The sequence below is a fragment of the Massilia eurypsychrophila genome, from assembly GCF_002760655.1.
Classification (GTDB): domain Bacteria; phylum Pseudomonadota; class Gammaproteobacteria; order Burkholderiales; family Burkholderiaceae_D; genus JAFCUW01.
Genome location: NZ_PDOC01000006.1, coordinates 57672 through 115342, shown reverse-complemented (window position 1 = coordinate 115342; position 57671 = coordinate 57672). Strand labels below are relative to the sequence as shown.

The window sequence follows — 57671 nt, the reverse complement described above, 5'->3', positions numbered from 1 at the left end:
GCCGATGCCCGCGTGGCGACCCTGGCGCGCGAACGCGAGCGCCAGGCCAAGGGCGCGCGCCAGACCGCCGAACTGCTGGCCGAAGCCGAAGCCGAAGCGCTCGAGCTGACAGTGCAGCGCGAAAAAGCCGACCAGGTGGCGCTGGCGTCGGCCTTTGCGCGCGCGGTCGCCGAAGCACGGGCGCTGGAAGAAGCGCGCGCGCTGGCCCACATCGAGCAGGAGCGCGAGGCCATCGCCATCGCCCAGGCCGAGTCGGAGCGGGTCGCGGCCAAGTCGATCCATCTGCGCCTGCAGACCGAAAAAGAACTGCGCGATGCCGCGATTCACCGTGCGCGCGTCGAGAAGATGGCCGCCGCCGGCGCCGAAGCGCGGCGCGAAGCGGAAGGGCGCATCATGGCCGCCACCGAGGCGCGCATCGAAGTGGACCGCCAGTTGCGCGAAGTGGCGCTGGCGCGCGCGCTGGCCGAAGAAGAAGCCGGCGACGAAGTGCGCGCCAGGATGGCGGCCGAAGCGCTCGCCATCGAAGCGGCGCGCGAACGCGCCATCGCCGAAAAGGCCGCCGCCGCCGCCGCCGAACTCGACGCGCACGAGCAGCAGCGCGCCGGCATGCTGGCCGGCGAGCGCGCCGCCTTGTCCGAGCAGGCCGCCGCGCTGGCCGCCGCCGCCAACGCCGCCGCCGCCGCCGAACTGGCCGCCGTCGCCGAGCAGGTCGCCCAGCAGGCCGAATGTGCCGCACTGGCCGGCCGCAGGGCCGAGCAGGAACAGGCGCTCGCCGATGCCGAGCGTGCCCGCGCCGACGCCGAGCAGCAGGCATTGCTGGCCTTGCAGGACAAGCTGGCCGCCGAACAGGAACTCGGCGCCGCCGCGCAGGCGCGCGCCGAGGCGCAGTCGGCGCAGGCAGCGCTGCTGCGCCAGAAGGTCGATAGCGAGCGCCGCGCCGAACAGGCGCAGCTGGCGCAAATCGACGCCACCCGCGCGCTCGCCGAGCAGGCCGAACGCGATAGCGAAGAGCAGGCCGTCGCCGCCGCTGCCGTCACCGCGCAGCTCAAGGCGGCCGCCGAACAGGCCGACGTCCAGGCCGCGCGCCGCGCCGCCGAACAGCAGCAGCTGGCGCTGGCCGAAGAAGCGCTGGCCGCCGAACACGCCGCGCTGGCGCTGGCCGAACAGCTGGTCGAGGCACAGCGCGGCAGCGCCGCGGTGCAGGCGCAGGAGAGCGCGGCGATCGCGGCGCGCATCGAATCCGAGCATGCGGGGGCCGCCGCCGTGCAGGCGCGCCTGGCAGCCGAACAGGAAAAAGCCGATGTCGCCCATCAGATCGAGATGGCCGAGGAAGCGGCCGCGCAGGCCGTGACGGACAAGCTCGAAGCGCAGCGCCTGCTGCTCGACAGCGCCCAGGCGCACGCCGCCATGCAGCGCAAGGTGGCGATGACGACGCAGGCGATGGCCGAAGCCAGGCAGCAACTGCTGGCGCTGGAGACCGAACGCCACGCCGCCGAACGGCGCGCGCTGGCCGCCACCAGCGAGGCCGCCGCGCAGCGCTCGTCCGAAGCGATTCAGCGCACGTCGTCCGAAACCATCACGCGCGAAGTCATCGGCCGCCTGCTGACCCAACCGTCGTCGCTGCCGCTGAAGTAAAATGGCGGCCGGGTCAGCCCCCTCCGTCCACGCTCCAAGGTCTCATGTCTTTTTACTTTCGAACCGCACTGTGCCTCGCGCTGCTGCTGCCGCTGTCGCTTCCCGCGGCCGAGCTCGTCATCCTGGTCGATACCGCCACCGAAATGCCGATGGCGCGTTTTCGCAACTATCAGCTGGTCGAGGGCCTGCACAAGCATGTCGGCGAGGCATTGGCCGGCGCGCTCGGGCGCCAGCCGCGCTTCCTGGCGTTGCCGCGCAAGCGCATCGTCGGCGCCCTCAACAGCGGCAAGGCCGACGTGCTGTGCGGCTACATTCCCGAGTGGCTCGACGGCACCTTTCCGTGGAGCCAGCCGTTCGTGCCGCTGGTCGAAGTGGTCATCACCAGCCGCGCCTTCCCGCGCCCGCGCTCGCTGGCGGACCTGCGCGGCGAGCCGATCGGCACGGTGTTCGGCTATACGTATCCGGATCTCGAGCGCGCTCTCGGCAGCGCCTTTGTCCGCGCCGACGGCCCCAGCACCGACCTGAACCTGCGCAAGCTGGGCCTCGGGCGGCTGCACCACATGGTCACCAGCAAGCACCTGATCGATTACCGGATGAAGCTGGCCGATCCGCCGCTGGCGCTGCATCCGCCGCTGGTGGTGAAGCACTACATGACCGGCTGCGCGCTGTCGCCCAACGGCGCCGTCTCGCCGGCCCAGATGGAGCGCGCCGTGGCCCAGCTGCAGCGCGACGGCACCATCACCGCCATCATGGCGCGTTACCAGTAACTATCGCTGGCAACTACTGCCGGCATCTACTGCTGCAGCGTGACTTTCTCGATGAAGTATTCGGTCTCGCCGAAGCAGGCGCTCGGCACGCCCTTGTGCTGCGAGTAGGTCAGGTTGACGCGCTTGCCCATCGCCGCCATCAGCTGCTTGGCGACGAGGTCGTCGCGCACCGAAAACTCGAAGCGTTCGGGGATCGCGCCGGGCATGCTGGTGAGCAGGATTTCGCCTTCCCAGGTCTTGCAGATCCAGCCCTTGCGGGAAAACTTTTGCAGGTAGCCGGCGCGTTCGCCTTCCGCGTACGACACTTGCAGCGTGATCCAGGCGTAGGCGGCGAAGATGGCTACCGCGGCGGCAAGCACCGCCAGCAGGATGAGGGGCAGGCGTTTCGGACGGGTCATGGTCAAGTTCTCGTGGTCGATGTAAGGGCGCGCCCATTCTGCCATGATAGTGGCAATAGTCAAAACATTAAGGACAGGCGCGCTCCGCCTCGTCGCCGGCTTCCGCCTCTTGGCGCGCCAGCCGCTTCCTGTGGCGCACGGACGACCACAACGACACGGCAATGAAGGCGACGCCGGACAGGCCGGTGAACCACTCGGGAATGTGATACTTCACGCTGGCAAACATGATCAGCGCCAGGATGCCGATCGCGTAGTGGGCGCCGTGCTCGAGAAAGACAAATTCGTCCAGCGTGCCGCGGTACACCATATAGACGGTCAGCGAGCGCACGAACATCGCGCCGATGGCCAGCCCGAGCATGATGATGACGACGTCGTTGGTGATGGCAAAGGCGCCGATCACGCCGTCGAAGCTGAACGAGGCGTCCAGCACCTCGAGGTACAGAAAGCCGCCGATCGAGCCCTGCGAGACGGCCTTGCCGAGCGCGGCGTCGCCTTCCTTTTCTTCCAGCAAGCCGCTGATCCAGTCGACGCCGATGTACACCAGCACCCCGACGGTGCCGGAAATGATGACGGCGAGCTTGCGCGCCTCCGGCACCAGCGTCATGCAGTAATACACCGCGAGCAGTGTCAGCAGCACGGCCAGGCCGTCGGTGCCGTACTGGCCGACCTTGCGCTCGATCCAGCCGAGCCAGTGCAGTTCCTTGTCGTCGCTGAACAGGAAGTTGAGGAACACCAGCAGCAGGAAGGCGCCGCCGAAGGCCGACACTTCGGCGTGGTGTTCGACCAGGTGGCGCGAATATTCGTCCGGCGTGTTGATCGCCATGTTCCACACATCGACCAAGCCCAGGCCGGTGGCGGCGGCGACGATCACCAGCGGGAACACCAGCCGCATGCCGAATACCGCCACCAGGATGCCGACGGTGAGAAACAGCTTGCGCCAGAACTCGTTCCAGTGGCGCAGCACCGTGGCGTTGACCACCGCGTTGTCGAACGACAGCGACACTTCGAGGATGCCGAGCACGCCGGCAATCCACAGTGCCTGCAGCATGGCGCCGGTGCCGCCGCGCGAATAACCCCACCAGCCGGCCACCCCCATGAGGATGACGGTGACCGCGATCGACAGCGTGAAATGGCGCATGCTGACCCTTTGATTGGTTGAAATGCCACAGTGGGATGAGTTTAACGCGACTTCGCCCGACCGAGGCGCTTTCGAGGTCGCCGCGGCGGCACGCTTCTGCGATAATTCTCATCGGCATTTCCAATGGCCTGTCAGCAGGGCCGGCAAACCGCCACGGACCTGAAAACCGTCGTTCTACGTTTAACTTTGCAGCACTGGGATCACACGATGGACATCGCTTACCTTGTCACCCCCATCACCACCTGGCTGGTGGTGGGCCCGATCAAGTTCCTGATCACCAGCGTGCGCCAGCGCCGGCTCGCCTTCGACCTGGTCGGCAACGGCGGCTTTCCGAGCAACCACAGCGCGGTCGTCACCAGCATGGCGACCCTGATCGCGCTGCGCGAAGGGATCGACCACCCGGCGTTCGGCGTTGCCGTCACGCTCGCCTTCATCGTCATGGTCGACGCCAACAGCCTGCGCCAGCACGTCGGCCGCCAGGCCGCGGCGATCAACCGGCTGGCCGCCGGCGCGGCGCCAAAGCCGCTGCGCGAGCGGATGGGCCACACGCTCGTCGAGATCGGCGGCGGCATCTGCACCGGTATCGCCGTCGGTTTCGCCATCAACGCGCTGGCCGCTGCCCTGTAACCGGCGCCGAACTTACTGCATTTCATCAGCCAGAAATGCAGTTCGTCGCCTCCAAACGCATTTCATCCCTACAAACCTGCAGGCCGAATCGCGCCGATTGACGGCTCTATACGGCTCAAGGATACTGTGCCGCTGATGATACGGCGTGCCGCTGTTACGTGTTAAAAAATTAATATTTCCGGAGAAATACAATGCTGCGTAAAACCATGCTCGTTCTCGCTATCGCCGCGGCGCTAGTTGCCTGCAGTAAGGGAGCGAAGGACGCCAAGCCTGGCGCCGACGCCAAGGCGGTCCAGTTGCAGATCTCTCCGGAAGACTTGTTGACGGTGCAGAGCAATGCGCTGGCGTCCGGGCCGGTCATCACCGGCTCGGTGCAGCCGGAGCGCAAGGCCGACCTGCGCGCCGAGGTATCGGCCGTGGTGCTGCAAGTGCTGAAGGAAAACGGCGAACCGGTCAAGCGCGGCGACGTGCTGGTCAAGCTCGACGAAACGGCGATCCGCGACAGCCTCGGTTCGGCCGAGCAGGCCGCGCGCGCGTCGAGCCAGGCGTTCGAGCAGGCCGAGCGCCAGGTCGAGCGCCTCAAGACGCTGCGCGCCTCCGGCATGACGTCGCTGCAGGCGCTCGACGAAGCCGAAACGCGGCGCAATAATGCCCAGAGCGAAGTGGCGGCCGCGCGCACCCGCGCCGTGCTGGCGCGCCAGCAGCTGCAGCGCACCCTGGTGCGCGCGCCGTTCGACGGCGTGGTGGCCGACCGCAAGGTATCGGCCGGCGACACCGCCGCCATCGGCAAGGAACTGGTCAAGGTGCTCGACCCGACCAGCATGCGCTTCGAAGGGCGCGTCTCGGCCGACCGCATCAGCGCCGTCAAGGTCGGCCAGCCGGTCAGCTTCCGCATCAACGGCTACGCCGGCCAGGAATTCCGCGGCGTCGTCAAGCGCATCGACCCGATCGCCAACGAAGTGACGCGCCAGGTCGAAGTGCTGGTCGGCTTTGCCCCCGGCGCCCAGCCGAAGGTGGCCGGCCTGTACGGCGAAGGGCGCATCGAAGCCGACAGCGTCGCCGCGCTGATGCTGCCGGAAGGAGCGTTGACGCGCGCCGGCGACAAGGCCTATGCCTGGCGCATGAAGGACAAGACCTTGTCGAAGGTCGATCTGGTGATCGGCACGCGCGACCCGCGCACCGGCAACTATGAAGTGCGCCAGGGCCTGGCCGCCGGCGACACTGTCATGCGCAACCCGAGTTCGAGCTACAAGGATGGCCAGAAGGTCGAGATGGCCCCGGCCCGCGTGGCCGCAGCGCCCGCCGCCAGCGCCGCCGTGCAGGGGAAATAAGCCATGTTCCTCTCCGACTTCAGCGTCCGCAAACCGGTCGCGACGATTGTCCTGATTCTCGCCATCATGGCCCTGGGCCTGATGGCCCTGACGAAACTGCGCGTCAACCAGGAGCCCGACGTCGAGGCGCCGATGCTGTTTGTCAGCATTCCGTATCCGGGCGCTTCGCCCGACACGGTCGAACGCGAAATCGTCAACCGCATCGAAAAATCGCTCGGGGCCATCGCCGGCGTCGAGAAGATCGACAGCTTCATGAACGAGGGCAGCGCCGGCATCCAGATCGAGTTCGCCTTCAAGAAGAACCTGATCGAAGCGTCCGACGAAGTGCGCAACGTCATCAGCAGCGTGCGCTACAAGCTGCCGACCGAAATGCGCGAGCCGATCATCACGCGCTGGGATTCGTCGGCGCAGCCGATCATGAACATGGCGCTGTCGTCGAGCAGCCTGACCCATGCTGAACTGTCGCGCCTGGCCGAAGACACGCTGGCCGACCGCTTCCGCGCCATCGATGGCGTGTCCAACGTCAACGTCGGCGGCGCCTTGCGGCGCGAGCTGTCGGTGCTGCTGCGCGCGGAAAAACTGCGCGAGTACAACGTCTCGGTCGGCGATGTCGTCACCGCGCTGCGCACCCAGAACACCAATGCGCCGGTCGGCAAGGTGCGCGGCGCGCTCGACGAAAAGAGCATCCGCTTGGTCGGGCGCATCGAGTCGCCCGAGGAATTCCAGCAGATCGTCGTCAAGCGCCGCGGCGAAGAAGTCGTCCGCCTGGCGCAAGTGGCCCAGATCAAGGACGATTTCGCCGAAATCAGCAGCTTCTCGATCCGCAGCGGCAAGCCGAACGTCAGTATCCAGGTGGCACGCTCGCGCGACGCCTCGACCGTGTCGGTGGCCAAGGACGTGCGCGAACTGGTCAAGAATCTCGAGAAGGAAATGCCAAAAGGCACTAAGCTCGAAGTGACCCGCGACGGCGGCGACAACGCCCAGAAGAGTCTGAACAACGTCATCGAGTCGCTGGTGCTCGGCGCCGTGCTGACCATTTTCGTCGTGTACGCCTTCCTCAACTCGTGGCGCTCGACGTTGATCACCGCGCTGTCGCTGCCGACCTCGGTCATCGCCGCCTTCATCGCCGTCTGGCTGTGCGGCTTCACGTTGAACTTCATGACCTTGCTCGGCCTGTCGCTGGCGATCGGCGTGCTGATCGACGACGCCATCGTGGTGCGGGAAAACATCGTGCGCCACATGCAGATGGGCTCGGACCGCCGCACCGCCGCGCTCGAAGGGACCGCCGAAATCGGCATGGCGGTGGCCGCCACGACGTTCTCGATCATCGCCGTGTTCATCCCGGTTGCCTTCATGCCGGGCATGCCGGGCGAGTGGTTCCGTCCGTTCGCGCTGACGGTGACGTGCTCGGTGCTGGTCAGTCTCGGCATTTCATTTACGCTCGACCCGATGCTGTCGGCCTACTGGGGCGACCCGGCCGACCACCACACGGCGCCGAAGACGGGCCTGTCGCGCGTGCTGCAACGCTTTAACGACTGGTTCGACCACCAGGCCGGCCGCTACGGCAACGTGATTGCCTGGGCGCTGCACCACCGCATCTGGATGGCGATCATCGCCGGCGGCACGCTGGTGGCCGCCATCGTGCTGCAGGTCACCGTCGGCGGCTTCGGCTTCATGCCGGCGTCCGACTCGGGCATGCTGATGATCGACGTGCGCACGCCGTCGTCGTCGTCGATCGAATACGGCCGCCTGAAGATGGAGAAGGTCGCCGAGATCGCCCGTACCTTGCCGGAAACGAAGGACACCAACAGCAACATCAGTGCCAGCGGCGGCCGCGTGTATGTCGACATCGACAAGCGCGCCACCCGCAGCCGCAGCGCCAAGGAAATCGCCGCCGACCTGCGCGAGCGGATCCGCCCGGTGGTCGGCGCCGAATTCGTCGTCATCGACGACCTCAACGGTGGCGCGCGCAAGCCGGTGCAGATCGACTTCACCGGTCCCGATTCGCGCAAGCTGCTTGAAATTACCAACGCCTACATGGAGAAGTTGCGCCAGGTGCCGGGCGCGGTCGACGTCGGCCTGTCGGAGCAGGATCCGAAGAACGAGTTGCAGATCGAACTCAATCGCGGCCTGGCCAACTCGATGGGCATTTCCGTCAACGACGCCGCGCAGGCGTTGCGGGTGGCGTTTGCCGGCGTCGAAGTGGGCGACTGGGTCGACCCGACCGGCGAAACGCGCGACGTTGCCGTGCGCCTGCACCCCGACGACCGCGTCAGCGCCGAGAACATCGAGCGCCTGCCGATTGCCGTCACCGGCACCACGCAGATGGTCCCGCTCGACCAGATCGCCACCGTGACGATGGGCAAGGGCCCATCGCGCATCCAGCACACCGACGGCATGCGCACCATTTCGGTGTCGGCCAACGCGCAGGGCCGTTCGACCGGCGAAGTGACCAGCGACGCGATGAAGCTGGCCAAGTCGTTCGACTACCCGCCAGGTTACGGCCTGAAGCTGGGCGGCGCCGGCAAGAACCAGCAGGAATTGTTTACCGGCATGATCATCGCGCTGCTGTCGGGCATCGGCCTGATGTACCTGATCCTGGTGATGCAGTTCAGCTCGTTTACCGCGCCGCTGGCGGTGATGATGTCGCTGCCGCTGTCGCTGATCGGCGTGGTGGTGGCGCTGTTGATCACCAGCAGCACCATCAATCTGATGAGCCTGATCGGCATCATCATGCTGATGGGCCTGGTGGCCAAGAACGCGATTTTGCTGCTCGACGCGGCGCGCAAGCGCGAGGCCGAAGGCTACGGGCGCGAAGACGCGCTGATGGAAGCGGGCCGCATGCGCTTGCGTCCGATCCTGATGACGACCTTTGCGCTGATCGCCGGCATGTTCCCGGTCGCACTGGGCCTCGGCGAAGGCGGCGAGTTCTACCGGCCGCTGGCGATCGCCATCATCGGCGGCACCATCACGTCGACCATCCTGACCCTGCTGGTCGTGCCGACCTTCTACGACAGCATCGAGATCTCGCGCGACCGCATGGTGGCCAAGTTCAAGCGCCGTGCCGCGCGCATTAACCCGCTGCTCGCCTTCTTCCAGACCTTGGTCGAAGCGATCCTGACGCTGTTGTTCGTGCGCCTGATCTACCGCGGCATCATGTGGTTGTTCCGCAAGATGACCGGCCGCGGCGCGCGTCCGCTGGTGGCGCCGCTCGTGACCCCGGTCATCACACCCGTGGTTGCCCTCGACAAGCATTGAGCGCTACCGATGCCGGCAGTCCCGCCGGCATCGCACAGATGGAATGCTTGCTTGGAGCATTGCAGCAAACAAGGCCCGCTTGATGCGGGCCTTTGGCACGCGGCCTCGCTGTTGCGCCGCCGGTTAGCGCGACGGTGGCGTGGTGCTTGGCGTCGTTCCGCTACCTGTACCGCTCGGCGTAGTGGTGGAGTCGCTCGGCGAGGTGCCCGAAGTGCCGGAGGTGCCGGAACTGCCCGAGCCGCCTGACGTGCCGCCGGTGCCGGAGCTCCCGCTGGTGCCGGTGCCCGAAGTACCGGAGCTGCCGCCGGTGCCGGACGTGCCGCCAGTACCGGAAGTGTCGCCGGTGCCGGAAGTGCCGCCGGTCGAGCCGCTGCCGCTGGTGCCGGTGTCGCCGGTGCCGGTGCCGGTGCCGGTGCCGCTGGTGCCGCTGGTGCCCGAACCGGAGCCCGACGTAGTCGCAGGCATGGTGGTGGAGGTGTCGCCGGCTGCTCCCGGCGCGGTCTCGTCCCGCTTGCAGGCGCCCAGCAATGCTGCCAGCACGGCGGCGGAAAGGATGACTTTTGTTACGTTTGAATAAGCTTTCATTGTTTAACTCCTCGTTCACGTCCATCTTGTGCCGCTGCGGCCTGCGAGACGGCATGCAGGCGAGCAGCAGCGCCAGGTCAGCCCCGCAATGAGCCTGATTCAGGCCCCTTCAGGGACCATCAGGGAACCAACGCAGCGAGACACGCGGCCCCGTTCAGTGCACGAATTCGACTGTAAAAATTAGACTTGGAACACTTCCACCGGTTCGGCGATGCGCGCGATTGGCGTACGTAAGGCGGCGCGGTTTGACGTATCTCAAACAAGGGGGCGGGGCGGTCAACCGCGGGCAAACGACTCCATCAGCGCCGGGATCTCGTTGGGAATTTCGCGCGCGAGGTAGCCGAGCATGCCGAAGCGCTCGGCCAGCTGTTCGCCGGCGCGGGCATGCAGCGCCACGCCCCAGCACGCCGCCTGGGTCAGGCTGGCGCCGCGCGCGGCCAGCCCGGCGACGATGCCGGCGAGCGTGTCGCCGGAGCCGGAAATGGCCAGCCCGACGTTGCCGCCTTCGTGCTGCCAGCGCGTGCCGTCGGGGGCAATCACCAGGGTGCGGGCGCCCTTCAATGCCACCACCGCGTTCCAGCGCCGCGCCGCCTGCGCCGCATGGCGGTCCGGCTCGGCGCAGATATCTTCCTTGCGCTCGCCCGTCAGGTGCGCCATTTCGCCGGCGTGCGGCGTGACGATCACCGGCTGCGCGAAGCGGAACGGCGCTTCGCCGCGGTCTTCCTCGTCGTCCTTGTCCTCGTCGGGCGAGAGCAGGATTCCCATCGCGCAGGCGTCGAGCACGACGCTGACGTCGCTGCCGCACAAGCGCGGCAGCAGCGCGCGCACCAGCGCGGCGGTGGCCGCTTCGTCCTGCATGCCCGGACCGATCAGGATGGCGTTGACCTTGTCTGCCAGCGGATCGAGCATGCCGACCGCCTCGCCGGTGAAGCCGCCTTGCCCGGTTTCGGCCAGGCCGATCACGCGCGCCTCCGGCAGCGCCAGCGCCACCAGTTGCGCGACGCTGGCGCCGGTGGCGATGGTGAGCTTGCCGGCGCCGGCGCGCAGCGCGGCGGTGGCGGCGAGGATCACGGCGCCCGGCATTTCGCGCGAGCCGCCCAGGATCAGCACGTGGCCGCGCTGCTCCTTGTCGCCGTCGGTCGACGGCATCGGCAGCGGCCAGGCGCGCAGCGTTGCCGCGTCGACATTTACGCAAGGCGCATGGGCGGAAGAGGTATCCATCGGCCCCGGCCGCCTACGCTTTCGGAGCAGCGGGCACATCTTTAGACACCGTGATCGGCGTGCCGGCAGCTTCCAGTGGGGCGACGAAATTGACCAGCTTGAGTTGCAGCTTGCCGCGCCGGCCCAGGGCAGGGTCGAAACGGTACGACGTTACCGAGCAGTTCGGCACGTCGCCGTTGCGGTCGTACTCGAGGATGGTGGCTTCGTCGAGCCGTTCGAGCAGGTAGCGAAAGCAGTTGACGGTGACCTGGTGGCCGACGATGAGCACGCGTTCGCCGGCGTATTCGCGCGTGATGGTGTCGAGCACGCTGCGCAGGCGCAGGATGACGTCGCACCAGCTCTCGCCGCCGGGCGGGCGGAAGTAGAATTTACCGACGTGCTGGCGCTGTTCGTACAGTTCCGGATAGCGGTGCGAGATGCCGTGGGTGGTCAGGCGGTCGAGGATGCCGAATTCCTTTTCGCGCAGGCGCTCGTCGACCCGCGCCGTCAGCTCGCCGGCGCCGCCGATGCCCTGGCGCACGATGCGCGCCGTTTCCGCCGCGCGCAGGTAGGGCGAGTGCAGCACCACGCTGGGCTGCTGGTCCGGCGCCATCGCGGCGAACCAGTCGCCCAGCGCGTGCGACTGTTGCACGCCCAGTTCCGACAAGGGCACGTCGACGTCGCGTTCGGCGATGTCGATCATCAGGCCCTTGGCCGCCTCGGCCGCGTCGCGCGCGACATTGCCGGCGCTTTGTCCGTGCCGCACCAGCCAGATTTCCTGTGGCCACTTTTGTTCCATTATTGCCTGCCGATCCATGTTGACACGGAGTCATCATAAACGGATTCGGCGGCCCGTCAGCGCACAATTGGACCCGCCATCTGCGCCGAGCTGGCGCTTAGAGCGACGGCGAAGACAGCGCACAGCCTTCGCCCATTTCGCTCGACCGCGCGGCGACAGTCTCGCCGGCCAGGCCGTTCTTGACGCGCACGATCTCGGCGACGATGGACACGGCAATCTCGGCCGGGGTGTTGGCCCCCAGCGCCAGGCCGACCGGGCCGTGCAGACGGGAAAGTTTCGTTTCGCTCAAATCAAAATGCTCCGCCAGGCGCTGCTTGCGGCTGGCCTGGTTGCGCCGCGAGCCGAGCGCGCCGACATAAAAAGCGCCCGATTGCAGTGCTTCGATGAGCGCCATGTCGTCGAGCTTGGGGTCATGCGTCAGCGCCACGATGGCGGTGTGGGCGTCAGGCAGCAAGGCGCGCACCGCGTCGTCGGGCATGCCGTCGACGCGGCCGATGCCGGGCCCGCCGCTGGCGAGGCTGGCGGCGTATTCCTCGCGCGGGTCGCACACCAGCACGTCGAAGTCGAGCATGACGGCGATCTGCGCCACCGCCTGCGACAGCTGCCCCGCGCCGATCAGCAGCAGCCGCCATTTGGGGCCGAATACGGTGGTCAGGGTGGCGCCGTTGAAGGCGATGGCCTGGCCCCGCACCGCATCGGACAGCTCGACCGCGCCGGTGGCCAGGTCGAGCGTGCGGGCGACCAGCTGGTGGCTGGCGGTGCGGGCCAGCAATTGCTCCACCCAGGCGCTGTCGGCGACGCTCTCCTGCACCAGCCGCAGCGTGCCGCCGCAGGGCAGGCGGAAGCGCGCCGCTTCTTCCCGGGTGACGCCATACGCGATGATGCACGGCTTGCCGCACGCCGGTGCCGCCGCCCCGGCGCGCAGGCCGGCCCTGGCCCTGGCGATCAGGTCGTCCTCGACGCAGCCGCCCGACACCGATCCGCTGACCAGGCCATCGTCGCGCACTGCCAGCAGCGCCCCCGGCGGGCGCGGCGCGCTGCCCCAGGTTTCGACCACCGTTACCAGCGTCACGGCGTGACCGCAGCGGCGCCACGCCGCCACGTCGCTCAAGACGCTCAGATCAAGACTGTCCATTTGACACCCGTTTCATGCACATCATCGCGGGCGTCGGTTGCGCAATGCAAAGTAGCCGCGGTACACCGCCACGCTGGCGACCATGCCCCAGGTCATCCCGGCGAACATGCCACCCAGCATGCCGGGCAAGATGTTCGTGTCCATCGTCCACTGCCAGCGCGACAGCCATAGTGCGCCGGCCGTCATCCCCGCCAGCATCCAGCCCGAACAGATCAGGTTTTGTGCCAGCACCGAGCACAGGTAGCGACCGCAGTGGGGCCTGAGCAGGCGCAGGCTGGGGATGGCCAGCAGTCCGCCGGCCAGCATGCCCAGGTGCATGCCCGGCAAGAAAGCCAGGTGCAGGCCCATGCTGTCGACAAAGCTCAGCGACGCCGCCTGCGCGCACAGGCTCTGCAGCCTTTCCGGGCCGGCGTGGTAGACGTCGTACAGCAGTCCGGCCAGCATGCCGCCAAATCCCAGCGACAGCATCACGTGCGGCGGCGACAGCCCGGCGCGCCGCGGCCGCAGCCAGGTCAGCGCCGCGCAGCCGGCGGCCACCGCGACGAGCGAGGCGAGCAGAACCGGCATCTGGCGCGCATCGGCGACACCGGCGTGCCGCCCGCTCAGCCACAGCGTCACGGCCACCGTCGTCACCAGCACGGCAGGGGTCAGCGTGGCCGAGCCGATGCGCGTGGCCAGCCAGGGAGGGGACTTGAAGTTCATGCGCAGGCATCGGAAAAGGTGAGCAATCGGCGGTGGCGCCAGCTTCAACGCATTGCCGGCGCAGCGAGACTGTAGCCGTTGTCGCGCCGCTGCCGTCCGGTGCATGAACGAAGTGCCGTTGGGGCGCATGAGCGGCCGTCATGCGGCATGAAAGTTAGCGTATATTATTCACACCTACATGGAGACATAATAATAATCCTATGGAAACCTGCCCGTTCGTCGCCCCGGCCCCCGCCTCCCCGAGTTCATGGCTGTATCTGTTGGAGCGCTTCGACGTCGGCGTGGTGCACCTCGACCTGCAATTGCGCGTGATGGGCATGAACGACTTCGCTCGGCGCAGTTTGCCGGTCGCCGACAAAATGCCGTTCGGAAAGCTGGTCACGTCGTTTCACCCCGAGGCGGCCAAGGCCAAGGTGTCGTTCCTGCTGGGTCAGGCCGAGTGTCCGGTCAATAACCCGCCGCCGATGGCCATGATGATCAACATTCCGGAGCGGATGCTGTTGATCAAGGTGTCGAAAATCGGCGACGAGGCCGGCGCCACCACGGGATACACCCTGGTTTTTTACGACATTACCGACATCGTCAGCCAGGAGGCCAATGCCGAGACGGCGCGCGGCGCGCGCGAGGAAGGCAAGAAACGCCAGCTGCGCAAGATTCCGACCATCCGCCAGAACCGGATGCTGCTGGTCGACGTCACCAGCGTGTCGTGCATCCGCTCGGAGGGCCATTACACCTGGGTCTACAACGCGCAGGGCAGCCAGTTCTGCAACCTCAACATTGGCGACCTCGAATCGCGCCTCGACCCGCAGCTGTTCGTGCGCGTCCATCGCAGTTACCTCGTCAACCTGTCGCACGTCGATGAAATCGTGCGCGACGATGGCCGCATGATGCTGCGGATGATGGGCGCGACACCGATCGAGATCCCGGTGTCGCGCGCCAGCGCGCCGAAGTTGCTCGAGCAGCTGGGATTGGCGAACCTGGTGTCGGCCAAGCCGTAATCCGGTGCGGCGGCGGCGGTGGTTCGTGCAAGCCGGGCGCCGTTGGTGCGAGGCAGGCCACCGTTGATTGATTGGCACCCGCAGCGCATCGCGGTGGCGCTAGAGTTGCCTCCATAAGTGGTCATCAAGGCCACATCAGGAGACAACGTGATCCCACCCGCATTCGACTATCATGCGCCGCGCTCGATCGGCGAGGCCATTGCATTGCTGACCGAGCTGGGCGACGACGCCAAGCTGCTGGCCGGCGGCCACAGCCTGCTGCCGATGATGAAGCTGCGCTTTGCGCAGCCCGGTGCCCTGATCGACATCAACCGGATTGCCGAGCTGCGCGGCATCAGCGAGGCGGGCGGCATGATCCGCATCGGCGCGATGACCAGCGAGAGCGAACTGGCCGCCTCCCCGCTGCTGCGGCAAAAGCTGCCCTTGCTGCCGGAAGGCGCGCTGCTCATTGCCGACCCGCAGGTGCGCAACCGCGGCACCATTGGCGGCGACATCGCCCACGGCGACCCCGGCAACGACCACCCCGCCATCGCGATGGCGCTCGACGCCACCTTCGTGCTGCAGGGGCCCGGCGGCGAGCGCCAGGTCAAGGCGGTCGACTTTTTCCTCGGCACCTACCTGACCGCCCTTGCCGACAATGAAATCCTCACCGCCATCCTGGTCGCGCCGTTCCGGCCGGGCACCGGCTACGCCTACCAGAAGCTCAAGCGCAAGACGGGCGACTTTGCCACCGCCGGCGCCGCCGTCGTGCTGCGCATCGCCGGCGGGGTGGTCACCGAAGTGGCCATCGGCTTGACCAACGTTGCCCCGACCGCATTGCGCGCCGCGGCGGCGGAGGCCGCCCTGATCGGCAAGCCGGTCAACGACGCCACGCTGGCGGCGGTGGCGCAAGCGGTGCGCCTGGCATGCGATCCGGCCGCGGACCTGCGCGGCGACATCGAATACAAGACCGCCATGGCCGGCGAAATGGTCAAGCGCGCCATTCGCACCGCCGCTTCCCGCTGCAGCTGAACCGACCCCAACGACAAGGTGACAGGCAATGAGTAAAACATTGGTATCGATGACCATCAACGGGCGTCCGGTGGAAGAAGCGGTCGAACCGCGCACGCTGCTGGTCCATTTTCTGCGCGAAAAAATGCACCTGACCGGCGCCCACATCGGCTGCGAAACGAGCCATTGCGGCGCCTGCACGGTCGACATCGACGGCCAGTCCGTCAAGTCGTGCACCCACTTGGCGGTGCAGTGCGAAGGCAGCGAGGTCAAGACGGTCGAAGGGCTCGCCAATGCCGGCGTGCTGCACGCCGTGCAGCAAGGGTTCTACCAGGAGCATGGCCTGCAATGCGGCTTTTGCACCCCGGGCATGCTGATGCGCGCCTACCGCTTCCTGCAAGACAATCCGACGCCGAGCGAGGAAGAAGTGCGCATCGGCATGGCGGGCAACCTGTGCCGCTGCACCGGTTACCAGAACATCGTCAAGGCCGTGCTGCATGCCGCCGACGCCCTGCAGCACAACACCGTCGGCGCGTAAAGCCACAGGAGAGATGCATGAACGCACCAGCGAACGATCGTGAAAAAGACCTGATGGGCATGGGCATGTCGCGCCTGCGCAAGGAAGATGCGCGCTTCATCCAGGGCAAGGGCAACTATGTCGACGACATCAAGTTGCCCGACATGCTGCACATGGACATCGTGCGCTCGCCCGTGGCGCACGCCCGCATCGTGCGCATCAACAAGGAAGCGGCGCTGAAGGTGCCAGGCGTGATCGCGGTGCTGACGGCGCAAGACCTCAAGCCGCTCAAGCTGCACTGGATGCCGACCCTGGCCGGCGACGTGCAGGCGGTGCTGGCCGATGAAAAAGTGCACTTCCAGATGCAGGAGGTGGCGGTGGTGATCGCCACCGACCGCTACGCCGCCGCCGATGGCGTCGAGGCAGTCGAGGTGGAATACGAAGAGCTGCCGGTGGTGATCGACCCGTTCGAAGCGCTCAAGCCAGGCGCCCCGGTGATTCGCGAAGACCTGGCCGGCAAGAGCGCCGGTGCGCACGGCGAACGCTATCACCACAACCACATCTTCACCTGGGACGCCGGCGACAAGGCAGCGACCGACGCCGCCTTTGCCAGTGCGCCAATCACCGTCAGGCAGGACATGCATTACCCGCGCGTGCACCCCTGTCCGCTCGAGACGTGCGGCGCGGTCGCGTCCTTCGATCCTGTACGGGGCGAGCTGACCACGTGGATGACCAGCCAGGCGCCGCACATCGTGCGCACCGTGGTGTCGATGCTGTCGGGCATACCCGAATCGAAGGTGCGCATCATCTCGCCCGACATCGGCGGCGGCTTCGGCAACAAGGTCGGCATCTACCCGGGCTACGTCTGTGCCATCGTCTCCTCGATCGTGCTGGGCAAGCCGGTCAAGTGGATCGAAGACCGCATCGAGAACCTGTCGAGCACCGCGTTTGCGCGCGACTATCACATGACGGGCGAACTGGCCGCCACTGCCGACGGCAAGATCCTGGCGCTGCGCACCAATGTGATCGCCGACCATGGCGCCTTCGACGCCTGCGCCGATCCGACCAAGTTCCCGGCCGGCATGTTCCACATTGTCTCCGGTAGTTACGACATTCCCAGCGCCTATTGCCGGGTCGACGGCGTCTATACCAACACGGCGCCAGGCGGGGTCGCCTACCGCTGCTCGTTTCGCGTCACCGAAGCGGTGTACCTGATCGAACGCATGGTCGACGTGCTGGCGCAAAAGCTCGGCATGGACAAGGCCGCGATCCGCTCGAAGAACTTCATCAGGCGTGAACAGTTCCCCTACACCTCGGCCTTCGGTTTCGAGTACGACTCGGGCGACTACCAGAGCGCGATGGACAAGGTGCTCGCCGCGGTGGACTACCCGCGGTTGCGCGCCGAGCAGGCGCAAAAGCGCGCCGACCCCGCCTGCCCGACCCTGATGGGAATCGGCCTGGTGACCTTCACCGAGGTGGTCGGCGCCGGTCCGAGCAAGATCTGCGACATTCTCGGCGTCGGCATGTTCGACTCCTGCGAGATCCGCGTGCACCCGACCGGCAGCGCGATTGCCCGCATGGGCACGATCTCGCAAGGGCAGGGCCACCAGACCACCTACGCGCAGATCATCGCCACCGAACTGGGCATATCGTCGGAGGTGATCCAGATCGAGGAGGGCGACACCAGCACCGCCCCTTACGGCCTGGGCACCTACGGTTCGCGCTCGACGCCGGTCGCCGGGGCGGCCATCGCCATGGCGGCGCGCAAGATCCACGCCAAGGCCAGGAAGATCGCCGCGCACCTGCTCGAAGTGAGCGAGGCCGACCTCGAATGGGAAATCGACCGCTTCAAGCTGCGCGGCAACGACGACAGGTTCAAGACCATGAAAGACATCGCCTGGGCCGCCTACAACCAGCCGCCGGCGGGCCTTGAGCCGGGTCTCGAGGCGGTGCACTATTACGACCCGCCGAACTTCACGTTCCCGTTTGGCGCCTACCTGTGCGTGGTGGACATCGACAAGGGAACCGGCGAAACCAGCATTCGTCGCTTCTATGCGCTCGACGACTGCGGCACCCGCATCAACCCGATGATTATCGAAGGCCAGATCCACGGCGGCCTGACCGAAGGGTTTGCCGTCGCCATGGGCCAGCTGCTGTCGTTCGACAAGCAGGGCAACATCCAGGGCAACACCCTGATGGATTACTTCCTGCCCACCGCGGTGGAAACGCCGAAGTGGGAAACCGACTTCACCGTGACGCCTTCGCCGCATCACCCGCTCGGCGCCAAGGGCGTGGCCGAGTCGCCGCACGTGGGCAGCATCCCGACATTTACCAGCGCCATGGTCGACGCTTTCGCCCACCTTGGCGTGACCCACTTCAACATGCCCCATACCGCCTTTCGGATGTGGCATCAACTCAAAGCCGTCGGCCTCGCCGGCTGAAGCGGCCTCTCTGGAAAGCAGTCATGGAAGTTATCCTCGACAAGCAGTACCCGGTGGCCGCCGGACTCGATGCCAGCTGGGCCATCCTGTCGGACATGCACGAACTTGCCACCTGCATGCCGGGCGCGCAGATCACCGAAGCGATCGACAGCACCCATTTCAAGGGCAGCGTCAAGGTCAAGGTCGGCCCCGCCGCGGCCGCGTTTGCCGGCACCATCGAGATCCTCGAGCTCGACCCGGCGACACGCACGCTGAAGATGCTCGGCAAGGGCGCCGACAAGAGCGGCTCGTCGGCATCGATGCAACTGACGGCCACGCTGGTGGCGGCCGAAGGTGGCCACAGCACCCTGGTCGGCCACGCCGAGGTGATTGTCAACGGCAAGTTTGCCCAGTTTGGCGGGCGCATGATGACGTCGGTGTCGGAAATGATCCTGCTGCAGTTCGCCGATGTGTATTCGAAAAAGGCACAAGCGGTGCAGGGCGCCGCGGCGCCGGCGCCCCCGGCGGCAAACAGCGCGGCCTTGCCGCCGCCGCCGCCGCCGGCGCCGGCCGCTCCGGCCGCACCCATGGTGGCCAGCGAATTGAACGCACTGGGCTTTGCCTGGGCGCTGGTCAAGAAGTTTTTCGCCGACCTGCTTGGCCGCCGGGCCTGAACCATGCCCGCGATCGATGCTCCAGTCACGCCGGAAGGCTTGCGCGAGCGCCTGTTCACGGCCGGCTACATCGCCGATGAAGACCTGGCCAGCCTGGTCTGGATGGGCCTGACGCTGGAGCGCCCGCTGCTGCTCGAAGGCGTGGCCGGCGTCGGCAAGACCGCCATTGCCGGTGCCTGCGCGCGCGCGCTCGGGCGGCCGCTATTGCGCCTGCAATGCTACGAGGGACTCGACCTGAGCCAGTCCGTGTACGAATGGAACTACAGTCGCCAATTGCTCGAAATCAGGCTTGCCGAAGCCGGCCAGGGCGACCGCCAGGCGCTGCGCGAGAACCTGTTTGGCGAAGAATTCCTGCTGCAGCGCCCGTTGCTGCAGGCGATCCGCAGCCTTCAGCCTTGCGTGCTGCTGATCGACGAGATCGACCGCGCCGACGAAGCGTTCGAGGCCTTCCTGCTCGAAGTGCTGTCCGAATACCAGGTCAGCATCCCCGAGATCGGCACCCTGAAGGCGCTCAGCCGCCCGCTCGTCATCCTCACCAGCAACGCCACGCGCGACCTGTCGGACGCGCTGCGGCGCCGCTGCCTGTTTCACTATGTCGACTACCCCTCGCTGGCGCGCGAAACCCAGATCGTGCGCACCCTGGTGCCCGAGGCCGCCACGCGGCTGGTGGAACAGGCCGTCGCCTTCGTCCAGCGCCTGCGCAAGGAAGACCTGGACAAGGTGCCGGGGGTGGCCGAAACGCTCGACTGGGTGCGCATCCTGTTCCACCTCGGGCTGGCCGAACTGCCGGCCGACCACCTGCTGCTGGTGCCCAGCCTGGCCGCCCTGCTCAAGACGCGCAACGACCGCTGGCAGGTCACGCCGGAGCGCGTCGCCAAGCTGATCGACGGGCCGCGCATCGGGCAGGAAGCGGGCGTGGCCGGCGCCATCCGATGATCGGGCGGCCATGAATGCCACCGATCCGCGCCAGCGCCTCGGCCAGTTCGCCCACTACCTGCGGCAACACGGCTTTGCGCTGGGCTACGCCGAAATCGAACTGATGGTGCGCGCCGCCGCCGCCCTGCCGCTGGAGCAGTGGCGCCGGGTCGAGGCGCTGTGGCGCGGCATCGCCTCGGGCAGCCATCGGCAGTGGCTCAAATACCCCGAGCTGCACCAGGCGTTCTGGTTGCCGCACACGGTCAAGGCGTCGACGCGCAGCTCGGGCCTGACGCAGCGCGGGCGCACGCTGCCCGAGCTGGTGCAGCAGATGCACAACGACATGGCCGGCACGCCGCCTGGCGCGGCTACGCCAAACGTTGGCCTGGCGCACGAGCCCGGCGCCGGCGAACTCGAAGAAAGCGCGCAGCCGGCAAGATCCCAGGGCGGCGCCAGCCGCACGGCGCCGCTGGACGAGCGCGATTTCGCCGACTGGATGCCGGCCGACATGGACCGCTTTGAACCCCTTGTCGACGCGTTCCAGCGCCGCTTGCGCGCGCGCTTGCTGCGGCGCCTGCACAGCCACCGGGACGGCGCCGTGATCGACCTGCGCCGTTCGCTGCGGGGCGCGCTGGCCACCGGGGGCGAGCTGGTCAGACTGCAGCATGTGCGCCGCAAGCGCCGCCAGCCGCGCGTAGTGGTGCTGGTCGACGTCAGCCGCTCGATGGAAGTGCATGCACAGTTCTTCCTGCGCCTGTGCCGCGCGTTTGTCGCCGTCATGCAGGCACGCGCCTTTGTCTTTCATACCAGGCTGGCCGAGGTCACGCCGTTGCTCAAGCGGCGCAGCGAACGGGTGCAGGAGAAAGTCAACGCGGTCACCTTCGGCTTCGGCGGCGGCACCCGCATCGCCACCTGCCTGCACGAAGCGCTGCACCGGCACCTGGGCCGGCAGCTGGCCAGGGGCGACGTGTTCATGGTCTTTAGCGACGGCTTCGACACCGACGAACCTGCGGCCCTGGCCGAGGTGCTGGCCCAGGCGCGCGCGCGCGGCGCTCGCGTATGCTGGCTGCACCCGACGGTGGAGGCGCCCGCCTCGGCGGCAATGGTGCTGGCGGCGCCTTTCGTCAACCACTTTCTGCCGGCACACAACCTGGCCAGCCTGGCACGCCTGCCGGAACTGCTGGCCTGAATCGTCGATCCATTTACCCTTAACCTTTACAGCGTCAGGACGGACAGCATGGGATGCTTGCTCAAACAAGGCGGTGGCCTGTACCCCCGCCTCAGGGTCGGGGCCGTGTTGTTGGCCGCCGGCCAGGGATCGCGTATGGGCGGGGTGGCGAAGTCGCTGATTCGCCTGCAGGGCGTGCCGCTGATCAACCGCCAGCTGATTGCCCTGAGCGGCGCCGGAGTCGACCAGGTGGTGGTGGTGACGGGCCATGCGCGCGACGCCGTCGAAGCCGAAGTACAGAGTTTTCCCGTCACCCTGGCCTACAACCCGGACTACCGGATGGGCCAGCAAGGTTCGGTGCGCGTGGGCCTGGCAGCGCTCGATGGCAACTTCGATGCGGTGTTCGTCATGCTCGCCGACCAGCCGCTGATCGGGGCAGCTGACTTGACGGAGTTGATTGCCGCCTTCAAGCAGCGTCCGGGGGGCAACGTGCTCGTGCCGGTGGTCGACGGCCGGCGCGGCAACCCGATCTTGCTCGATGCGGCAGCGCGCGCCGAGATCCTCGCCAGCGACACGAACCTGGGTTGCCACCACCTGATCGAGCGACGGCCCGAACTGGTCCATGTGCATGCGACGCGCAACACGCGGTTTGTCAGCGACCTCGATACCCTCGACGATGTGCAGCAGCTGGCCACGCGCACCGGCTGGAAGCTGGAATTGCCGGCGTAAGCGGCGCGCCGGCGCGGCCTCAGGCGACCAGCTGCTCGCTGTCGAGTTCGACTTCGCGCTCGTTGTTAAACACCGCCATGTCGGTCTGTCCCAGCAGCCGGCTGGTGAGGGTGCCGGCGGTGATCGAGCCGCTGACGTTGAGCGCGGTGCGGCCCATGTCGATCAGCGGTTCGATCGAGATCAACAGGCCCGCCAGCGCCACCGGCAGGTTCATCGACGACAGCACGATCAGCGCGGCAAAAGTGGCGCCGCCGCCCACGCCGGCCACGCCGACCGAGCCGACCGTGATGATCGCCACCAGCGGCACGATGAAGGCAGCGGTAAACGGATCGATGCCGACGGTCGGCGCGATCATCACCGCCAGCATCGCCGGGTAGATGCCGGCGCAGCCGTTCTGGCCGATGGTCGAGCCGAACGAGGCGGCAAAATTGGCGATGCCTTCCGGCGTGCCCAGGCGCGCCGTCTGGGTCTGCACGCTCATCGGGATGGCGCCGGCGCTGGTGCGCGAGGTGAACGCGAAGGCCAGCACCGGAAAGATTTTCTGCACATAGCGCAGCGGATTGAGGCCGGCGGCGGCGATGATCGCCAGGTGCACGCAGAACATCAGCGCCAGCGCGCTGTACGAGGCGCCGACAAAGCTGATCAGCTTCACGATGTCGGCCGCGCTGGAACTGGCCACCACCTGTGCCATCAGCGCGAACACGCCGAACGGCGTCAGGCGCAGCACCAGCGTCACCATCCGCATCACGATCACGTGCGCAACTTTGACGAAGTGGTTGAACGAGGCGAACACGTCAGGTTTCTTGACGGCGATGCCGGTGGCGGCGATGCCGATAAAAATCGAGAACAGCACCACGGCGATGGTCGACGTCTTGCGGGCGCCTGTCATGTCGAGGAACGGGTTGGCCGGAATGAAGCTGAGGATCATGCTCGGCAGCGAAATCGCCTGCGCATCGGGCAGCTTACCCTGCAAATACGCCGCGCGCGCCACTTCCGCCGTGCTCGACGTCAGGCCGACCGCGGTCAGGTCGAACAGCTTGGCCATCAGGATGCCGATCAGCGCCGCGACCATGGTGGTGACGATCAGCGTGCCGATGGTGAGCACGCTGATCTTGCCCAGCGAGGAAGCATCCTTCAGCTTGACGATGGCCGAGATGATCGACACCATGATGAGCGGAATGATGATCATCTGCAGCAGCTTGACGTAGCCTGAGCCGACGATGTCGAGGTAGGCATTGGTCTCGGTCACCGCCGGCGAGGCGGCGCCGTACAGCACCTGCAGCGCCACGCCGAGCAGCACGCCGAGGCCCATGCCGGCAAACACCCGCCTGGTGAACGACACGTGCGTGGCCTGCATGCGGTAAAGCGCAAAGCAGATGGCGAGCGCGACGGACAGGTTCAGGATGACTGGGACGTTCATGGTTTTCCTCGGATTAGGCGGGCAGGGCGTGGTCATAACGCCAAGCAACGAATCGCTGCATTCTAACTATATTTGCGATCGGCCGCGGCCGCGCCCATTCGGATGAACGGCCATCGCCTCACTTCCCCAGCACCAGCTGCCAATACCCCACATCCGTCCACTTGCCGAACTTGAACCCCACTTCGCTGAAATGGGCCACTTTTACGAACCCCATTTTTTCGTGCAGCGCCACGCTGGCCGTGTTCGGCAGGGCAATGCCGCCGATCGCCAGGTGGTAGGCGCCGGTGCGCAAGCGGTCTAGCACGACGCGGTACAGCGCGCTGCCGACGCCCTGGCCGGCGCGCCGGTGGTCGAGATACACGGAGCTTTCCACCGAAAACCGGTAGGCATGCCGCACGCGCCACTTGGTCGCGTAAGCGTAGCCGGCGATAACGCCATCGATTTCGGCAACCAGCCAGGGCAAGCCGGCAGCCTGCACATCGGCGATGCGGCCGGCCATGTCGATGGCCGACACCTCGGTTTCCTCGAAACTGATGGCGGTCGTCAAGACGTAGTGGTTGTAGATCGACGCAATCGCTTCGGCGTCGTCCACGCGGGCATCGCGCATGTTCAAGGGGAGTTCCTCCTGAACATTATTTTACTTGTGGATGGCGTGCGATGCCAAGCTTTGCTGCGGTCCGGTATTGGACGTGCCGGAAGCCTAGTTCGCCATGGCAGTGCTGGCGCCTAACGGTTCTTTGGCGGCCCACGCTGCGACAATGGTCGCGTGTTCGGCGAACGTCAGCTTCGGCGCCTCGAGCTTCAATGAGTCACACAAAGCGGGCAGCTCGTCCTTGAACTGATCGTATCTGTCGGCGATATGCGTCCCGCCGGGGATAACCTTGCGCGCCTCGGTCGACAGCCAGGTTCGGACCCGGTCGATCACGCTACGCTCGCAATTGCCATGCGACTGGATATCTTGGCCTGAAATATCCGAAATGAATTTTTGATAGCGGTGCGGTTCTTTGTCCAGGATAAGAATATTCTTATCCTTGTGATGCCGCGAACCGAAACTCGCGGCGCCGATGAATACGCCAAGCTCGAGCGGCATATTGAATCGTGGGAGCGAGTTGACCGCATCCAGCTCGGTTCGGGAAATATCGTGAATACCGAATTTAGATTCTTTGATAATTTTCTTGATGTTCTCGAATCGATAATGGTGTCCGTTCGTTGCTTCGAGCGCACACCGAGGCGTAAAACCACAGTCGAGCACAGCGAATACGATCGCTCGCCGCAAGGGATCGTAATCCGCGTCGAACGGACAGTTAATGAATACGTTATCTGGGTAGGCCACCTATGCTACTTCTCACGAGAAAGCATGACGGCCGTGACCGCGGCCTTCGCTCGTGAATAGCTCAGCGACCCCGTATGGGGTGACGGTTTGACGACACGCTCGCTCGTTGGTGCCTTGTACTCTTTGCGCAATGATTTCCCTGGTACCGTTGTGCCGAACGTGCCGGACGTGCCGGATCGATGAGACTGCTTGGTGGACATGTTTCCTCCAATATTGAATGGAACTGCAACAATCTTTGGGCGAGCGCACTTGATAAATATACACCTTTGCAACGCCGACAAGAACCTGTCTGCAGCAGCCTACGAAAAAACGACACTTGCGGATAGCCGGCTGACGTACTTTTTTGACATTGAAGGGCGGCCTTGGTTCTCAACACGGGAACCTGACTGGACAAGTATGGCGATCTCGCCATCGCCTGACCTGCCGACGCTCAAACATCGTTTGCACAATTAGGCCAGTGGCCTCATCGCCAGTACCAGAGTGGCAGATCAGGCCTTCTCCAGCGCCGGCTGGCGCACCGGCGCCTTGTTCTGAAAGCCAGGGTGCGTCAGGAACAGGTCCGCCGCCCATTCGACGAACACGCGCACCTTGGCCGACAGGTGGCGGTTCTGCGGATACACCACGTTGACCGGCAAGGGCGCCGAGTGCCAGTCTTCCAGCAGCAGTTCCAGCTGGCCCGAGCGCAGGTAGGTGTCGATCGCGTAGCTTGGCATCTGCATCATCCCCAGCCCGGCCACGCCGGCGCTGATGTAGGCGGTCGAATCGTTCACGGCCAGGCACGAAGGCGGGGCGATCTGGATCTCTTCGTCGCCGCGGACAAAATCCCACTCCATGATGCGCCCCGTCTTCGACGAGAAGTAGTTGACGCAGCGATGCTGCGCCAGGTCGCTCGGATGCAGCGGCCGCCCGTACTTGGCCAGGTAGCCAGGCGAAGCGCAGGTGACGAAGTGCAGCACGCCGATGCGGCGCGCGATCAGGCTCGAATCGGGCAGGGTGCCGCCGCGGATGGCGCAGTCGACGCCTTCCTCGATCAGGTCGACCGGGCGGTCGCCGCAACCGAGTTCCAGCGCGATGTCCGGATACCGCTCGAAAAAGCCCGGCAGCGCCGGGATGATGATGTCGTTCGCTACGCCGGTAGCGACGTCGACCCGCAGCCGCCCGCTCGGGCTGGCGCGGTTACGCGACAGCGATTCCTCCGCTTCGCGCACATCCGACAAGATTCGCAGGCAGCGCTCGTAATAGGCGGCGCCGTCAGACGTCACGGTCACTTGCCGCGTGGTGCGGTGCAGCAGCTTGACCGACAGCGACAGCTCCAGCGATTGCACCAGGGTCGACACGGACGCCTTCGGCAGTTGCATGTTCTCCGCCGCGCGGGTAAAGCCGCCGGCGTCGACCACCTGTACGAACACTTCCATGGCCAGCAGTTTATTCATATTTCCTCACATTGTTCAGGAATATGAACAATCAATTCGCTATTGACGTATTTATCAGTTGTCAGAACAGGTTTAAAGTACACGTACTGCATCAAAGGATGCAAGCAAAAGTAATACAAAGGAGCACGTCATGCGAATCAAAGATGCCATTATTACAGTATTTGGACTGGTGCTGAGTCTCAGCGTCCTGACCGGCATGACGTATTCCGAACAATTCCAGCAAGCGGCAGTGGCCGAACGCGGCACTTTTGATGCACTTGCACATGACCTGTTCAACGGTTCCAAAGTGGCCAGCGCGGAACTCGCCGGCCAGGGCAGCGCCCGATGAACGCGGTGGCCGAACTGGCGATCCGCGAGCTTGAGGTAGCCGGCGCGGCCGGGCCACTGGCGGCGCGCCTGTACGCCGTCGCCGGCGTACGCGGCAAGAAGGAAACCCTGGTGGTGTTCTTCCACGGCGGCGGCTTCGTCGAAGGCGACCTCGATGAACCCGACCAGTTCCTGCGCCGCATGAGCAGCGCTGCCTGCGGCGGTGCCAACCAGCTGGTGCTGGCCTCGCGCTACACCCTGGCCACCGAGGCGCCGTTCCCCGCAGCCGTCGAAGACGCCCATGCGGTGCTGAAGTGGGCGAAAAAGAACAAGGCCAAGCTTGGCTGGAACGGCACCTATCTTGTGGTGGCCGGCATCGAGGCCGGCGCCAACCTCGCTGCCGTCTGCGCGCTGATGTCGCGCGACCGCGGCGGCCCGGACCTCGCCGCGCAGATCCTGATCATGCCGATGCTCGATCCCGGGCTGACCACCTGCTCGATGCGCGAAGTCAAGCTCGATGACGCCATGGCCGGCGTGGCCGACAAGTGCGCGGCCAGCTACCGCGATTACCTGCCCAACGGCGCCGACCGCACCCACCCGTATGCGTCGCCGCTGCAGTCGAGCCGCCTGAAGAACCTGCCGCCGGCGCTGATCCTGTCGGCCGAAGACGACCCATTGCGCGACGAGGCTGAACAATACGCCGCCAAGCTGTCCGCCGCCGGCGTCGCCACCACGCTCAAGCGCCTGTCCGCCGTCTCGCTCGAAGACGCTACCGCGCGCAATGAATGCGCCTGCGCCGGATCGGCGATCGTTGAAATTTCCCGTTTCCTCGCTTCCCTGGCACCGCCCCCCAGTTGAACTGAGCCGAGTTTCTAAGTACCACCTCCACCGCTGAACCAGGCGCCCGGCCGGGCGCCATGGGATAGCTATTGCTGTTGCTTTTGCATGTCGCCAGCCTTTGGCCGACCAAGCAGGCGCCGTTACGCCTGTCGATCTTAAAAAAATAGGAATGAAACCATGAAAACCACCCACAACTTCAAGCTCTCCGTGCGCCCCCTGGCAGCGGCCATCGCGCTCGTCGGACTGACCGCGATCGGCCTGTCCGGCTGCGGCCCCGCCAACAGCAAGGCCCAGGAAGCACCGGCCGCCGGCGGACCGCCAGTGACCGCGGCCACCGTGCTCGAACGCCAGGTCAACGAGACGCAGGAGTTCTCCGGCCGCCTCGAAGCGCTGGAGCGGGTCGACATTCGTGCCCGTGTCGGTGGTTTCATCACCTCGGTCAATTTCAAGCCGGGCAGCATGGTCAACAAGGGCGACGTGTTGTTCGTCATCGACGCTCGCCCGTTCCAGGCTGAAGCGAACCGCGCCGAAGCGACCGCCGTGTCGGCGCGCGCCAGGGCCGACCTGGCGCGCCTCGAACTGGCCCGCTCCGAGCGCCTGGTCGCCGACAAGGCGATCGCCCAGCGCGAGGTCGACGAGAAGGCCTCGAGCCTGAAGGAACTCGACGCCAACGTGCGCGCCGCCCAGGCTTCGCTCGAAGCGGCCCGTTTGAACCTGGCCTACACCCGCGTCACCGCGCCGATCAGCGGCCGCGTGTCGAAAGCCGAAATCACTACCGGTAATCTGGTCGACGGTGCAGCAATCCTGACGTCGGTGGTGTCCAACAAAGGGATCTACGCCAGTTTCGACGGCGACGAAGAGACCTACCTGCGAGTGGCCCGCGTGGCGCAAAAAGGCACGCCTGTGGTAGTCAAGGTGGGCCTGGCCAATGAAGTCGGCTTCCCGCACGAAGGCAAGCTCGAATTCGTCGACAACCGGCTCGATTCGGCCACCGGCAGCGTGCGCATGCGCGCTACCTTCGGCAACGAAGACAACGTGCTGGTGCCTGGCCTGTTCGCGCGCGTCCAGCTGTCGGGCGACCCGCAGGCAAAGACCACCTTGCCTGTCATCAGCGAGCGCGCCATCGGCACTGACCAGAACCGCAAGTTCGTCTACGTCGTCAAGGCCGACAACACGGCCGAATACCGCGCCGTGGTGCTCGGCCCCGTGGCCGACGGCATGCGCGTGGTGCGCCAGGGCCTCAAGCCGGGCGAGAAGATCATCGTCAACGGCCTGCAGCGCGTGCAGCCGGGTGCGAAGGTCACGGCGCAGCTGGTGGCGATGGACGCCGATTCCAAGCTCGCCGTCGCAGCCGTGAACACCAAGGAATAATAAGATGAACTTCTCTCGCTTCTTCATCGACCGGCCGATTTTCGCGGCCGTCCTGTCGATCATCATATTCGTCGCCGGCCTGCTGTCGATCTTCAAGCTGCCGATCTCCGAGTATCCGGACGTGGTGCCGCCTTCGGTGGTGGTGCGCGCCCTGTACCCGGGCGCCAATCCGAAGATCATCGCCGAAACGGTCGCCGCGCCGCTCGAGGAGCAGATCAACGGCATCGAAGGCATGCTGTACATGTCGTCGCAGTCGACCTCCGACGGCGCCCTGGCGCTGACCGTCACCTTCAAGGTCGGCACCGATATCGAGACGGCCGAGACGCAGGTGCAGAACCGCATCCAGCGCGCCTTGCCGCGCCTGCCCGAAGAGGTGCGCCAGATCGGCGTTACCGCGGTCAAGACCTCGCCCAACCTGACGATGGTGGTCCACCTGGTCTCGCCGACCGGGCGCTACGACGACGTCTACCTGCGCAACTACGCCGTGCTGAACGTGAAAGACCAGCTGGCGCGTATCGAGGGCATGGGCGACGTCCAGCTGTTCGGCGCCGGCGACTACGCCATGCGCGTCTGGCTCGATCCGCAGAAAGTGGCGGCGCGCGGCATGACCGCGGCCGACATCGTGGCAGCCATCCGCGAACAGAACGTCCAGGTCGCGGCCGGCGTGATCGGCACTTCGCCGTCGAAAAACTCCGAGTTCCAGCTCACCGTCAACACCCAGGGCCGCCTGTCGACCATCGAGGAATTCGGCGCCATCATCGTGCGCACCGGCGCCGACGGCGCGCTGACGCAACTCAAAGACGTGGCCCGCCTCGAACTCGGTTCCAACTCTTACGCACTGCGCTCGCTGCTGAACAACAAGTCGGCGGCGGCGATTGCCATTTTCGAAGCGCCTGGCTCGAACGCGCTTCAACTGTCTGCCGACGTGCGCGCCAAGATGGCCGAACTGAAGGCCGACTTCCCGGAAGGCGTCGAATACAGCGTGGTCTACGACCCGACCCAGTTCGTGCGCGAGTCGATCAAGGCCGTCATCTTCACCCTGCTTGAAGCGGTGGCGCTGGTGGTACTGGTGGTGATCATCTTCCTGCAGACCTGGCGCGCTTCGATCATCCCGCTCGTCGCCGTGCCGGTATCGATCATCGGCACCTTCGCGGTGATGCTCGCCTTCGGCTTTTCGATCAACACGCTGTCGCTGTTCGGGCTCGTGCTGGCGATCGGCATCGTAGTCGACGACGCCATCGTGGTGGTCGAAAACGTCGAGCGCAATATCGAAGCGGGCCTGACTCCGCGCGACGCTACGGTGCAGGCCATGAAGGAAGTGAGCGGCCCGATCATCGCCATCGCGCTGGTGCTGTGCGCCGTGTTCGTGCCGATCGCGTTCGTCTCCGGCCTGTCCGGCCAGTTCTACCGCCAGTTCGCGCTGACGATCGCCATTTCCACCGTGATCTCCGCTTTCAGTTCGCTGACCTTGTCGCCGGCGCTGGCCGCCGCGCTGCTCAAGCCGCACCATGCGCCGAAAGACCGCCTTACGCGCGGCATGGACAAGGTCTTCGGCGGCTTCTTCGGCTGGTTCAACCGCTTCTTCGGCCGCACCTCGGTGCGCTATGAAAAAGGCGTCAATGGTGTCCTCAAGCGCAAGTCGCTGTCGCTGGGGATCTACGCCATGCTGGCCATTGCCGCCGTGTTCATGTTCAAGGTGGTGCCGAACGGCTTCGTGCCGGCCCAGGACAAGCAGTACCTGATCGGTTTTGCGCAGCTGCCCGACGCCGCCTCTCTGGACCGTACCGAAGCGGTAATTCGCCGCATGTCCGACATCGCCTCGAAAGTGCCTGGCGTCGAATCGTCGATCGCGTTCCCCGGCCTGTCGATCAACGGCTTTACCAACGCACCGAACGCCGGCATCGTGTTCACCACGCTCAAGCCGTTCGACCAGCGCAAGGCCAAGAACGAAAGCGGCGAGGCGATCGCCGCAGAGATCAACAAGCAGCTCGGCAGCATCCAGGACGCCTTCATCATGGTGTTCCCGCCGCCGCCGGTCAACGGCCTGGGTACCACGGGCGGCTTCAAGATGATGGTTGAAGACCGCGCCAACGTCGGCAACGATGAACTGTACAAGGCAGTGCAGGCGATGCAGGGCAAGGCGTGGGCCGACAAGAACCTGGCCGGCGTGTTCTCCAGCTTCCAGATCAACGTGCCCCAGCTGTTCGCCGACGTCGACCGCGTCAAGGCCAAGCAGCTCGGCGTGCCGCTGGCGACGATCTACCAGACCTTGCAGATCAACCTCGGTTCGCTGTACGTCAACGACTTCAACCAGTTCGGCCGTACCTACCAGGTGCGCGTGCAGGCCGACGCGCCGTTCCGTTCGAAGCCGGAAGACATCGCGCAGCTGAAGGTGCGCAACGACAAGGGCGAGATGATTCCGCTGTCGTCGCTGATGCGCATAAAGGACAGCTATGGTCCTGACCGCGTGCAGCGCTACAACGCCTACGTCTCGGCCGACATGAACGGCGGCCCCGCGCCTGGCGTGTCGTCCGGCCAGGCCCAGGCCGCGATGGAAAAAATCGCCAGGGAAGTGCTGCCGAAGGGCGTCACTTTCGAGTGGACCGAACTGACGTACCAGGACATCTTGTCCGGTAATACGATGATGTACGTGTTCCCGCTGTGCGTGCTGCTGGTGTTCCTGGTGCTCGCCGCACAGTACGAGAGCTGGACCTTGCCGCTGGCGGTGATCCTGATCGTGCCGATGTCGATCCTGTGCGCCCTGGTTGGCGTCAAGCTGACTGGCGGCGACAACAACATCTTCACGCAGATTGCGCTATTCGTGCTGGTGGGGCTGGCGTCGAAGAACGCGATCCTGATCGTCGAATTCGCCCGCGAGCTCGAAGACCACGGCCGCACCGTCGTCGAAGCCGCGCTCGAATCGTGCCGCCTGCGCCTGCGTCCGATCCTGATGACGTCGATCGCTTTCATCATGGGTGTGCTGCCGCTGGTGTTCTCCACCGGCGCAGGCTCCGAGATGCGTCATGCGATGGGCGTGGCGGTGTTCGGCGGCATGCTTGGCGTGACCTTCTTCGGCCTGTTCCTGACGCCGGTGTTCTACGTCCTGCTGCGCACTTTCGCCAAACGACACGACCACAAGGTCGAACCTGAAACCAGCGTGGCCGTGGCCGCGCAACCGGAAGGAGCCATCTGATGAACAAGCTCGCAATTCGCATCGCCCCTTTGCTGACGGCGCTGCTGCTGGTCGCCTGCTCGAGCACTCCGGTGCTCAACGCGCCGGCGGTGCCGGTGCCGGCCGCCTTCAAGGAATCGTCGCAGCCGGTGACGGCCGCCGACGGCACCACTTGGAAAAGCGCCCAGCCGGCCGAGGCGCAGGCGCGCGGCCAGTGGTGGCTGGCGTTCCATGACCCCGTCCTGACCGCGATGGTCGACGAGGCCACGGCCGCCAACGCCAGCCTGGCAGTTGCCGCGGCGCGCGTCAAACAGGCGAGGGCGCTGGCCGGCCTCGCCGAATCCGATCGCAGTGTGCAGCTGGGCGCCGGTGTCGGCGCCCAGCGCAGCGGCGCCCCGTCGCAGCCGCGAAGCACGACGTACCAGGCCAGCCTGTCGGCCAGTTATGAAGTCGACCTGTTCGGCCGCATCGCCGCCGGCGTCAGCGCGGCGCAGGCCGATGCGGCAGGGTCCGAAGCGACCTACCGCTCGGTGCTGCTGGCGCTGCAGGCCGACGTCGCCCAGACGTACTTCCGCATCCGCGCCACCGACGCCGAACTGGCGACGCTGGCCAAGAGCGTCGACCTGCGCCAGCAAAGCGTGAAGGTCAACCAGAGCCGCTTCGACAATGGCGACATCGGCGAATTCGACCTGGTGCGCGCCAAGACCGAACTGGCGGCGGCGCGCGCCGAAGCGATCGGCCTGCAGCGCCAGCGCGTGCAGCTCGAACATGCGCTGGCCGTCTTGCTGGGCAAGCCGGCGGCCGATTTCGCCGCGCAGGCGAACCCGCTGCTGCAAGCGGCGCTGCTGCCGGCAATTCCGGCCGGGCTGCCGTCGGCGCTGCTGGAGCGGCGCCCCGACATCGCCGCGGCTCAGCGTGCGATGGTGGCGTCGAATGCCCGCATCGGGCAGGCGCGCGCGGCGATGTTCCCGGCGCTTGGCCTGTCGGCCGCCGGCGGCGGCGAATCGAGCGCGCTGTCGAACGTGCTGAAATGGAGCAGCCGCTCGTGGGTGCTGGGCGCGCTGATGTCGATGCCGATCATCGACGGCGGCCGCAACAAGGCCAATGTCGCGCGCAGCGAAGCGGTGCTCGAGGAGTCGGTCGCGGCGTACCGGCAGAACGTGTTGGTGGCGTTCGCCGAGGTTGAGGACAACCTTGCCGGCCTGCGCATCCTGGCCGGCCAGTCGGAGCAGATCGACGCCGGCGTGGTGCTGGCGCGCCGCTCGGCCGACCTGGCGCAGAAGCTGTACCAGGCGGGCCGTTCGAGCTATCTCGACCTGCTCGACGCGCAACGCAATCTGGCGCTGATCGAACGCAACGCGGCGCAACTGCGCGGCAACCAGGCGGTGACGACCGTGGCGCTGATCCGCTCGCTCGGCGGCGGCTGGGACAGCGCCAGTGTCAACTAGGGTTTCGGCTGGGCCCCGGCGGCGCGTGTCGCCGGGGCAGGCCAGGTGTGGCGAACGATGGGCGCACGGCAACACAAAGTCGTTGTCCGCGGAATTTCGTTATCATCAAGCCATCAACCGAGGAGCAATCATGACCATCAACAAAGACATCGAACTGGAAGGCCAGCCGCCGATCCCGACCCATCCGCCCGATCCGGCCGCCCGTGGCGACGCCGACAAGGTCGTCGGCCAGGAAGTGCTGACCACGCCCGATTACAACGCGCCGCCAATGGACGGGGCGATCAAGTCGACCGGCCCGGCGGTCGACCCTGGCGTCGGTGGCGCCCTGGGCCAGCCGCCGCCAGCCGCGCGCGACGCTGCCGATATTCCGGACGGCGGTAGTGACGCCGAGCTGGGCGAGGGCCAGGGCGGCGGCGACCAGATCTCCGACGAGATGAAGCCGCGGCATTAAGCGCCTTTTCCAGATTGGTGAAAAACCCGCATTCGTGCGGGTTTTTTTACGTCGGCGAAGCGCTCTCCTGGTCGCGCGCAGCCGCCGTGATGACCGCGGCCAGCGTCTTGACGGCGGCCTCCATGTGCGCCACGTCGACCTGCGCGTAACCGAGCATCAAACCGTTCCAGCCGTGTTTGCGCAGGCCCGACGCATGGGCGCTGAGCGCGCGCGCGACGATGCCGCGTTCCATCGCAGCCGCGGCGATGTCGGTGTCGACCAGGCGCGTATCGACGAACCGGAACGACAGGTGAATGCCGGCCGAGCTGCCGTGGATGACGATGTCGTCGCCCAGATGGCGCTGCAGCGCGTCGACCAGCGCGTCGCGGCGGCTGCGGTACAGCCGGCGCATGCGGCGCAGGTGCACGCCGAACTGCCCGCTGCGCAGAAAATCGGCCAGCGCCAGCTGGTCGGCGACGCGCCCGTGCGACGCCATGCGGGCGAGCACCGCGCCCAAAGGCGCCACCAGGTTTTCCGGCACCACCATGTAACCGGTGCGCAGCGCCGGGAACATCGTCTTGCTGAAGGTGCCCAGGTAGATCACCGGCGCGTCGCCCGCCAGGCCCTGCATCGCCGGCAGCGGCGGTCCTTCATGGCGGAACTCGCTGTCGTAGTCGTCCTCGATGATCAAGGCGCCGCACGCCTTGGCCTGCGCCAGCATCGCGAGTCGGCGCGGCATGTCGAGCACCGTGCCGGTCGGGTACTGATGCGACGGCGTGATGTAGATGAGCCGCGGCTTGTTCTTCGTCCACTCATTCGCGCCTGGATGGATGCCGTCTGCGTCGACATCGATGCCGACGGTGCGCAGCTGGGCCGACCGGAACGCCGCCACCGCGCCCAGATAGCCGGGGTTTTCAAGCCACGCGGTGTCGCCGGCGTCGGCGAAGGTGCGCGCGCAGATTTCCAGGCTTGCCTGCGTGCCGCTGGTGACGAACACCTGGCCGGCGTGGCAGCGCACCCCGCGCGAGGCGCCGAGATAGGCGCTGATTTCTTCGCGCAGGGCAGGGATGCCGGCCGTATCGGCATAGTTCAATTCGTCGCTGCCGAGCGAGCGCCAGGCGCGGTCCAGCGCGCGCCGCCACAGCGCCACCGGAAACGTATCGAGCGCCGGCACGCCGGGCGCAAATGCGCCCGTCCCCGAGTCGGCCGGCGTCATGGTGCGCACGCCCTGCATGCGGCGCGCGATGGCGCCGTTGGCAGGCGCGCCGACCGGCTTGCGCGGCGCCGGCAGCGCCAACGCGGCTACCAGCGTGCCGCGCGCAGTCGCGCGCACCAGGCCTTCGGTCGCGAGCTGATCGTAAGCATACAGCACCGTGTTGCGCGCGATGCCCAGCTCGGACGCCAGCGCGCGGCTGGCCAGCAGGCGGGTGCCGGCCGCCAGGCTGCCGCCAATGATGGCAGCGCGCAGGCAAGCGTGAATGACGCGCTGGCGCGGCCAGTCGGCCATTTCCTGCGTCTGCTCGAAGCTACTTAAAAGCACCTTGTAGTCCATCGCCGCGTCCATCGTGAAAGGGTTGGGTGGGCCGGAACGTCGGGCCCAAAAAGTGCCAAGTATAGGCCGTTTCAGTCGCTTCAGTGGTCCCAAGAAATCGCAACAGACTGGCGCTACCCTTGGGATAGCTTCTTTGATAAGCTGATCGCTTCTCGCTATTCTGATAGGTGCCATTCGTGATGAAGCAGATGTTTTCTCAGGACACGCCGCAATGACGGCGGGGCGGCCGCCGCGCCTGATCGGCATGCTTGACTCGCCCTACGTGCGCCGGGTCGCCATCGCGCTCGACCTACTGGGCGTACCGTTCGAGCACGAATCGCTGTCGGTGTTCAGTACCTTCGACCAGTTCCGCGCGATCAATCCGGTCGTCAAGGCGCCGACGCTGGTGTGCGCCGACGGCGCCATCCTGATGGATTCGTCGCTGATCCTGCAGTTCGTCGAGGCCGAGCATGGCCGTTCGCTGTGGCCCGCAGACCAGGATCAGCGCCGGCATGCATTCGAAGTCGTCGCGCTGGCGCTGGCGGCCTGCGAAAAGGGCGTGCAGATTGTGTATGAGCGCAGCCTGCGCCCGGCCGCAGCGCAACACGAGCCGTGGGTCGAACGGATCACATCACAAATGTTGGCAGCTTACGGCGCGCTGGAGCAGCAGGTGGCCCGCTCGCCGGCGCTGTTTGCCGACGCCGCGCAGCATCCAGCGATGACGGTCGCCGTGGTCTGGGGCTTCACGCAAGCGATGCTGGGTCAGCTTGTGCCGGCAGCCGATCACCCCGCGCTTACGGCGTTGGCTGCCCGGATCGAAGAGACGGCGCCTTTTCTGCAGTATCCGTCGATTGGGCCTGGGATTCCATCGCACGCCGGATCGTCGCAAACAAATTCAATCCGGATGAACCACACAACCTATTGAAACATCAAATTAGCTCGCCAGAGTCCCCGATTCTTTACCTCCCGCTGAGAGAACTTACTTTCTTTCAAAATTCTGGACGGTCGAAATCAGCGTGGCGCCGCAACTGGTCTTGTGCTCATCGTACGCAACGGCAACTCCATTGATGGTGTGATTGGGATCGCCCTCGGTAATGGTACCGATGCCATGTAGCGGACAGGTGCATTTATCCCCCACACCGGCCACAGCGATGCCACCAACTGTGAAGTGCGTAGCGGCGACGCTCATGACGTTACCGCCGTGGGTTGTGGGGTCGTTCAAACGGATGACGTTACGCATGATCTCTCGGGGATAGAATTGACACCGGTAACTCGGCGGAACCGCGTTGCAGATCGGGATGTCCCAGCACAGGTTTTATGGAGAATATTTGCGGTACTCCATTAGGCGATTTTTGGCGACGGGCTTGCCGGACTTCCTGCGTCAGCTTTCGGCGATGTTGCGTCGTCGTCGACATAATCGATCAACTTCCATACTGTCTCGATTTGGCGCCCGCGATTCCGAGTAAGTTTTTCCCACAATCCGCTCGCGCTGAGCTGCACGGCATGCGGCATCCGCTCCCCGGCTTTGATCAATCGTCGCAAGCCATCCTCGGTAGGTCTCGATCCTGAGCATTCCCACCACCCTGTTTCCGGACAGGTTCCGCCCGTCGGTACTGCGCTAGCAACGGGAACACGGACTCGCGATGGCGGTGTGGCATCGTTCGGCTGGCGCACCCGGATGCTAGTGATGAGCTTGTCCCATATCGCCAGTGCTTCCTCATCAGTGATGCTTGGCTTGAGCTTGGCCTTGCTGTCGTGCTTGACGCCCGAATCGAATTGTATTGTGAGCTGCGGCTGAAGGGGATCGTGCACCGCGCCCCTGCTATGGAAGCGAAAATCATGGGACTCCATGTCATCCTTGTAGGCTGGCGTACGTAAGGCTTGTTCCTCTCCTTTCCAGATACCTAACTGACGCTCGTGTTCACGCAGTATTTTGGTGCGTGCAAAGACGGCGCCCAAACCTGCTGCTTCAGCCATCTCCTTGGCTTCCTCGCGTAACGATTTCGGGCTACTACCCTCGGGTAAGTACTTCAGATTCTTATGTACATCTACCGAGAAATGCACGTCGGGAAATTCCTTCAGCCGGATCCCGATCGTTGCGCGCTCATATTCGGCCTGCAAAGGAACAAACCCTCCCTCAATACACACGCCAGGTTCTGGCGGCACTTCATCTTCCAGACGAAGGCGCAGCCGGCTTGCCACACTGTTGATTACGCCGACTATATCCTTCTCGGGTAGTGCTGCGACAGACTGGATGAACAGGTCCTTCCCGATCGGGAGGAATGAATAAACGGCGTACCCGACACCGTTTTTCGACCCAAATATGATCTTCTGACCGGGCCTAACGCCGTCGATTACCTTGCCGAACAAAGGTAGATCGGGAATATCAGTTTTAAGTAATAACTTTCGCTCCTCGTTCACTTCGGCCGACCGTGCAGCTAAATGCTCGGCTATCCGCTCACCTTGTCCTTTTAAATATTCGATTGTCGTTTCCACTTCAGATGGGCCGTACACAATAGCGGCCGTCGCGGGAATCTGTATCAGAAAACGACCAAAACATATGGTTCGCGTTTTTTCGAACAATGGCTGTAGGCGGGGGGATAATGTAGTCATGAGGTTCCTCGACGATGTTTTGGGCCCGGGTTGGCACCCTGTGAGAAGTTTGAAAGACATGCATACCGCTAGGAATGCGGCCGGTATGGAGCGATGAAAGGCTCCCATCATTTCGACCATTTCATTGTTGAGGCAATCCGGAACAAACTGTAGAGTGTGGAAGCAAGCACCGCTGAATCGCTATAACTTCCTTGGTGCTCGTAGCCAGTCTGGCGGAAGATCCCCTTAAATTTCCCGCTTCGTAGCTGCGCGTCCGCTGAATGTAGCGGAACGGTCTGATCGCCAGGTTCGGCGGGATCGAGTAATTTGACATTGAACGGTTTCACCGCATTATCTTTTCCGCTCGCGAGACTGGCATTGGTTACCTGTAACGTCCCTTTCGCATCGTCGCCAACGATTGTAAGCAGATTAACGTTTTGCACGTTTGCATGCTGGTCAATTTCCCACACGACCTTTTCCCACGCTGGGCCTGCTCTGTCGGCGCCATAGTGCGCATAGCTTTGGTCGTGATAAGTATCCGCGATCATATTATGGAATTTTTTTGCCCTGTCCAGCAACTTGCATGTAGCGTCGAAACCGGATGATGGCATGTTTGCTGGATTGATCCATTCTTCGCGCAGCAAGCCAAACCATCTATCACGGACTTTGTATATCTCCTCGTACGGATCGCCATTTTCGGGAAGGCTTTTAAGCGTAGCCCCGTTGTGCTTGACCTGAAGCCAGTGATTACCGTAGGCCTGACTTGGCAGCAACTCTAACCCCCCTTGGGAATTGCCAAGCACCGGGGTAACATGGGATCCGATATAGCCAAGAACTTTTGCGCTGACCCCACTGCCTTCGAATCCGCAGCGCACGCGCTTGTAGGCGGTACCCGCGCCAATCGCCGGCATCACGCCGTGCACCACGCCAAGCACATGTTCGTTTAATCCGCCGATGTCAGGATGGATTACCGCCCGTGCTACCAGTCCCCCCATAGAATGGGTGACCAAAATGACCTTCTCGCACTGAAAACCCTGATCCTCGTAGCGCTTCATGAGCTTCCGGATACGCTCGGCGATCATAAGGCCGGACCGGGCATTCCCTTTCAGCCAGTTGTAGCCCATCGCGTGGACGGGAAACCAGGAGCCCTTGACGGTGTCACGCATCGTTTGCTCGTCGAGTTTTTTTAAGAGTGGCGTGGGATGAGCCTGCCATGCGGAGGGCGCGATGCCTAATATGAACTTCGCTAGGTAGGTGGCCATGGTACCTTTGGAAAAAGCCGCATTGAGGTGAAGTTCGCACAACCACAATATATTTTCATAGCTGCTGAAGTAGACTTCCCCCCAGCCGCGTTCGCGCGCCTTTTCTTCTCTGGTTTTGGGGTTCTTGGTGCCCGGCAAATCGTTTTGGAGCATGGGTCCGTCCAAGTGGGAGAAAGAGACGTAGTTGCCGGCTACCCGAACTTCACTGCTCCGCTGATCTGCGGTCTCCGTTGCATCTCCCGTTGAATTCGCGATAGGGTCATAGATATCGAGTTCGGTGGCATCAGGGTCCAGGCGCTGCTGCCGCTCCCGAGCGCTTTCTTTGCGCTGAGGGATAGTTACGCTGAGGTGATCCGGTCGCCAGGCAATATTATTTTTTTTGTTCAAATCCCTTTGGCGTGCAGCGCTCATTCGTAAATTCGATCCCATGATGCCGGGTATGAAAATGATCGGCAGAACACGTTTGGGTGGAATGCTGTGAATCTGGGGAATACGATCCTGCTTGGGCGTAACAAAACCCTGCGCGACGGCACCTTTTTTTTGCTCGTGGTTGACTGGCAGTCGATACCCTGTCAGCGTGTTGTCCTCTGCCATTGGATCCCCCTTCTTAAATGTTGAGAGTTCGAAGCGGAATCAGTCGTAGATCGCTTCAATGGTGAAGTGACCAAAGGGAATGGTTGATCTAAAGGTTTGCGTCATCCCCTTGTCATCGGTCATGCCTTCCATAATCTGGCCGTCTTCCATGGTTGCCCTGTACCGTTGATTGGCGAGTGGTTCGCCTGTGCTCAGGTCGACAATTCGTACTTGCTGATCATGGTCAATTGAGCTTGTGGGCATTTGCCTCGTGGTCGCGGCGCTGTCGCCCGCGCCGGGGAATTCCGTTTTGGCGGACCTGACGACATAACTGCCCGTGCAATGATGTGTGATGACGCCAGTGCCATACGTCGCTTGTGCACCCTTGGTGACAATGGTTACTTTGGGTGCTTGCATGATGATTTCTTCGGATGCGACTAGCACAATACGTTTGGCGGACGTAATTTCGACGTCATCGTCGTGTGCCTCGACCTGGACTTTCCCGCTGGCGCTAACGAGCTTGACACCGAGCGTGTGTGCAAACAGACTGATACCTTGCAGGGCATGCAAGATCAGTTTTCGCCCGGCCGAAACCTGCGTATTGCCGACACTGACCAGGTCGACATGGGTCTGCGCGCCCATTGAAATGCCAGCACCACTTCCCAGAAGCATTCCACTCCGCGCCTCGAGCGCGACGATCGGCGCACCGCCGCCTGTATCCGCACCCGAATCCATATTGCTGCCATGCTCCCATTGCTTCAGGTAAGCCGATACCTGTGAAAGCGCCTCAGTGTCGACCTCACCCGCAGCGTGCGTTTCCGCCAGATCCGCAATCTGCTTTTGTAAATGAATAAGCGCTTCCGACAAACCAATCAGGCCGTCGCGTTCGAGCTGGCGACCCGCGGCACGCAATGACGCATCCGCGCTGATGAGGACACCTCGCCCCCCTCGCAGCGACAAGGCAGCGTCGGTACGCAACTCAGCACCTTCGCCCCGCGGATCGGCCTTCCCTTCATGGCGCGGATGGGTCAGATACCCTAGGTTGAGCTGGCTATGACCGTGTTCACTCCCTAGTTGGGCGCTGATCTGTCCCGGCGTGTCATCCAATCGAAGCTGGTTCCGACGTCGTGCCTGAGCCTCCTTGCTGACAATGCCGGAGAGATGTTTATCACCGGGAAGGCGGCTCGTATGGCTAAAGGCCGGCGGCGGCGTACGGGCGCCATGCACGCTGCCAATGATCAATGGCTTGTCCGGGTCGCCTCCAAGAAAGACGACGGCGACTTCGTCGCCCACACGTGGTAACGAGATTGCGCCGAATCTGTTGCCCGCCCAGCCGGTAACATACCGTAACCACGCGGAGTCGCGATCAGTGTCCGAGGCCCCCGCGCCTTGCGCATGCTCGTGGTCTTCGGATCGACACGCAGGAAAGCGAACCTTTATGCGACCGTGCTCATCGCAATGGATTTCGTCATTTTCCGGTCCGACCACGATCGCGGTTTGTGGTTCGGTGCGTGGCAAATCGATACGTGGGTCGTAAGCGGGTACGATGGGGATGCCACGCCGAACGCAAGTGAAGCGGTTGGTGTAGCGCATACGGCGCTCGTCACTGGCCTTCAGGAAGGCGGCGCGATCATCGTTCCAACGGTTTAGCGCAAAGAGGGTACACGCGCGTTCGTCAATCGTCTTCGGGAGGTTATTTTCGGCTTCAACGCGTAGCTCCGTGCAGATGAAATTTCGATCTTCAATGGGGTGAACGTCGATCTCCGGATGACCGTTAAGGCGCCGCCATTGACCAACGCGCATATCTCGGTCGCCGCCTTCGCCTTGAAAATATTTTGCCTCATACTCCCTTCGTTGCATGCGCAACACGGTTAGCGTGCGGAAGTCCTTGGAATCATCACCAGCGTGGGGCGAATCCACGAGGTAATCGTCTATAGCGGCAGCGAATGAATTACCCGATGCGCCTTGATCATTGAGGCTGACCGCGCTACAACTCATCGGCCAAGTTTCCTTATAATCCCAACTGTGGCGGTTCACGCGGCCAGCAGTTAAGGTCCGCACCGCATGCCATGCCGTGATACTGTCACGTTGCTCGGTACCGTGGTCGCGATGGTAACGTGCCGCCCCCGCCGGATTTTCCTTTAGCGACATGGCGTCATCAAAAAGTACCAGCGTGTGCCCCGCCGTCTCGTCGCTACCCGACTTGGTCGCGGCGTCAGCCTGTATGAACCAACTGATACCCCGCCGTTTCCAAATGCGTCGAAGGAACGCCGCGTTCGATTCGTTGAACTGCATCGTGAAATCACGCGGTGGATAGGATTTCAGGCTTCCCAGGTCAACGCGAAATGTCCGCAGCGCCACTGGATTGGCGAAGATCCACTCGCGCAAAATGATGTTGGTTATATCGATTTCGCTTCCATCCCGGAACACGCGGGTATTGCAGGTTTGCTCCAAGAGCGAGAACGCATCGCGAACAATTAGTTGGTAGGTCGCCAATCCACCATCACTCTGTCCTTCAACAACGGCTGCGACGATGCCGGACACAGATCGCAAGTTGCCGGAATCGGTCACGAACTGTAATTCGATGGGGTTAGCGATGAATTGTTTGAGTTCCATGCCCGCCCGATTGGAGAGGCACAGCAAGGAATATTCGACACCGCCGCATATCTTTTCGACACCGCTCACGTACTTGACCAACAATAAGTCATCGACCGTGCCACTGGGGGTTGACAACCGCAGTCGGATAGGACGGTTAGCGTCCGTCAGGTCAAAATCGCCAAACCGGTGCTTGAGCAGACTCATGTCTCTCACTCCATAGTTATTGCTCGCTGCGAGGGCAAACCGTCGCCGGGATCCGTTGCTAGGTCAGTTCCTGATTCCATAGGCGAAAGCGCTTCCGGATCGTGCGCTGTCGACGGGGTTGATATTTGCATTCCCCATAGCGGACTGAAAGATTGCGGAGCGGCTACGTTACCTTGGCGATATCTGGTGCGGCTTGATCTGTATCAATTCGTTTCCTTTGTCAAGTAGGGCTGAACGATGGTGGGGCGATTGATGCGCGCAGATCGCCGTCAATCGCCCAGTAGCAGTTTCCCAGAGGAAGTTGTCAAGAAAGCGGAGGGCTGGAACATCTTCACGTTCAGCAGCATGCCCGTAAACGATGTGAACGAGGTCGCCGCGCCTTGGTGAACTGTACTGTCAATAGCAGACACTGTTGTTTCAAAGCGCCTCGACTTTGCAGCGTTAACGGCATTGAAAACCGTTTCCATTTTACGAATTCGCTCGCGGCTAAGACCGTCGGCGCGTCCTGCCGTGCTTGCCTCGTTCCATCGCGGCCGCCGCGATGTGGGTGCCGCCCAGGCGCGCATCGACGGATCCGGAACGACAGGTCAATGCCGGCCGAGCTCGCGCGTACGGCGCAGGTGCACGCGACCTGCTCCGTCCGTAAAAAATCGACTAGCGCCAGCTGGTCGCGACGCGCATCTGCGACGCCATCCGGGCGAGCACCGCGCCTAAAGGCGCCGTCAGATTTTCCGGCACTATCATTTGTCCCGTGCGCAGCGCCGGAAGCATCGTCTTGCTGAAGGTGCCGAGGTAGATCACCGGCGCGTCGCCCGCCAAGCCCTGCATCGCGGGCAGCGGCGGTCCTTCATGGCGAAAACTTGCTGTCGTAGTCGTCCTCCGATGATCAAGGCGCCGCATGCCTTGGCGTGCGCGAGCATGCCAAGGCGGCGAGGCACTTCCAGCATAGTGCCGGTCGGGTACTGATGCGGCGGCATGATGTAGATGACGGCCGCGGTGGTCTGGGGCTGGCTTTACCGGGGCGATGCTTGCCCATCTCGTCCCGGCGGCAAACTATCCGGCCCTTTCCGCTTTGGCGGCGCGCTTGGAGCAGACGGCGCCTTTCCTCAAGTATCCGTCGGCCGGGCCGGGAGTGCCTTCGCACGGTGCACCGGCGACCGCCTAGCGGTCACTCGCCCGGTTCCCGCGGCGGGTCGGCCGGGCCGTAAACGTCACCGGCGGCGACGCCGCTATCGTGCCGGCGCGCGCGCAGGTCGCGATATACCGCGGCGCGCATGATCGTCATCGTCACGACCGGCGCCGTCATCAGCAGGAATACCGAAATGATGATCTCGTGGATGACCAGGCGTGACTGCGCCACGGTGAAATACAGCATCGACGCCATCAAGAGGCAGCCGGCGCCGAGCGTGACGATGATGGCCGGTCCGTGGATGCGCTGGTAGAAAGACGGCAGGCGCAGCAGGCCGAGCGCGCCGATCAACACGATGCTGGCGCCGACGATCAGCAGCAGCGACACGCCCGCCGCCGCCCACCCTGGCAATTGCGCGAGGCCGTTCATTCGATGATCTCCCCGCGCATCAGGAATTTCGCCATCGCGATCGTCGACACAAAGCCGACCAGCGCGATCAGGATCGCCACTTCAAAATACACCTGGGTGCCGAAGCGCAGGCCAAGCACCACCGCCAGCAACATGCCGCACATCCACAGCGTGTCGAGCGCCAGCACGCGGTCGTTGGCCGAGGGGCCGACCATTAGCCGGATCGCGCAAAACACCATCGCCACCAGCATGCACGCCAGCGCGTAGCCGATCGCTACTTCAAGCAGGGTTTCCATTGTTCTTCTCCGTTTCAAAAATCTCGATCAGCGGCTGCTCGTAGCGCCGCTGGATGGTGTCGATCCACCACTGCGCGTCGTGCAGGTCGAACACATGCAGCGACAGCTCGTGCCGCTCGGGCAGCAGCTCGACCCACACCGTGCCCGGCGTCATGTTGATGAGGCAGGACAGCATCGCCAGGCCGTAGGGATCGCGGATCGTCAGCGGCACGAGGATGAACTGCGAGCGGATGGCGGGGTACTTCGAGAACAGGATCAGGCGGCACACGTTGAAGCACGAGCGCACGACTTCCACCGTTGCCGTCGCCATCAGGCGCACGAACGTCAGCGGCGCGCGCATGCGCGGATAGCCGAACGGCTGCAGCCGGCGCCCCAGCAGCGGAATCGCCACGCCCAGCACGGCGCCGAACAGCACGTCGGCGGCGCCGAGCGACTGGTTCAGCATCAGCCACAGGGCGCACAGCGCCAGCGACACGACCGGGAACGGCAGCACGCGTGTCATGGCGCCTCCTTGCCGCTGGCGGGGCCCGGCAGCGCCGGCGTCGTCAGCACGCGCTCGACGTACAGGCCGGGGCGGTGGATGTCGGCGCTGATGCGCGCCAGGTAGGCGTACACCGGCTGCGCCTCGACGGTGAGCGCCACCGACAGCACCAGCAGCGCCGCGACCGGCACCACTTCCGCGGCGTGCAGGCGCGGCGGCAGCATCGCGCCGCCCGCCCAGAACGTGCGCACGCCAAAGCGCAGCAGGGTGATGATGGCGATCAGGCCTGACGTAAACACCAGCGCCATGATGGCCCATCCGGCGGGGCCGATCGCCGCCGCGCCGGCGCCAGGATTAAGCAGCGCATGGAACATGCCGAACTTGGCGACGAAGCCCGACAGCGGCGGCAGCCCGGCGATCATCAGCGCGCAGGCGGCAAACGCCAGCGACAGGAAGGCCGTCGCCGCCGGCACGCCGCTGCCTTTCGGTTCGGCCGGCGAATCCTCGACGGCGTACGCTTCCATCGTCAGCGCCAGCAGCGCGGCGCCCGGCGTGCGCATGCGGTCGATCAGTTCGATCAGCAGCACGAAAGCGGCAATTGCGATGGTCGACGCGATGAAGTAGTACAGAGCGGCCGTCACGAGCTGCGGCTGGCCGTAGCCGATCACCGCCAGCAGCGTGCCGGACGAGACGATCGCCGCATAGCCGGCGATGCGCCCGGTCGTGTCGGTGGCCAGCATGCCGGCCGCGCCGAACACGATGGTCGCCATGCCGCCCCACATCAGCGCATCGTAGCCGAAGCGCGCCACGGCGCCGGCGCCGTCGGCGAACACCAGCAGCCAGATACGCAGCACGACATAGGCGCCCACTTTGGTCATCAGCACCAGCATGATGGCCACCGGCGGCGACGCGGCGGCGTAGGTGGTCGGCAGCCAGAACCCGAGCGGCCACATGGCTCCCTTGACCAGGAAGGCGAGCGCCATGACGGCCACGCCGGCCTTGAACAGGCCGAGGTACGGCGCCTGCAATGCCGCCGCCTGCCTGGCCAGGTCGGCCATGTTGAGCGTGCCGGTGGTGGCGTAGATCAGCGCGATCCCGATCAGGAACAGCAGCGCCGCCACCAGGTTAACGGCGATGTACTGCATGCTGGCGCGCAGCCGAGCCGCGTTGTAGCCATGCAGGACCAGGCCGTAGGAGGCGGCCAGCATCAGCTCGAAGAAGACGAACAGGTTGAAGATGTCGTGGGTCAGGAAGGCGCCGTTTATCCCCATCAGCAGAAACTGGAACAGCGAGTGGAAGTGCACGCTGATCCGGCTCCAGCGCGGCTGCGCGTAGTGCAGCGCGGCCAGCGCCAGCAGCGCCGTCAGCACCAGCATCAGCGCCGACAGCCGGTCCGCCACCAGCGTGATGCCGAACGGCGCGGCCCAGTTGGCGGCGAAGTAGACGCCGACCCCGCCCGGCCAGCTGCCGTCGGCCAGCACCATCAGCGCCAGCGCATTGGCCAGCAGCGCCAGCGCCGAGCCATAGCCGAGCGCGAACTTGAGGTTGTGGCGCCCTTCGGTGAACGGCGCCATGACGGCGCCGGCCACCAGCGGCAGCAGTACCGGCAGCACGATCAGGTGGTCGGTCCAGGCGAGAGTCATTCTTCGGGCTCCTCGCCGTCGACGTGGTCGGTGCCGGTCAGCCCTCGCGCGCCGATCATCACCACCAGGTACAGCGCGGTGGTGGCAAAGCCGATCACGATCGCCGTCAGCACCAGCGCCTGCGGCACCGGGTCGGCCAGCGCCGCCGGGTTGGCGACAGTGCCGGCCGGCGTGAGCGGCGGCTTGTTCACCGTCAGCCGTCCCATGACGAAGATGAACAGGTTGACGGCGTACGACATCAGCATCAGGCCAGTGAGCACCTGGAAGCTGCGCGGGCGCAGCACCAGCCAGATGCCGGAGCCGAAGACGATGCCGATGGCGAGCGAAATGACGGTTTCCATTAGCCGATCTCCTTGGCGGGTGGGACGACGATGCGGGCCGCATCGAGCGGAATGCGGCGGCTGCGCAGCGACAGGTGGGCCAGCGCGACCAGGATCAGCATCGTGGTGCCGACGACGACGAGGAACACGCCGAAGTCGAACACGAATGCTGACGGCAGGTGCAGCTCGCCCAGCAGCGGCAGCGTGACGTGGGCGGTGTGGCTGGTCAGGAAGGGGTAGCCGAGCAGCCAGGCGCCCGCGCCAGTGCCGCACGCGGTCAGCAGGCCCCAGCCGATCCAGCGGTGCGGCCGCAGGCGCAGGTGCGACTCGACCCACTCGGTGCCGGCCACCATGTACTGCACGATCAGCGCGGTGGCGAAGATCAGGCCGGCGACGAAGCCGCCGCCCGGCAGGTTATGCCCGCGCATGAAGAAGTAGACGGCGATCACGCCCATCACCGGCAGCAGGAAGCGCAGGTACACCGCCTGCACCATCAGGTAGCCGTCGCGCGCCTGCTGCCCCGCCTTCTGGCCGATCGCCGGGTCGACGTCGCTGGCCTGTTGCATCGGGATGGCGATGCTCTCGGGCGCCGGCCGGAAGCGGCGCAGCAGCGCATACACCGTCAGCGCGACGGCCGACAGCACGGTGATTTCGCCCATCGTATCGAAACCGCGGAAGTCCACCAGCAGCACGTTGACGACATTCGCGCCGCCGCCTTCGGTGAGCGCGCGCAGCACGAAAAAATCGCGGATGCTCGGCACCGCCGGCTGGGTCAGCACCGCATAGCTGGCCGCCGCCAGCGCAGTGCCGCCGGCGGCCGCGACCAGACCGTCGCGCGCGCGGCGCCGCCAGGTCGCGCGCGGGATGCCGGCGGCCAGGTGCGCCGGGCGCAAGCGCGGCGGCAGCCAGCGCAGGCCGAGCAGGATCAGCACCGTCGTCACCGTCTCGACCATCAGCTGGGTCAGCGCCAGGTCGGGCGCCGACAGCCACAGGAACGTCACGCTGGTGACCAGGCCCGTGCCGCCGACCAGCGCCAGCGCCGCCAGCCGGTGGTACTTGGCCTTCCACGCGGCGGCCACGGCGCAGCCGGCGCCGATCAGCCACAGCAGCGCGAACAGCGGGTCGGCGCCGGCCAGGTTCGGTGCCGCGAACGCCTGCCACGGCTGGGCGACGATCAGCGGCACCGCCACCATTGCGGCCACCAGCACCAGCAGCTGCGGCTGCAGGCGCCGCGTGCCGGTCCAGCGCAGCAGCCAAGCGGCCCCTTGCGACAGCCCCAGCAACGTGCTTTCGTAAAACTGCGCGCCTTTGACCCGATGCAGCACCGGCACCCGATCACGCTGCGCCAGACCGAAGCGGTTGCGCAGCAGCAGGTAGGCCAGCGCGCCGCCGCCCAGCGCCACCGCGCTCATCAGCAGCGGCAGGTTGACGCCATGCCATATCGCCAGGCTGAACTCGGGGATGGTCGGGCCCAGCACCGCGTGCGCCGCCACGGCCAGCACGGCGCCGACGGCGCGCTCGGGCATGACGCCGACGGCGATGCACAGCAGCACCAGGAACTCGATCGGCACCCGCATCCAGCGCGGCGGCTCGTGCGGCTCCGACGGCAAGCTGGTCGCCAGCGGCCCGAAAAACACGCTGATGAAGCGCAAGGAATACACCACGCTGAACAAGCCCATCATCAGGGCGGCCACCGACATCCACCAGTTCTCGGTGCCGCCGACGAGCATTGTCTCGGCAAAAAACATTTCCTTCGACAGGAATCCGTTCATCAGCGGCACGCCGGCCATCGCGGCGCTGGCGACGATTGCCAGCGCCGCGGTATGCGGCATGGCGTGGCGCAGGCCGCGCAGCTGGCGCATGTCGCGCGTGCCGGCCTCGTGGTCGACGATGCCGACCGCCATGAACAGCGACGCCTTGAACAGCGCGTGGTTCATCGTGTGGAAAATCGCGGCGACCACCGACAGCTGCGTGCCGATACTGAGCAGCACGACGATCAGGCCAAGATGGCTGATGGTCGAATACGCCAGCAAGCCCTTCATGTCGTTCTGGAAGATGGCGTAAAACGAGCCCAGCAGCAGGGTGCAGACGCCGGCCGTGCCGAGCAGCCACGTCCATTCCTCGGTGCCTGCGAGCACCGGCCACAGCCGGATCAGCAGGAACACGCCGGCCTTGACCATCGTCGCCGAATGCAGATACGCCGACACCGGTGTGGGCGCCGCCATCGCGTGTGGCAGCCAGAAGTGGAACGGGAACTGCGCGCTTTTCGTCATCGCGCCGAGCACGACCAGCACCAGCACCGCGCCGTACCACTCGTGCGCGCGGATCGCTTCGCCGGCCGCGAGCACCGTCTTGAGATCGTAGCTGCCGACAATATGGCCGAGCAGCAGCACGCCGGCCAGCAGGCACAGGCCGCCGATGGCGGTGACGGTGAACGCCATGCGGGCGCCGCGCCGGGCGTCGTTGCGCTCCTGCCAGTAGCCGATCAGGAGAAAAGAGGTGACGCTGGTCAGTTCCCAGAACACCACCAGCTGGATCAGGTTGCCCGACAGGACGACGCCCAGCATCGAGCCCATGAACGCCAGCATGTACGCATAAAAGCGCGGCACGGGGTCGCGCCGCGACATGTAGTAGCGCGCATACAGCAGCACCAGCATGCCGATGCCCAGCACCATCACGGTGAACACCCACGCCAGGCCGTCCATGCGCAGCACGAGGTCGACGCCGAACATCGGCAGCCAGGCGAAGCGCGCCTGCGGCACGGTGCCGGCGGCGATCGTGTCGAACTGGGCGATGGCAAGCATCAGCGCCACCAGCGTGGCGCCGCCGGCAATGAGCGCCGGGCGGTCGCGCGACTGGCCGGGCATGCAGGCGGCCGCCAGCGCCGCGATGAACGGCAGCAGCAACAGCAGCAACAGCAGCATCGTCAGCCCCTTTCGGCAAGGGTGACGCGAGTTGGGGCGCGCCGGCCCGTCATGCGCTACCCGACGCTGCGCGCACCAGCAAGGTATCGCACGGCAGGCGCCGCAGCAGCTCGTCGCTGTAGCTGCCGGTGAACACACGTGCCAGGGCCGAGATCGGATGTACGCCCAGCACCACCAGCTCGGTTGCCGCAGCGGCAACATAGCCGGCGATTGCGTCCGGCACGTCACCGTGGCCGATGACGATGTCGATCCGCGCGCGCGCGTCGTCGGGCAGGGCGCAGCGATCGAGGAAGCCTTCGCTGTCCAGCTGTGCCTGGTGCATGGCGCCGGCGTACGCTGCGGGCGGCCCTGCCGGGCTCACTTCCAGCACGTGCATCAGCGTGATCAGGCGTCCGGGGAACAGTGCGATGGCCGAGTCCAGTGCGCGGCGAGCGGCGTCGCCGAAGTCGTTCGCCACCAGGATCCGCGCGTAGCTGCCGCGGGTGCGCTGGCGCACGACCAGCAACGGCTGCGCCAGTTCCTGCGCCAGGCGCGTTGCCGTCGAGCCGAGGAACAGCTGCTGAAAACCGCCGTCGCGCGAGGCGCCGATGATGACGACGGGGTCGGTCAGCGCGGTGGCCGCCTGGACGATGCCGTCGGTGACGTCGCCGCGCACCACCTGCAGCGTCGCCGCCACGCCGGTGCCGGCGAACTCGGCGGCCACCTCGTTGCGCGCGGCCTGCTCGAATGCGTGCACCGGATCGCTGCCGTCGAGCCAGGACGACACTTCCTCGGGCGTGCCAGGCCCGTCGCGCACCATCACGATGGTCAGGCTGGCCTGCCATTCGGCGGCAAGCTGCTTGGCGCGGTCAAGTGGGCGGTCGCAGCGCGTGCACAGGTCGGTTGCCAGCAGCAAGCGCTGCGGCGCCGGGCTATCGGTATGGTCGGTCACGCGTTTATCCTCCACGGTTCGAGATACGGCATTTTGGTTACTGTACCGGTTCCGCTCGAAACGGGACGCCAGGTGCGCCGGCGTGAGACCGTCACGGCAACACCAGCACGGGCACCTTCGACGCCTCGATCACTTCCTGCGTGCAGCTTGTGGTGAACAAGGTGTCAACCACGCCCATCTTGCCGCGCGTGGCCATGACGATCAGGTCGCAGCCGCGCTGCTCGGCCGTGTGCAGGATCTCGGCGCTGGGCAGTGCCGACAGCGCCACCAGGTCGTAGCAGACGACGCCGGCTTGCACAACCGCGGCGCGCGCCTTGTCGACCTCGCGCCTGGCGCTGGTGAGGTGGTCGTCCTCGACCTGGTTTCCTGCGGCGATGGCGTCCGCATCGGACGCGCGGTACAGGCGCGGCTCGGCGATTGAAAGGACGGCGACGGTGGCGTTAGACAGCTTCGCCAGGTTGATAATGGTTTGCATCGGCGTGAACGACAGCGGCGTGCCGTCCACCGGCCACAATATTGAGCTGAACATTTTCTTCTCCAGTTTCTATGAGCGCGGGCGCGACGCCCGGCAACAGACGTGAAATGCGCGAACACATTGCAGGACACTAGCAGGACCGGGAAAATTCCCGTCTTGCGGATAGAGATCGTGAACGTTCAGCCGCGGGGAGGCGGTTGGATCTTGGGAAGATGGATTGACAGCACAACCGCGTCGCCGAGGGGGCAGTAGGGCGCGCTGAAGATGGACTTCGGAATGGACAACTCGGCGGGGAGATAGTCCGACAATGCTTCGATTGCCGGCGACGACACTTCTACCTCGTCGGCAACTGCGTCGAGCTGCTGCGCGAGGTCAGCGGCAGCAGCTGCGTGGTGCTGCTCAACCTTCGCGGCAGCCGGCAGCATCTCACCAACAGCCACAGCAGCGGCCTGTAGGGAGAAGATAGCGAGCAGGAAGGCGATGAGCAGGTTTTTCATGAGTATTGCAGGTACTCACTAGCGGACGTAAAGGTGATTATACAGTTTCGAGATCTCAACGATTGCCCCTTCGAGCGCCGGATGACCCGGCGATTTTGCATGTAAATTGCGTGCTTGACAATGAATTGGGAACGAGAATAAATTAGATTACGGCTTGTCGGCATGGTGCTTCTTTGATGAGGGGGTGGCGCGCAAGGAATAATAAAAATTCGTTTCCGCCACGTTTACGTGTTGGTCTCCGGCAGTCGGGATGCTGGTGTGCGCTCCCAAATGCCAGTGAATGACGGACAAGCGGGGATCGACCCGAGCGGAACACGCGTCCGCGTAAAATTCTTTGATGCGTTTTTCACGCCTCTTCGACCAGCGCTTTGTCGTTTAGGCCGGGAGGAGTTATGAGCGGCGACATTGAAACGTCTTGTACTACTTTACCACCTAAAATCATTATCGCACGATCTGCACTAACGATAGTCTCAGGACGGTGCGCAATGATTAAACGTGTAATCTTCAATGCTTTGATGGCAGAGTTAACTCGCTGCTCTTTATCGATATCGAGATGACTGGTTGCCTCATCCAATAGCAGAATGCGGGGGCGTTTGTAAAGCGCGCGAGCTAGAAGTACGCGTTGTTTTTGGCCACCCGATAAAACCGTCCCCATGTCTCCGACTAAGGTGTTGTAGCTCATCGGCATGCCGGCTATGTCGGCGGATATTGCAGCCATTTCCGCGCATTGAACGATCCAGTCCTGTTTCGCATGAGGGTCGAAAAAGCTAATGTTGTCGGCAATCGAACCGGCGAATAGTACATCGTCTTGCAGAACTGTTCCAACCATCTTGCGTAGTAAGTCCACACCCAGATGCTCGAGAGGTACACCACCTATCAAAATCTGACCCTCGGTAGGTTGGAGAATCCCGAGTAAGAGGTTCAATAAGGTAGTCTTTCCGCCGCCCGACGGTCCCGCGATTGCGACCGATTCGCCAGCTGCAACTGAAATACTGATTCCATCAAGCACGAGCGGTTCCTGGTCCGCGTAGCGATAGCGAAGACCATGTATTTCGATGGTCGGCGACAGGTCGCCGGCAGTGTACAAGTCGTGCGTGCTTGCAGAAGACTCCGTGTCCGTATGCACAATATCGGCAAGACGTTCTCCCTGCAGTTGCAACATTTTCAGTTCGAAGAACTTATCGATCAGGGCGCTAACACGGGTATTAAATTGTCCCTTATATGCCATAAATGCGATCAAAACCCCAAGAGTAAAAATTCCATCAAGGACCATTCGTGCGCCGAGCCAAATGATCAGGATGTTTTCGATGCCGAATAATAGCCCGTTGAGCACCTTGTAGAACAGATGTAGTCGCTCAGTGCGCAATTCCGCATTAATCTGCTCCACCAAAAGAGAAAGCCAGCTTGCACGCCGCTCGTCCTGACGCAGAAACAGCTTGATCGCCTTCACGCCTCGGACAGTTTCTAAAAAATGAGTCTGCTGGCGCGCTGCGAGTATAAGTTGCTCCTCCGTGGCGTGGCGTAGCGGACTGTACCATGCCCATCGGCCGGCTGCGTACAGCAACATGGCTCCTACGGCGATCTGAGCTAGGAGCGGGCTGTACAGGAACATCATACCCAGCGTGACAATTGTCATAAAACCATCGAGGATCGCCTCAATAAAGGAAGTGGTCAAGGTGTGCTGAATTTGATGAGTGGCACCGAAACGGGATACAACATCGCCTAGGTGGCGTTTTTCGAAATATTGGATGGGTAGGTGGATAAGGTGCGAGAACACATTAGCCCGCCATTGCAAGCTCAAGGTTGTACCCATATATAGCACGATCCACGCGCGCATGGCGCTAACCGCCTGCTGCAATAGCATCAACAGGCCGAACCCAATTGCCAATGTGGTCAGAAGGTTGCGATCTGCTGAAATGATGACGTGGTCAATTACCCATTGCATAAAAAATGGTGCAACCAAAGCGAACACTTCCAGTGCGAGTGCCAAGAGGATGATTTGCGAGCATGAAGCGAAAAGGCCCGTGACACGGCCCATTAAGTTGCGCAACGGGAGTCGCTGGCGTGGTGCTAGGGGTTTAAAGCCCGGGGATGGCCACGCTTCAAGCGCGACCCCAGTGAATGCTGCGGAAACTTCTTTCCGGGATAGCGTGCGAACGCCCTGGCTGGGATCGTGGATGGTGACAGTCGTAGCGCCGACTTCCTTAAGAACGACAAAATGATTGAAATTCCAGTGAAGGATGCAAGGAAGCCGTAGTTCGCGCAAATGATCGAGGTCTAGTTTAACGGGTCGGGTGCCCAGTCCAAGCTGACTAGCTGCGCGGATCACTCCGGCCAGCGTTGCCCCTTTTAGCGACACCGGAAAGCGGTGCCGCAAACTCATCAGGTCAGTGTGACAGCGGTGGTATCCCGCAACCATGGCCAGACATGCCAAGCCGCATTCAGTCGCTTCCGTTTGTAAAATAACCGGTAGTTTCGTGCCGAACCCAAAGGTCAATTTATCGAGAAACGGCATTTGGCTTCCTCTCGCTGGTGGTATTGATATTACGCATAGGGTCTGGCAGGCGCTTATAGTTTTCCCGTGAGGCTGTAGATGGGTTCGAGCACCCACTCGTAGAGTTTTCGGCGTTCCTGCAAGATATCGGCATCGACCAGCATTCCGGCCTGCAAGGGCCGTGCTGTGCCGTAGGCAACGATGGCCTGCCTGTCGAGAATCACAGTGATTCGATAAACTGGTTCGGTGTACCCGGTTGCGCCATTTGCCACGCCGGCGAGTTCGTTGGTCAATAATGCAGTCCGGGATATTGACGCGACTTTTCCTCGTGTGTGCCCAAATTTTTGATATGGGAAAGCTTGGAAGCGCAGTAGTACATTGTCCTCTGGGCGGATGAATCCGATGGCCCGGCTGGGGGCATAGAGGTGTGCTTGCATGACCGCTCCGGTTCGGAATGATGCTGATTAAGGGTTTAGACCCATCAACACTCTGACCAACCTCTGCTGTTATTGCCGTGGCTATCCCGTTTTCAGGAGTGAGGATCGCTATGCGACGCTTAGCTTCGCTTTCGGTCCACTCCTGATCGGTGTTCATAAGAAGGCGCTCAATATGCGCCAGTTGGTTATGCTGGCGCAGCGGGAGGCTGGCTAGTTCAGTCTTTTGGTTCTGCAACTCTCTCGCGACATTAAGTCGGTCACGTTCGAGCGCGCGCATGCGGTTGCGCTGGTCAAGAAGGTCGGCCTCCTTTTGCTGTGTCATCTCCGCGGAGAAATAGCCTTGGGCGAATAGCTGAGAGGCGCGTTTTACGGCCGCTTCGGCCAACTCGATGCGCGCGTGCTGACCTTGCAACTGATGGTTGACGTTCGCCTGCTCAGATTCAAGAGCGCTAATTTTATGCTGCAATGCGCTTACATCCTCTCGTTGCAGCCTACGAGTTTGACTTAGTTCCTCGCGGAGAGATTGCTCGCGTAATTTCACTTGGCGGCTGATAGTTCCCTGAATACCACCCTCCGTACTGCTCTGGCGCTCGCTCGAGACGACGAACAACAGATCACCTCGCTTGACCAATTGCCCCTCACGCACCCGCTTTTCCAATACCGAGCCCGATTGTGGAACATAGATTTTTAGTACCCCCACGTCCGGGGCGAGTTGGCCAGAGACAGTGGTGCGCTTGGTGTAGCTGCCAACCATCAAAAAAATTACGATGAACAACCCCATACCGACCGCAGCAGCAGTGAAGAATGTGAATGATATAGGCCGTATAAGCACGATACTTCCGACTCCTCTAACGCGCTGAGCGGTTAAAGCAGCCTTGCGGAAGAGTGGCGAATTATTCATCTATCAGGAGTGGGAGTCTAGCTATCGGGAAAGTACTATATTCGCTGCTGCATCCGGGCTAGCATTTGCCTTTGGTCAATAATTTGTATTGTACTGGTGATCTCTTTTAGGTATAGACGGCGACAAGAGAACAACTGACACCGTATCGATTTGGACGAATGCGCAGACATCTCGTTAGATCGCACTTGCAAAGATGCACCTTTCGCATGTGGAGCCGGCCGGCGTTCGCATCTGCGTGAAGGAGACTTCATCGCGTTATATGTGTGGACGACGGGACGGACAATTAGTGCGAATGGCGGAAGGTAAAACTGAAGATTAGAGCGCGGTGATATACAATGCTAGAAAGTATATTAAACCTCCAAGGTAGAGGCACGATGCGGTTGCCGATACGCGGAACTCTATTGGGGATACCGAGTCGAAACTGACTAAGGTACGAAAACGCGATATCAAGTATGCGTACGTAATGCCGAATACCAGTCCTCCAATATGACTAAAAATATCCACTCCTGGGATCGTAAGATCAGAGCAAAGTTGTAGAATCAGCACGAGTGATATTGCTCGGCCTGATGTTGAAACACTTCCTGGGAAGCTTCGCGGATAGCGCACGCATATCACGAAATAGGCACCAAGAAGCCCGAGTATTCCGCCTGAAGCGCCGATTACCAATGAATAACTTGAGAATGCCCAACTTAGCAAAGACCCGGTGACTGCAGAGAGGAACAGAATGTTTACCATTCGTACACGTCCTAGCATAAGCTCGATATTTCTGCTTATAATCGAAAAGGTCATGACATTTAATCCGAGGTGAATAGGATTCAAATGTAAAAAAAATGACGAAGCAAGGCGATAAAGCTCATCTAGCTTTAAAGTATCTTTTGTCAACGCCCCTTTCGTAATCGCAGAGTCGCTAATTTTATCGATTCCTGTAGTGCAGACAAGAGCATACAATGCTAGCCAGGTTAGCGAGATTATTATTATGGCGAATTGACTCTTAAGATTATTTCTAGCCGTGATTGATGCAATGCGCTGCAAATATTCATCAGTTTGATTTTTAGAAGCTAACTGAGCCACGAGTGCTGCGAAATTCTCGAAATCCTTAGCTGTCGAGAAGCCGAGTCTATCGATAAAAATCGTTGACTTGTTATAGCGTCCTATTAAAACAAAAAGATTTTTGGCGCAAGGTTTTGATTTCTCAACCGACTTTATTTCATGTAGGTAAATATGATGAGATTTGGAAAAAACCCTCGGTATGATGAGGACGTTGCCGTCCACTGATATTACCTGCGGGGTGATTTTATTTTTATGTTGTTTCGACAGGAGCAGCATTAATACAAATGCGTACACAACGCTGACGGTGAAAATAGGCAAATTTGTAGAGCGCGGCTCTGAAGTTTCAAACATTAAGTACACAGCAAATAGAGCCGTGCTTGCAACTAATGTTGAACGCAACGGTCTAGTTGTATAGTGCGAACTAAGTGGCCAAGCTGTGCTGCAAGTTGTCATTGTTTGCCCCTTCACGTTAGCTGCGTCGCGGAGAAAGTTGCCGCGCCGCAGCATGTCGTATGTTACTTCCTTCTGAGTAAGGCGTATCCTGCGTACAGAGACAAACCAGCCATTGCTACGACTGCGACGGGCGCCGCGGCGAAAGCGGCGCCTACACCTATAGCCCCCCATCCGGTTCCGAAAGCCCCGGCCGCGATTCCCGCCATCAGCGCGCCTGCACCGCCGGCGTCAGTCACGTTTAATGCCGCGCCGCTGACGCAATTTACTTCATCAACGGACAGTTCTTGAATACCAGAATCAATATTTTCGATAGAGTGTTTCATTGAGGTAACCCTTCAAAAAGTTGGAACGCTAAAGTTTATAATTGAGGCAATTACGTAAATTCTCCTGAGAAAAGGCCGTCAGGTAATCAGTTGAAGTAGATTCTTCTGTGCAACACTGATTTCCTGAGTATAAGTTTTATTTTTTTTTGCGTTGGGCAAGATGAAGCGAAGCTGTGTTGCGTCAAGCTCATGCGTGGTCAGTGGTCGTGTGTTGATTCGGCTTAAACTATTACGTTGATCCGCATGGAATCAGTGATCATTGCAAGAATCGGGCCGATGTTATCGGCTTTAAATACCGTGGTTAATGGTCGAATGCTTAAGTGCACCTACAAGAACCGACCGTGGTTGCATAAAGTGACAACCGGAAGCGAATTTCATCCGAAGCTGTTGGTAAGCTAGATCGGATTGAA

50 protein-coding genes (1 of these 50 only partly in view) are annotated in these 57671 nt (G+C 63.4%); 21 read left to right on the top strand and 29 right to left on the bottom strand.

Annotated elements, in window-relative coordinates; translation table 11 throughout:
- Together CR105_RS12245 and CR105_RS12240 are read left to right on the top strand one after the other, a co-directional pair.
- Positions 1-1635, top strand: partial view of a coiled-coil domain-containing protein gene (locus CR105_RS12245; protein WP_099788736.1) — the 3' portion only. Its footprint begins 615 nt before the window's first position; the window shows 1635 of its 2250 coding nt (coding positions 616-2250); its start codon lies beyond the left edge, outside the window; its stop codon occupies positions 1633-1635.
- A gap of 44 nt (positions 1636-1679) precedes the next feature.
- Positions 1680-2402 (top strand): substrate-binding periplasmic protein, encoded by a 723-nt coding sequence (locus tag CR105_RS12240; protein WP_099788735.1) that lies wholly within the window; start codon positions 1680-1682, stop codon positions 2400-2402.
- 26 nt (positions 2403-2428) lie between these two features.
- Here CR105_RS12240 and CR105_RS12235 read toward each other — a convergent pair whose 3' ends face one another.
- Positions 2429-2800: a DUF8785 domain-containing protein gene (locus tag CR105_RS12235; RefSeq protein WP_099788894.1), complete on the bottom strand. Its 372-nt coding sequence runs from the start codon at positions 2798-2800 to the stop codon at positions 2429-2431.
- 67 nt (positions 2801-2867) lie between these two features.
- Positions 2868-3938 (bottom strand): DUF475 domain-containing protein, encoded by a 1071-nt coding sequence (locus CR105_RS12230; RefSeq protein WP_099788734.1) that lies wholly within the window; start codon positions 3936-3938, stop codon positions 2868-2870.
- 207 nt (positions 3939-4145) lie between these two features.
- Between CR105_RS12230 and CR105_RS12225 the strand changes: the two genes are divergently transcribed.
- From CR105_RS12225 to CR105_RS28315, 4 genes are all read left to right on the top strand, one after another.
- Entirely contained in the window at positions 4146-4565 is a 420-nt protein-coding gene (locus tag CR105_RS12225; protein ID WP_099788733.1) for a divergent PAP2 family protein, read from the top strand.
- A gap of 191 nt (positions 4566-4756) precedes the next feature.
- Entirely contained in the window at positions 4757-5896 is a 1140-nt protein-coding gene (locus tag CR105_RS12220; RefSeq protein WP_099788732.1) for an efflux RND transporter periplasmic adaptor subunit, read from the top strand.
- A gap of 3 nt (positions 5897-5899) precedes the next feature.
- Positions 5900-9154 carry an efflux RND transporter permease subunit gene (locus tag CR105_RS12215; RefSeq protein ID WP_099788731.1) on the top strand — a complete coding sequence of 1085 codons (3255 nt, stop codon included), beginning with the start codon at positions 5900-5902 and terminating at the stop codon, positions 9152-9154.
- 142 nt (positions 9155-9296) lie between these two features.
- Positions 9297-9731 carry a hypothetical protein gene (locus tag CR105_RS28315; RefSeq protein ID WP_180288173.1) on the top strand — a complete coding sequence of 145 codons (435 nt, stop codon included), beginning with the start codon at positions 9297-9299 and terminating at the stop codon, positions 9729-9731.
- Positions 9732-10015: 284 nt separating this feature from the next.
- On the opposite strand, the gene CR105_RS12205 is transcribed toward CR105_RS28315, so the two are convergent.
- The 4 genes from CR105_RS12205 to CR105_RS12190 form a co-directional block, all read right to left on the bottom strand.
- Entirely contained in the window at positions 10016-10960 is a 945-nt protein-coding gene (locus tag CR105_RS12205; protein WP_099788730.1) for an NAD(P)H-hydrate dehydratase, read from the bottom strand.
- Between the two features lie 13 nt (positions 10961-10973).
- Complete coding sequence (locus tag CR105_RS12200; protein WP_099788729.1) at positions 10974-11738, bottom strand: histidine phosphatase family protein; 765 nt, start codon at positions 11736-11738, stop codon at positions 10974-10976.
- A 97-nt stretch (positions 11739-11835) separates the two neighbouring features.
- Positions 11836-12873 carry an XdhC family protein gene (locus tag CR105_RS12195; RefSeq protein ID WP_099788728.1) on the bottom strand — a complete coding sequence of 346 codons (1038 nt, stop codon included), beginning with the start codon at positions 12871-12873 and terminating at the stop codon, positions 11836-11838.
- Between the two features lie 21 nt (positions 12874-12894).
- Positions 12895-13575: a hypothetical protein gene (locus CR105_RS12190; RefSeq protein ID WP_099788727.1), complete on the bottom strand. Its 681-nt coding sequence runs from the start codon at positions 13573-13575 to the stop codon at positions 12895-12897.
- 200 nt (positions 13576-13775) lie between these two features.
- Between CR105_RS12190 and CR105_RS12185 the strand changes: the two genes are divergently transcribed.
- The 8 genes from CR105_RS12185 (at position 13776) to CR105_RS12150 (ending at position 21986) form a co-directional block, all read left to right on the top strand.
- Positions 13776-14573, top strand: coding sequence for a LytTR family transcriptional regulator (locus CR105_RS12185; RefSeq protein WP_099788726.1), 798 nt, complete (start codon positions 13776-13778; stop codon positions 14571-14573).
- A gap of 147 nt (positions 14574-14720) precedes the next feature.
- Entirely contained in the window at positions 14721-15584 is an 864-nt protein-coding gene (locus tag CR105_RS12180; protein WP_099788725.1) for an FAD binding domain-containing protein, read from the top strand.
- Positions 15585-15612: 28 nt separating this feature from the next.
- A complete protein-coding gene (locus tag CR105_RS12175) occupies positions 15613-16101 on the top strand; it encodes a (2Fe-2S)-binding protein (RefSeq protein ID WP_099788724.1) in 489 nt (162 codons plus the stop codon).
- Between the two features lie 17 nt (positions 16102-16118).
- Positions 16119-18521 carry an aerobic carbon-monoxide dehydrogenase large subunit gene (locus CR105_RS12170; RefSeq protein WP_099788723.1) on the top strand — a complete coding sequence of 801 codons (2403 nt, stop codon included), beginning with the start codon at positions 16119-16121 and terminating at the stop codon, positions 18519-18521.
- A gap of 23 nt (positions 18522-18544) precedes the next feature.
- Positions 18545-19174 (top strand): SRPBCC family protein, encoded by a 630-nt coding sequence (locus CR105_RS12165; protein ID WP_099788722.1) that lies wholly within the window; start codon positions 18545-18547, stop codon positions 19172-19174.
- A gap of 3 nt (positions 19175-19177) precedes the next feature.
- Positions 19178-20110 (top strand): AAA family ATPase, encoded by a 933-nt coding sequence (locus tag CR105_RS12160; protein ID WP_099788721.1) that lies wholly within the window; start codon positions 19178-19180, stop codon positions 20108-20110.
- Positions 20111-20120: 10 nt separating this feature from the next.
- The gene (locus CR105_RS12155) at positions 20121-21278 is read left to right on the top strand and encodes a vWA domain-containing protein (RefSeq protein WP_099788720.1); all 1158 of its coding nucleotides are present in this window, start codon (positions 20121-20123) and stop codon (positions 21276-21278) included.
- A gap of 48 nt (positions 21279-21326) precedes the next feature.
- Positions 21327-21986, top strand: coding sequence for a nucleotidyltransferase family protein (locus tag CR105_RS12150; protein ID WP_099788719.1), 660 nt, complete (start codon positions 21327-21329; stop codon positions 21984-21986).
- Positions 21987-22005: 19 nt separating this feature from the next.
- On the opposite strand, the gene CR105_RS12145 is transcribed toward CR105_RS12150, so the two are convergent.
- The 4 genes from CR105_RS12145 to CR105_RS12130 form a co-directional block, all read right to left on the bottom strand.
- Positions 22006-23406: an L-cystine transporter gene (locus tag CR105_RS12145; protein WP_099788718.1), complete on the bottom strand. Its 1401-nt coding sequence runs from the start codon at positions 23404-23406 to the stop codon at positions 22006-22008.
- 118 nt (positions 23407-23524) lie between these two features.
- Positions 23525-24013 (bottom strand): arsinothricin resistance N-acetyltransferase ArsN1 family B, encoded by a 489-nt coding sequence (locus CR105_RS12140; protein WP_099788893.1) that lies wholly within the window; start codon positions 24011-24013, stop codon positions 23525-23527.
- Between the two features lie 93 nt (positions 24014-24106).
- The gene (locus CR105_RS12135) at positions 24107-24739 is read right to left on the bottom strand and encodes a hypothetical protein (RefSeq protein ID WP_099788717.1); all 633 of its coding nucleotides are present in this window, start codon (positions 24737-24739) and stop codon (positions 24107-24109) included.
- A gap of 488 nt (positions 24740-25227) precedes the next feature.
- Positions 25228-26172, bottom strand: coding sequence for a LysR family transcriptional regulator (locus CR105_RS12130; protein ID WP_099788716.1), 945 nt, complete (start codon positions 26170-26172; stop codon positions 25228-25230).
- Positions 26173-26302: 130 nt separating this feature from the next.
- On the opposite strand from CR105_RS12130, the gene CR105_RS12125 reads away from it, so the two are divergent.
- The 6 genes from CR105_RS12125 to CR105_RS12100 all read left to right on the top strand — a co-directional run bounded on the left by CR105_RS12125 (position 26303) and on the right by CR105_RS12100 (position 33760).
- Positions 26303-26500, top strand: a complete 198-nt coding sequence (locus CR105_RS12125; protein WP_099788715.1) for a hypothetical protein — start codon at positions 26303-26305, stop codon at positions 26498-26500.
- The gene (locus CR105_RS12120; RefSeq protein ID WP_099788714.1) at positions 26497-27336 is read left to right on the top strand and encodes an alpha/beta hydrolase; all 840 of its coding nucleotides are present in this window, start codon (positions 26497-26499) and stop codon (positions 27334-27336) included. The genes CR105_RS12125 and CR105_RS12120 overlap by 4 nt, the downstream gene beginning before the upstream one ends.
- Positions 27337-27495: 159 nt before the next feature.
- Positions 27496-28689: an efflux RND transporter periplasmic adaptor subunit gene (locus CR105_RS12115; RefSeq protein ID WP_099788713.1), complete on the top strand. Its 1194-nt coding sequence runs from the start codon at positions 27496-27498 to the stop codon at positions 28687-28689.
- 4 nt (positions 28690-28693) lie between these two features.
- Positions 28694-31882 (top strand): efflux RND transporter permease subunit, encoded by a 3189-nt coding sequence (locus CR105_RS12110; protein WP_099788712.1) that lies wholly within the window; start codon positions 28694-28696, stop codon positions 31880-31882.
- Positions 31882-33309 (top strand): efflux transporter outer membrane subunit, encoded by a 1428-nt coding sequence (locus CR105_RS12105; protein WP_099788711.1) that lies wholly within the window; start codon positions 31882-31884, stop codon positions 33307-33309. The genes CR105_RS12110 and CR105_RS12105 overlap by 1 nt, the downstream gene beginning before the upstream one ends.
- A gap of 130 nt (positions 33310-33439) precedes the next feature.
- On the top strand, positions 33440-33760 hold the full coding sequence (locus CR105_RS12100; RefSeq protein ID WP_099788710.1) for a hypothetical protein: 321 nt from the start codon (positions 33440-33442) through the stop codon (positions 33758-33760).
- 46 nt (positions 33761-33806) lie between these two features.
- On the opposite strand, the gene pdxR is transcribed toward CR105_RS12100, so the two are convergent.
- A complete protein-coding gene (gene pdxR, locus CR105_RS12095; protein ID WP_099788892.1) occupies positions 33807-35291 on the bottom strand; it encodes a MocR-like pyridoxine biosynthesis transcription factor PdxR in 1485 nt (494 codons plus the stop codon).
- A gap of 211 nt (positions 35292-35502) precedes the next feature.
- On the opposite strand from pdxR, the gene CR105_RS12090 reads away from it, so the two are divergent.
- Entirely contained in the window at positions 35503-36195 is a 693-nt protein-coding gene (locus CR105_RS12090) for a glutathione S-transferase family protein (RefSeq protein WP_229413907.1), read from the top strand.
- Between the two features lie 54 nt (positions 36196-36249).
- On the opposite strand, the gene CR105_RS12085 is transcribed toward CR105_RS12090, so the two are convergent.
- The 18 genes from CR105_RS12085 to CR105_RS28310 all read right to left on the bottom strand — a co-directional run bounded on the left by CR105_RS12085 (position 36250) and on the right by CR105_RS28310 (position 57261).
- On the bottom strand, positions 36250-36510 hold the full coding sequence (locus CR105_RS12085; protein WP_099788709.1) for a PAAR domain-containing protein: 261 nt from the start codon (positions 36508-36510) through the stop codon (positions 36250-36252).
- 101 nt (positions 36511-36611) lie between these two features.
- Complete coding sequence (locus CR105_RS12080; protein ID WP_131021816.1) at positions 36612-37883, bottom strand: T6SS immunity protein Tli4 family protein; 1272 nt, start codon at positions 37881-37883, stop codon at positions 36612-36614.
- Positions 37884-37990: 107 nt separating this feature from the next.
- On the bottom strand, positions 37991-39718 hold the full coding sequence (locus CR105_RS12075) for an esterase/lipase family protein (protein ID WP_099788707.1): 1728 nt from the start codon (positions 39716-39718) through the stop codon (positions 37991-37993).
- A gap of 39 nt (positions 39719-39757) precedes the next feature.
- A complete protein-coding gene (locus CR105_RS12070; RefSeq protein ID WP_099788706.1) occupies positions 39758-42499 on the bottom strand; it encodes a type VI secretion system Vgr family protein in 2742 nt (913 codons plus the stop codon).
- Positions 42500-43153: 654 nt separating this feature from the next.
- On the bottom strand, positions 43154-43399 hold the full coding sequence (locus tag CR105_RS27785) for a hypothetical protein (RefSeq protein ID WP_131021817.1): 246 nt from the start codon (positions 43397-43399) through the stop codon (positions 43154-43156).
- Positions 43400-43667: 268 nt separating this feature from the next.
- Positions 43668-44057: a monovalent cation/H(+) antiporter subunit G gene (gene mnhG / locus CR105_RS12065; RefSeq protein WP_099788705.1), complete on the bottom strand. Its 390-nt coding sequence runs from the start codon at positions 44055-44057 to the stop codon at positions 43668-43670.
- Complete coding sequence (locus tag CR105_RS12060) at positions 44054-44332, bottom strand: K+/H+ antiporter subunit F (protein WP_099788704.1); 279 nt, start codon at positions 44330-44332, stop codon at positions 44054-44056. The genes mnhG and CR105_RS12060 overlap by 4 nt, the downstream gene beginning before the upstream one ends.
- Entirely contained in the window at positions 44316-44834 is a 519-nt protein-coding gene (locus CR105_RS12055) for a Na+/H+ antiporter subunit E (RefSeq protein WP_099788703.1), read from the bottom strand. The genes CR105_RS12060 and CR105_RS12055 overlap by 17 nt, the downstream gene beginning before the upstream one ends.
- Positions 44831-46456 (bottom strand): monovalent cation/H+ antiporter subunit D, encoded by a 1626-nt coding sequence (locus tag CR105_RS12050; RefSeq protein ID WP_099788702.1) that lies wholly within the window; start codon positions 46454-46456, stop codon positions 44831-44833. The genes CR105_RS12055 and CR105_RS12050 overlap by 4 nt, the downstream gene beginning before the upstream one ends.
- Positions 46453-46797 carry a Na+/H+ antiporter subunit C gene (locus tag CR105_RS12045; protein WP_099788701.1) on the bottom strand — a complete coding sequence of 115 codons (345 nt, stop codon included), beginning with the start codon at positions 46795-46797 and terminating at the stop codon, positions 46453-46455. Before CR105_RS12045 ends, CR105_RS12050 begins: the two co-directional genes overlap by 4 nt.
- Positions 46797-49700: a monovalent cation/H+ antiporter subunit A gene (locus tag CR105_RS12040; protein ID WP_099788700.1), complete on the bottom strand. Its 2904-nt coding sequence runs from the start codon at positions 49698-49700 to the stop codon at positions 46797-46799. The genes CR105_RS12045 and CR105_RS12040 overlap by 1 nt, the downstream gene beginning before the upstream one ends.
- Positions 49701-49749: 49 nt before the next feature.
- The gene (locus CR105_RS12035; protein WP_131021854.1) at positions 49750-50631 is read right to left on the bottom strand and encodes a universal stress protein; all 882 of its coding nucleotides are present in this window, start codon (positions 50629-50631) and stop codon (positions 49750-49752) included.
- 91 nt (positions 50632-50722) lie between these two features.
- Entirely contained in the window at positions 50723-51160 is a 438-nt protein-coding gene (locus tag CR105_RS12030) for a universal stress protein (RefSeq protein ID WP_099788698.1), read from the bottom strand.
- A 125-nt stretch (positions 51161-51285) separates the two neighbouring features.
- On the bottom strand, positions 51286-51603 hold the full coding sequence (locus CR105_RS12025) for a hypothetical protein (RefSeq protein WP_099788697.1): 318 nt from the start codon (positions 51601-51603) through the stop codon (positions 51286-51288).
- Between the two features lie 346 nt (positions 51604-51949).
- On the bottom strand, positions 51950-54118 hold the full coding sequence (locus tag CR105_RS12020) for a peptidase domain-containing ABC transporter (protein ID WP_099788696.1): 2169 nt from the start codon (positions 54116-54118) through the stop codon (positions 51950-51952).
- Between the two features lie 53 nt (positions 54119-54171).
- Positions 54172-54534, bottom strand: a complete 363-nt coding sequence (locus tag CR105_RS28855; RefSeq protein ID WP_229413906.1) for a beta-barrel domain-containing protein — start codon at positions 54532-54534, stop codon at positions 54172-54174.
- A 1216-nt stretch (positions 54535-55750) separates the two neighbouring features.
- The gene (locus CR105_RS12010) at positions 55751-56992 is read right to left on the bottom strand and encodes a rhomboid family intramembrane serine protease (protein WP_180288172.1); all 1242 of its coding nucleotides are present in this window, start codon (positions 56990-56992) and stop codon (positions 55751-55753) included.
- An 8-nt stretch (positions 56993-57000) separates the two neighbouring features.
- Positions 57001-57261 carry a hypothetical protein gene (locus tag CR105_RS28310; protein ID WP_180288171.1) on the bottom strand — a complete coding sequence of 87 codons (261 nt, stop codon included), beginning with the start codon at positions 57259-57261 and terminating at the stop codon, positions 57001-57003.
- Between the last annotated feature and the right edge of the window lie 410 nt (positions 57262-57671).

What these genes read in the sequence shown, in the direction of transcription:
- CR105_RS12240 (WP_099788735.1), top strand. Translation starts at nt 1,680, where the DNA reads ATGTCTTTTTACTTTCGAACCGCACTGTGCCTCGCGCTGCTGCTGCCG.
- CR105_RS12235 (WP_099788894.1), bottom strand. Translation starts at nt 2,800, where the DNA reads ATGACCCGTCCGAAACGCCTGCCCCTCATCCTGCTGGCGGTGCTTGCC.
- CR105_RS12230 (WP_099788734.1), bottom strand. Translation starts at nt 3,938, where the DNA reads ATGCGCCATTTCACGCTGTCGATCGCGGTCACCGTCATCCTCATGGGG.
- CR105_RS12225 (WP_099788733.1), top strand. Translation starts at nt 4,146, where the DNA reads ATGGACATCGCTTACCTTGTCACCCCCATCACCACCTGGCTGGTGGTG.
- CR105_RS12220 (WP_099788732.1), top strand. Translation starts at nt 4,757, where the DNA reads ATGCTGCGTAAAACCATGCTCGTTCTCGCTATCGCCGCGGCGCTAGTT.
- CR105_RS12215 (WP_099788731.1), top strand. Translation starts at nt 5,900, where the DNA reads ATGTTCCTCTCCGACTTCAGCGTCCGCAAACCGGTCGCGACGATTGTC.
- CR105_RS12205 (WP_099788730.1), bottom strand. Translation starts at nt 10,960, where the DNA reads ATGGATACCTCTTCCGCCCATGCGCCTTGCGTAAATGTCGACGCGGCA.
- CR105_RS12200 (WP_099788729.1), bottom strand. Translation starts at nt 11,738, where the DNA reads ATGGAACAAAAGTGGCCACAGGAAATCTGGCTGGTGCGGCACGGACAA.
- CR105_RS12195 (WP_099788728.1), bottom strand. Translation starts at nt 12,873, where the DNA reads ATGGACAGTCTTGATCTGAGCGTCTTGAGCGACGTGGCGGCGTGGCGC.
- CR105_RS12190 (WP_099788727.1), bottom strand. Translation starts at nt 13,575, where the DNA reads ATGAACTTCAAGTCCCCTCCCTGGCTGGCCACGCGCATCGGCTCGGCC.
- CR105_RS12185 (WP_099788726.1), top strand. Translation starts at nt 13,776, where the DNA reads ATGGAAACCTGCCCGTTCGTCGCCCCGGCCCCCGCCTCCCCGAGTTCA.
- CR105_RS12175 (WP_099788724.1), top strand. Translation starts at nt 15,613, where the DNA reads ATGAGTAAAACATTGGTATCGATGACCATCAACGGGCGTCCGGTGGAA.
- CR105_RS12170 (WP_099788723.1), top strand. Translation starts at nt 16,119, where the DNA reads ATGAACGCACCAGCGAACGATCGTGAAAAAGACCTGATGGGCATGGGC.
- CR105_RS12165 (WP_099788722.1), top strand. Translation starts at nt 18,545, where the DNA reads ATGGAAGTTATCCTCGACAAGCAGTACCCGGTGGCCGCCGGACTCGAT.
- CR105_RS12160 (WP_099788721.1), top strand. Translation starts at nt 19,178, where the DNA reads ATGCCCGCGATCGATGCTCCAGTCACGCCGGAAGGCTTGCGCGAGCGC.
- CR105_RS12155 (WP_099788720.1), top strand. Translation starts at nt 20,121, where the DNA reads ATGAATGCCACCGATCCGCGCCAGCGCCTCGGCCAGTTCGCCCACTAC.
- CR105_RS12150 (WP_099788719.1), top strand. Translation starts at nt 21,327, where the DNA reads ATGGGATGCTTGCTCAAACAAGGCGGTGGCCTGTACCCCCGCCTCAGG.
- CR105_RS12145 (WP_099788718.1), bottom strand. Translation starts at nt 23,406, where the DNA reads ATGAACGTCCCAGTCATCCTGAACCTGTCCGTCGCGCTCGCCATCTGC.
- CR105_RS12140 (WP_099788893.1), bottom strand. Translation starts at nt 24,013, where the DNA reads ATGCGCGATGCCCGCGTGGACGACGCCGAAGCGATTGCGTCGATCTAC.
- CR105_RS12130 (WP_099788716.1), bottom strand. Translation starts at nt 26,172, where the DNA reads ATGAATAAACTGCTGGCCATGGAAGTGTTCGTACAGGTGGTCGACGCC.
- CR105_RS12125 (WP_099788715.1), top strand. Translation starts at nt 26,303, where the DNA reads ATGCGAATCAAAGATGCCATTATTACAGTATTTGGACTGGTGCTGAGT.
- CR105_RS12120 (WP_099788714.1), top strand. Translation starts at nt 26,497, where the DNA reads ATGAACGCGGTGGCCGAACTGGCGATCCGCGAGCTTGAGGTAGCCGGC.
- CR105_RS12115 (WP_099788713.1), top strand. Translation starts at nt 27,496, where the DNA reads ATGAAAACCACCCACAACTTCAAGCTCTCCGTGCGCCCCCTGGCAGCG.
- CR105_RS12110 (WP_099788712.1), top strand. Translation starts at nt 28,694, where the DNA reads ATGAACTTCTCTCGCTTCTTCATCGACCGGCCGATTTTCGCGGCCGTC.
- CR105_RS12105 (WP_099788711.1), top strand. Translation starts at nt 31,882, where the DNA reads ATGAACAAGCTCGCAATTCGCATCGCCCCTTTGCTGACGGCGCTGCTG.
- CR105_RS12100 (WP_099788710.1), top strand. Translation starts at nt 33,440, where the DNA reads ATGACCATCAACAAAGACATCGAACTGGAAGGCCAGCCGCCGATCCCG.
- pdxR (WP_099788892.1), bottom strand. Translation starts at nt 35,291, where the DNA reads ATGGACTACAAGGTGCTTTTAAGTAGCTTCGAGCAGACGCAGGAAATG.
- CR105_RS12090 (WP_229413907.1), top strand. Translation starts at nt 35,503, where the DNA reads ATGACGGCGGGGCGGCCGCCGCGCCTGATCGGCATGCTTGACTCGCCC.
- CR105_RS12085 (WP_099788709.1), bottom strand. Translation starts at nt 36,510, where the DNA reads ATGCGTAACGTCATCCGTTTGAACGACCCCACAACCCACGGCGGTAAC.
- CR105_RS12080 (WP_131021816.1), bottom strand. Translation starts at nt 37,883, where the DNA reads ATGACTACATTATCCCCCCGCCTACAGCCATTGTTCGAAAAAACGCGA.
- CR105_RS12075 (WP_099788707.1), bottom strand. Translation starts at nt 39,718, where the DNA reads ATGGCAGAGGACAACACGCTGACAGGGTATCGACTGCCAGTCAACCAC.
- CR105_RS12070 (WP_099788706.1), bottom strand. Translation starts at nt 42,499, where the DNA reads ATGAGTCTGCTCAAGCACCGGTTTGGCGATTTTGACCTGACGGACGCT.
- CR105_RS27785 (WP_131021817.1), bottom strand. Translation starts at nt 43,399, where the DNA reads ATGCGGCGCCTTGATCATCGGAGGACGACTACGACAGCAAGTTTTCGC.
- mnhG (WP_099788705.1), bottom strand. Translation starts at nt 44,057, where the DNA reads ATGAACGGCCTCGCGCAATTGCCAGGGTGGGCGGCGGCGGGCGTGTCG.
- CR105_RS12060 (WP_099788704.1), bottom strand. Translation starts at nt 44,332, where the DNA reads ATGGAAACCCTGCTTGAAGTAGCGATCGGCTACGCGCTGGCGTGCATG.
- CR105_RS12055 (WP_099788703.1), bottom strand. Translation starts at nt 44,834, where the DNA reads ATGACACGCGTGCTGCCGTTCCCGGTCGTGTCGCTGGCGCTGTGCGCC.
- CR105_RS12050 (WP_099788702.1), bottom strand. Translation starts at nt 46,456, where the DNA reads ATGACTCTCGCCTGGACCGACCACCTGATCGTGCTGCCGGTACTGCTG.
- CR105_RS12045 (WP_099788701.1), bottom strand. Translation starts at nt 46,797, where the DNA reads ATGGAAACCGTCATTTCGCTCGCCATCGGCATCGTCTTCGGCTCCGGC.
- CR105_RS12040 (WP_099788700.1), bottom strand. Translation starts at nt 49,700, where the DNA reads ATGCTGCTGTTGCTGCTGTTGCTGCTGCCGTTCATCGCGGCGCTGGCG.
- CR105_RS12030 (WP_099788698.1), bottom strand. Translation starts at nt 51,160, where the DNA reads ATGTTCAGCTCAATATTGTGGCCGGTGGACGGCACGCCGCTGTCGTTC.
- CR105_RS12025 (WP_099788697.1), bottom strand. Translation starts at nt 51,603, where the DNA reads ATGAAAAACCTGCTCATCGCCTTCCTGCTCGCTATCTTCTCCCTACAG.
- CR105_RS12020 (WP_099788696.1), bottom strand. Translation starts at nt 54,118, where the DNA reads ATGCCGTTTCTCGATAAATTGACCTTTGGGTTCGGCACGAAACTACCG.
- CR105_RS28855 (WP_229413906.1), bottom strand. Translation starts at nt 54,534, where the DNA reads ATGCAAGCACACCTCTATGCCCCCAGCCGGGCCATCGGATTCATCCGC.
- CR105_RS12010 (WP_180288172.1), bottom strand. Translation starts at nt 56,992, where the DNA reads ATGCTGCGGCGCGGCAACTTTCTCCGCGACGCAGCTAACGTGAAGGGG.
- CR105_RS28310 (WP_180288171.1), bottom strand. Translation starts at nt 57,261, where the DNA reads ATGAAACACTCTATCGAAAATATTGATTCTGGTATTCAAGAACTGTCC.